At 49.3% G+C, this 57671-nt stretch carries 56 protein-coding genes and 3 pseudogenes (2 of these 59 cut by a window edge); 50 read left to right on the top strand and 9 right to left on the bottom strand.

The window, feature by feature from the left end; genetic code table 11:
- From AC4OVU_RS24870 to AC4OVU_RS24825, 10 genes and pseudogenes are all read left to right on the top strand, one after another.
- Window positions 1-251 carry the end of an AAA family ATPase gene (locus AC4OVU_RS24870; RefSeq protein WP_000085162.1) on the top strand. It extends 718 nt beyond the left edge of the window, so 251 of the gene's 969 nt are visible here — the last part of the coding sequence; its start codon lies beyond the left edge, outside the window; its stop codon occupies window positions 249-251.
- Between the two features lie 10 nt (window positions 252-261).
- The gene (locus AC4OVU_RS24865; RefSeq protein WP_000739139.1) at window positions 262-1170 is read left to right on the top strand and encodes a hypothetical protein; all 909 of its coding nucleotides are present in this window, start codon (window positions 262-264) and stop codon (window positions 1168-1170) included.
- Window positions 1171-1230: 60 nt separating this feature from the next.
- Window positions 1231-1722, top strand: a pseudogene (gene ssb, locus AC4OVU_RS24860) (single-stranded DNA-binding protein); the annotation flags it as partial.
- A gap of 131 nt (window positions 1723-1853) precedes the next feature.
- Complete coding sequence (gene bet / locus AC4OVU_RS24855) at window positions 1854-2843, top strand: phage recombination protein Bet (protein ID WP_001282585.1); 990 nt, start codon at window positions 1854-1856, stop codon at window positions 2841-2843.
- Between the two features lie 62 nt (window positions 2844-2905).
- The gene (locus AC4OVU_RS24850; protein ID WP_000706865.1) at window positions 2906-3916 is read left to right on the top strand and encodes a YqaJ viral recombinase family nuclease; all 1011 of its coding nucleotides are present in this window, start codon (window positions 2906-2908) and stop codon (window positions 3914-3916) included.
- Window positions 3917-4115: 199 nt separating this feature from the next.
- Window positions 4116-5393: a DUF3150 domain-containing protein gene (locus tag AC4OVU_RS24845; RefSeq protein ID WP_000170086.1), complete on the top strand. Its 1278-nt coding sequence runs from the start codon at window positions 4116-4118 to the stop codon at window positions 5391-5393.
- A gap of 84 nt (window positions 5394-5477) precedes the next feature.
- Complete coding sequence (locus tag AC4OVU_RS24840) at window positions 5478-7274, top strand: VWA domain-containing protein (protein WP_000039318.1); 1797 nt, start codon at window positions 5478-5480, stop codon at window positions 7272-7274.
- Between the two features lie 155 nt (window positions 7275-7429).
- Window positions 7430-7765 (top strand): hypothetical protein, encoded by a 336-nt coding sequence (locus tag AC4OVU_RS24835; protein WP_014611559.1) that lies wholly within the window; start codon window positions 7430-7432, stop codon window positions 7763-7765.
- Window positions 7762-8112, top strand: a complete 351-nt coding sequence (gene tnpB / locus AC4OVU_RS24830) for an IS66 family insertion sequence element accessory protein TnpB (protein ID WP_011790089.1) — start codon at window positions 7762-7764, stop codon at window positions 8110-8112. Before AC4OVU_RS24835 ends, tnpB (AC4OVU_RS24830) begins: the two co-directional genes overlap by 4 nt.
- Before the next feature lie 80 nt (window positions 8113-8192).
- On the top strand, window positions 8193-9695 hold the full coding sequence (locus tag AC4OVU_RS24825; protein ID WP_011790088.1) for an IS66-like element ISShes9 family transposase: 1503 nt from the start codon (window positions 8193-8195) through the stop codon (window positions 9693-9695).
- A gap of 448 nt (window positions 9696-10143) precedes the next feature.
- Here the strand turns inward: AC4OVU_RS24825 and AC4OVU_RS24820 are convergent, their stop codons facing one another.
- Genes AC4OVU_RS24820 through AC4OVU_RS24805 form a run of 4 tightly spaced genes read right to left on the bottom strand, consistent with a single transcriptional unit; the run spans window position 10144 to window position 17136 of the window.
- Window positions 10144-11415 carry an MFS transporter gene (locus AC4OVU_RS24820; protein ID WP_065800143.1) on the bottom strand — a complete coding sequence of 424 codons (1272 nt, stop codon included), beginning with the start codon at window positions 11413-11415 and terminating at the stop codon, window positions 10144-10146.
- A 5-nt stretch (window positions 11416-11420) separates the two neighbouring features.
- The gene (locus tag AC4OVU_RS24815; protein WP_048822810.1) at window positions 11421-12824 is read right to left on the bottom strand and encodes an efflux transporter outer membrane subunit; all 1404 of its coding nucleotides are present in this window, start codon (window positions 12822-12824) and stop codon (window positions 11421-11423) included.
- A complete protein-coding gene (locus AC4OVU_RS24810) occupies window positions 12824-15970 on the bottom strand; it encodes a multidrug efflux RND transporter permease subunit (RefSeq protein WP_048822809.1) in 3147 nt (1048 codons plus the stop codon). The genes AC4OVU_RS24815 and AC4OVU_RS24810 overlap by 1 nt, the downstream gene beginning before the upstream one ends.
- Before the next feature lie 5 nt (window positions 15971-15975).
- A complete protein-coding gene (locus AC4OVU_RS24805; protein ID WP_048822808.1) occupies window positions 15976-17136 on the bottom strand; it encodes an efflux RND transporter periplasmic adaptor subunit in 1161 nt (386 codons plus the stop codon).
- Window positions 17137-17264: 128 nt separating this feature from the next.
- Here AC4OVU_RS24805 and AC4OVU_RS24800 point away from each other — a divergent pair, with 128 nt between their 5' ends.
- Window positions 17265-18002, top strand: coding sequence for a response regulator (locus AC4OVU_RS24800; RefSeq protein ID WP_048822864.1), 738 nt, complete (start codon window positions 17265-17267; stop codon window positions 18000-18002).
- Window positions 17999-19060, top strand: a complete 1062-nt coding sequence (locus AC4OVU_RS24795; protein WP_065800145.1) for an ATP-binding protein — start codon at window positions 17999-18001, stop codon at window positions 19058-19060. Before AC4OVU_RS24800 ends, AC4OVU_RS24795 begins: the two co-directional genes overlap by 4 nt.
- A 13-nt stretch (window positions 19061-19073) precedes the next feature.
- Here AC4OVU_RS24795 and AC4OVU_RS24790 read toward each other — a convergent pair whose 3' ends face one another.
- Complete coding sequence (locus AC4OVU_RS24790; RefSeq protein ID WP_048822807.1) at window positions 19074-20225, bottom strand: GGDEF domain-containing protein; 1152 nt, start codon at window positions 20223-20225, stop codon at window positions 19074-19076.
- Window positions 20226-20604: 379 nt separating this feature from the next.
- On the opposite strand from AC4OVU_RS24790, the gene AC4OVU_RS24785 reads away from it, so the two are divergent.
- The 37 genes and pseudogenes from AC4OVU_RS24785 (at window position 20605) to AC4OVU_RS24605 (ending at window position 49971) form a co-directional block, all read left to right on the top strand.
- Window positions 20605-21324 (top strand): AraC family transcriptional regulator, encoded by a 720-nt coding sequence (locus tag AC4OVU_RS24785; protein ID WP_213899779.1) that lies wholly within the window; start codon window positions 20605-20607, stop codon window positions 21322-21324.
- Window positions 21325-21428: 104 nt separating this feature from the next.
- Complete coding sequence (locus AC4OVU_RS24780) at window positions 21429-22358, top strand: DMT family transporter (protein WP_114139812.1); 930 nt, start codon at window positions 21429-21431, stop codon at window positions 22356-22358.
- A 254-nt stretch (window positions 22359-22612) separates the two neighbouring features.
- A complete protein-coding gene (locus tag AC4OVU_RS24775; RefSeq protein WP_225373300.1) occupies window positions 22613-23338 on the top strand; it encodes a LuxR C-terminal-related transcriptional regulator in 726 nt (241 codons plus the stop codon).
- 84 nt (window positions 23339-23422) lie between these two features.
- Window positions 23423-24679 carry a tyrosine--tRNA ligase gene (gene tyrS, locus AC4OVU_RS24770; protein ID WP_199880438.1) on the top strand — a complete coding sequence of 419 codons (1257 nt, stop codon included), beginning with the start codon at window positions 23423-23425 and terminating at the stop codon, window positions 24677-24679.
- A 713-nt stretch (window positions 24680-25392) separates the two neighbouring features.
- Window positions 25393-25932, top strand: coding sequence for a hypothetical protein (locus AC4OVU_RS24765; RefSeq protein WP_000018872.1), 540 nt, complete (start codon window positions 25393-25395; stop codon window positions 25930-25932).
- A gap of 90 nt (window positions 25933-26022) precedes the next feature.
- The gene (locus AC4OVU_RS24760) at window positions 26023-26523 is read left to right on the top strand and encodes a hypothetical protein (RefSeq protein WP_000793769.1); all 501 of its coding nucleotides are present in this window, start codon (window positions 26023-26025) and stop codon (window positions 26521-26523) included.
- A gap of 73 nt (window positions 26524-26596) precedes the next feature.
- Complete coding sequence (locus AC4OVU_RS24755) at window positions 26597-27481, top strand: hypothetical protein (protein ID WP_000477209.1); 885 nt, start codon at window positions 26597-26599, stop codon at window positions 27479-27481.
- Window positions 27482-27546: 65 nt separating this feature from the next.
- Entirely contained in the window at window positions 27547-27771 is a 225-nt protein-coding gene (yfaE, locus tag AC4OVU_RS24750) for a class I ribonucleotide reductase maintenance protein YfaE (RefSeq protein ID WP_001102700.1), read from the top strand.
- A 61-nt stretch (window positions 27772-27832) separates the two neighbouring features.
- A complete protein-coding gene (locus AC4OVU_RS24745; RefSeq protein WP_000026577.1) occupies window positions 27833-28222 on the top strand; it encodes a hypothetical protein in 390 nt (129 codons plus the stop codon).
- Window positions 28212-28664 (top strand): hypothetical protein, encoded by a 453-nt coding sequence (locus tag AC4OVU_RS24740; RefSeq protein WP_001176699.1) that lies wholly within the window; start codon window positions 28212-28214, stop codon window positions 28662-28664. The genes AC4OVU_RS24745 and AC4OVU_RS24740 overlap by 11 nt, the downstream gene beginning before the upstream one ends.
- 337 nt (window positions 28665-29001) lie before the next feature.
- Window positions 29002-29193: a hypothetical protein gene (locus tag AC4OVU_RS24735; RefSeq protein ID WP_000651508.1), complete on the top strand. Its 192-nt coding sequence runs from the start codon at window positions 29002-29004 to the stop codon at window positions 29191-29193.
- 68 nt (window positions 29194-29261) lie between these two features.
- Entirely contained in the window at window positions 29262-29615 is a 354-nt protein-coding gene (locus AC4OVU_RS24730; protein WP_000994741.1) for a hypothetical protein, read from the top strand.
- A gap of 191 nt (window positions 29616-29806) precedes the next feature.
- On the top strand, window positions 29807-30151 hold the full coding sequence (locus AC4OVU_RS24725) for a hypothetical protein (protein ID WP_000209093.1): 345 nt from the start codon (window positions 29807-29809) through the stop codon (window positions 30149-30151).
- A gap of 77 nt (window positions 30152-30228) precedes the next feature.
- Window positions 30229-30531 (top strand): hypothetical protein, encoded by a 303-nt coding sequence (locus AC4OVU_RS24720; protein ID WP_000410925.1) that lies wholly within the window; start codon window positions 30229-30231, stop codon window positions 30529-30531.
- A gap of 77 nt (window positions 30532-30608) precedes the next feature.
- Window positions 30609-32234, top strand: a complete 1626-nt coding sequence (locus AC4OVU_RS24715) for a DNA cytosine methyltransferase (RefSeq protein WP_000201432.1) — start codon at window positions 30609-30611, stop codon at window positions 32232-32234.
- 60 nt (window positions 32235-32294) lie between these two features.
- On the top strand, window positions 32295-32726 hold the full coding sequence (locus AC4OVU_RS24710; protein ID WP_000687894.1) for a hypothetical protein: 432 nt from the start codon (window positions 32295-32297) through the stop codon (window positions 32724-32726).
- A 73-nt stretch (window positions 32727-32799) separates the two neighbouring features.
- Window positions 32800-33354: a hypothetical protein gene (locus tag AC4OVU_RS24705; protein WP_001093868.1), complete on the top strand. Its 555-nt coding sequence runs from the start codon at window positions 32800-32802 to the stop codon at window positions 33352-33354.
- Between the two features lie 232 nt (window positions 33355-33586).
- The gene (locus AC4OVU_RS24700; RefSeq protein WP_000042274.1) at window positions 33587-33973 is read left to right on the top strand and encodes a hypothetical protein; all 387 of its coding nucleotides are present in this window, start codon (window positions 33587-33589) and stop codon (window positions 33971-33973) included.
- A gap of 87 nt (window positions 33974-34060) precedes the next feature.
- Window positions 34061-36130 carry an adenine nucleotide alpha hydrolase family protein gene (locus AC4OVU_RS24695; RefSeq protein WP_415989868.1) on the top strand — a complete coding sequence of 690 codons (2070 nt, stop codon included), beginning with the start codon at window positions 34061-34063 and terminating at the stop codon, window positions 36128-36130.
- A 70-nt stretch (window positions 36131-36200) separates the two neighbouring features.
- A complete protein-coding gene (locus tag AC4OVU_RS24690) occupies window positions 36201-36536 on the top strand; it encodes a hypothetical protein (protein ID WP_014611559.1) in 336 nt (111 codons plus the stop codon).
- Window positions 36533-36883, top strand: a complete 351-nt coding sequence (gene tnpB, locus AC4OVU_RS24685) for an IS66 family insertion sequence element accessory protein TnpB (protein WP_011790089.1) — start codon at window positions 36533-36535, stop codon at window positions 36881-36883. The genes AC4OVU_RS24690 and tnpB (AC4OVU_RS24685) overlap by 4 nt, the downstream gene beginning before the upstream one ends.
- Before the next feature lie 80 nt (window positions 36884-36963).
- Complete coding sequence (locus AC4OVU_RS24680; protein ID WP_011790088.1) at window positions 36964-38466, top strand: IS66-like element ISShes9 family transposase; 1503 nt, start codon at window positions 36964-36966, stop codon at window positions 38464-38466.
- Between the two features lie 72 nt (window positions 38467-38538).
- Complete coding sequence (locus tag AC4OVU_RS24675; protein WP_415990264.1) at window positions 38539-38892, top strand: hypothetical protein; 354 nt, start codon at window positions 38539-38541, stop codon at window positions 38890-38892.
- A 199-nt stretch (window positions 38893-39091) separates the two neighbouring features.
- Window positions 39092-39295: a hypothetical protein gene (locus AC4OVU_RS24670; protein ID WP_000050848.1), complete on the top strand. Its 204-nt coding sequence runs from the start codon at window positions 39092-39094 to the stop codon at window positions 39293-39295.
- A gap of 71 nt (window positions 39296-39366) precedes the next feature.
- Window positions 39367-39972, top strand: coding sequence for a 5'-deoxynucleotidase (yfbR, locus tag AC4OVU_RS24665; RefSeq protein WP_000071870.1), 606 nt, complete (start codon window positions 39367-39369; stop codon window positions 39970-39972).
- Window positions 39965-40234: a hypothetical protein gene (locus AC4OVU_RS24660; protein WP_000184110.1), complete on the top strand. Its 270-nt coding sequence runs from the start codon at window positions 39965-39967 to the stop codon at window positions 40232-40234. Before yfbR ends, AC4OVU_RS24660 begins: the two co-directional genes overlap by 8 nt.
- A 13-nt stretch (window positions 40235-40247) precedes the next feature.
- Window positions 40248-40466: a hypothetical protein gene (locus AC4OVU_RS24655; protein WP_000260293.1), complete on the top strand. Its 219-nt coding sequence runs from the start codon at window positions 40248-40250 to the stop codon at window positions 40464-40466.
- 73 nt (window positions 40467-40539) lie between these two features.
- Window positions 40540-41097, top strand: a complete 558-nt coding sequence (locus AC4OVU_RS24650) for a hypothetical protein (RefSeq protein WP_000064432.1) — start codon at window positions 40540-40542, stop codon at window positions 41095-41097.
- Window positions 41098-41171: 74 nt separating this feature from the next.
- The gene (locus AC4OVU_RS24645; protein ID WP_000595210.1) at window positions 41172-42023 is read left to right on the top strand and encodes a hypothetical protein; all 852 of its coding nucleotides are present in this window, start codon (window positions 41172-41174) and stop codon (window positions 42021-42023) included.
- A 457-nt stretch (window positions 42024-42480) separates the two neighbouring features.
- Window positions 42481-42867, top strand: coding sequence for a hypothetical protein (locus tag AC4OVU_RS24640; protein WP_001077335.1), 387 nt, complete (start codon window positions 42481-42483; stop codon window positions 42865-42867).
- A gap of 177 nt (window positions 42868-43044) precedes the next feature.
- Window positions 43045-43356, top strand: a pseudogene (locus tag AC4OVU_RS24635) (primase-helicase zinc-binding domain-containing protein); the annotation flags it as partial.
- A gap of 66 nt (window positions 43357-43422) precedes the next feature.
- Window positions 43423-44772 carry a DUF7146 domain-containing protein gene (locus AC4OVU_RS24630; protein WP_020723572.1) on the top strand — a complete coding sequence of 450 codons (1350 nt, stop codon included), beginning with the start codon at window positions 43423-43425 and terminating at the stop codon, window positions 44770-44772.
- Window positions 44759-45037, top strand: a complete 279-nt coding sequence (locus AC4OVU_RS24625) for a hypothetical protein (protein WP_000268337.1) — start codon at window positions 44759-44761, stop codon at window positions 45035-45037. The genes AC4OVU_RS24630 and AC4OVU_RS24625 overlap by 14 nt, the downstream gene beginning before the upstream one ends.
- 72 nt (window positions 45038-45109) lie before the next feature.
- Window positions 45110-45349 carry a permease gene (locus AC4OVU_RS24620; RefSeq protein WP_000714162.1) on the top strand — a complete coding sequence of 80 codons (240 nt, stop codon included), beginning with the start codon at window positions 45110-45112 and terminating at the stop codon, window positions 45347-45349.
- Window positions 45350-45595: 246 nt separating this feature from the next.
- Window positions 45596-45970, top strand: a complete 375-nt coding sequence (locus AC4OVU_RS24615) for a hypothetical protein (protein WP_000868821.1) — start codon at window positions 45596-45598, stop codon at window positions 45968-45970.
- Between the two features lie 113 nt (window positions 45971-46083).
- Window positions 46084-46809 (top strand): hypothetical protein, encoded by a 726-nt coding sequence (locus AC4OVU_RS24610; protein WP_000988732.1) that lies wholly within the window; start codon window positions 46084-46086, stop codon window positions 46807-46809.
- 240 nt (window positions 46810-47049) lie between these two features.
- Complete coding sequence (locus AC4OVU_RS24605) at window positions 47050-49971, top strand: DUF6531 domain-containing protein (protein WP_229692851.1); 2922 nt, start codon at window positions 47050-47052, stop codon at window positions 49969-49971.
- A 198-nt stretch (window positions 49972-50169) separates the two neighbouring features.
- Here the strand turns inward: AC4OVU_RS24605 and AC4OVU_RS24600 are convergent, their stop codons facing one another.
- Window positions 50170-51174 carry an IS110-like element IS5075 family transposase gene (locus AC4OVU_RS24600; protein ID WP_000427614.1) on the bottom strand — a complete coding sequence of 335 codons (1005 nt, stop codon included), beginning with the start codon at window positions 51172-51174 and terminating at the stop codon, window positions 50170-50172.
- A 78-nt stretch (window positions 51175-51252) separates the two neighbouring features.
- Window positions 51253-54027, bottom strand: a pseudogene (locus AC4OVU_RS24595) (Tn3 family transposase); the annotation flags it as partial.
- 64 nt (window positions 54028-54091) lie between these two features.
- Here AC4OVU_RS24595 and AC4OVU_RS24590 point away from each other — a divergent pair.
- Complete coding sequence (locus AC4OVU_RS24590; protein ID WP_001067855.1) at window positions 54092-54796, top strand: IS6-like element IS26 family transposase; 705 nt, start codon at window positions 54092-54094, stop codon at window positions 54794-54796.
- A gap of 784 nt (window positions 54797-55580) precedes the next feature.
- Here AC4OVU_RS24590 and AC4OVU_RS24585 read toward each other — a convergent pair.
- The gene (locus tag AC4OVU_RS24585) at window positions 55581-56483 is read right to left on the bottom strand and encodes a LysR substrate-binding domain-containing protein (RefSeq protein ID WP_210673871.1); all 903 of its coding nucleotides are present in this window, start codon (window positions 56481-56483) and stop codon (window positions 55581-55583) included.
- 245 nt (window positions 56484-56728) lie between these two features.
- Window positions 56729-57671, bottom strand: the 3' portion of a protein-coding gene (locus AC4OVU_RS24580) for a carbamate kinase (protein WP_172740658.1). 20 nt of this gene lie beyond the right edge of the window; only the last 943 of its 963 coding nucleotides appear in the window; the start codon falls outside the window, past its right edge; its stop codon occupies window positions 56729-56731.

Here is a 57671-nt window from a genome sequence, read left to right as displayed (position 1 = left end):
AGGGAATGGTTCGGATTGCTAATCAGGTCCGCAAACTGTTTCTTGGCGAAAACGGTGAAGATGGTCAGATCAGCGTCACCATGTCCACTCGGACGTTGGTGCGTTGGGCGAAACTGTCTCTAGCGTTCCGTGGTGCCCCAAATGCTCTTGAATACGCCCTGGATCAAGCTCTGCTTATCCGTGCGGCCAAAGAGGAGCGTGAAGCCATCCTGCGTGTTGCGAAGGATGTGTTCGGGGACCAATGGCGCTAAGGGGTGACGCATGAAGAAAAATGACTGTTTGTGCCGTCGTTACACTGCTAAAGAGTGGGGCAATGACGAAACCACAATAGAAGTCTTCATTGGCTACAAGTTGCTCCGGGAGCCCAGCTCCTCGGAGCCAGGCCAATTCACGATGGTCGAGCTACGCCGAACCGTCACTGATGGGAAAGCTGAAAATTGGTCTGAGACAAAGCTCGAAGGACCTTTTGAAGCTAACGGCCCAGACACGATCCCAATGTCCTACAAGGACAAAGAAAGCCAGTATGTGTCACAGTTTCTCAGCCAGGGGTACACCTTTCTGGATGAGGTGCTGGTAAACGCAGAGACACAGACGGTGCTGGAAGGGGGGAATGTTTCAGCCGGACAAACAGCCAGCTTGGGATCTCTCAACTGGCTGTTATCTCCGCCCTCTGAGTTACCTCCAGGTGACATAAACCTCTTCAAAGGTTTTGTTGCTGGGGTTTTTGCCAAAGGAGCCGGTTTAATCGGCTTTGAGGTTGCTCGGAGCGAAGGCTCAAATGACTTGCTACCCAGTGTGCTGATGCGTACTGACAGCGGTTATGAGCTTGGGGTTAGCACTGGACTAGGCGAAAACACTATCCATCCAGCTACGCTGGAAGGCGCTGGTGAACTCCGCCCGGAACATGGTCACAAACCCCTGCTGATGTTGGTTTACCTGCAACAGCGTTTCGCGGATGACTTTTCAAACGTAGAGAAGCCGCTGGTGGCATTCTGTGATGAACAGGGTGATACCTTCGACTACGAGCGTTTTGATTCACTAAAACCCCTCATTGAACGGTTTGGTTTCAGCTACGACGAAGTAAGAGCAGATGCAGAAAGGCTTGGCCTTGTATCTGAGCTGATTCGCCTGGCAGAGATCGACGCCGAACAAGAGGATCACTTTTTTTAACCCTTACGGGGGCTTGCTCCCCGAAAGGGGCGTTGGCCCTCTCCAAATAACTTGGAGGTCATGATGTCTAAAGGCGTCAACAAAGTAATTCTGGTCGGTAATCTCGGTTCTGACCCGGAAATTCGCTACATGCCAAGCGGAACTGCCGTTGCCAACTTCAACGTTGCAACAACGGATACGTGGCGCGATAAGCAGTCTGGCGAGCAAAGAGAGCATACTGAGTGGCACCGTATTGTGCTTAAAGGTCGTTTGGCAGAAGTCGCTGGTGAGTACCTGAAAAAGGGCTCCCAAGTCTATCTCGAAGGGAGCAACCGCACCCGGAAGTGGACTGACAGCCAACAAATCGAGCGCTACACCACCGAAGTACACTGCGTTGAAATGCAGATGCTTGGTGGTCGTGGAAATGCACCTCAGGACAACTCTCAACGTGCAGCGCCCCAAAAAGGGCAACGTACAGGAGCCGGTACGCAATCTGCTCCTGTGCAGCAATCAGCACCGCAAGGTGGTATGGGCGGAGGCTATGGTCCCGCTCCTGATGGCTGGGATGATGACACCATTCATGCGGCTGCACCACTTGGCTGGCGGGTAACACCGCCAACTCTTACTAAACCCCACGGGGGCACTCATGCCCCGAGGGGGTCATGGTGTCCTCAAACCGTTCATTCGTGAATTGGAGAAACACCATGTCTGATAACAAATCTCTTGTAACCCGTATCGCAAGCCGGTTTGGCGTGGACACCCGAAAGTTCTATGAAACTTTGAAGGCGACCGCATTCAAGCAGCGAGATGGAAGTGCCCCGACCGATGAGCAGATGATGACGCTCCTGATCGTGGCTGAACAGTACGGTTTGAACCCTTTCACTCGGGAAATCTATGCGTTTCCTGACAAGCAAAATGGGATCATTCCGGTAGTAGGTGTTGATGGTTGGAGCCGCATCATCAACGAGCATCCCCAGTATGATGGCGTCGAGTTCGTGTATTCGGACAAGATGGTCAGAATGCAGGGGGCGAAAGTTGACTGCCCTGAGTGGATTGAATGCGTGATTTACCGTAAGGACAGATCTCGCCCTATCCGCATCAAGGAGTTCATTGATGAGGTGTACCGTGAACCGTTTCAGGGTCAAGGTCGCAATGGTGCTTACACTGTTGATGGCCCCTGGCAAACGCACACCAAGCGTCAACTCCGGCACAAGTCGCTGATCCAGTGTTCTCGTGTCGCATTTGGTTTCTCTGGTATTTATGACCAGGATGAAGCTGAACGCATCCGTGAAATGGAGCAGGCATCGGCCATTAACCCGGCTATTGCCAATCTCCCTTCACCATCTCAAGTTCAAAGCCAAGAGCCTTTGGCTATTGAGCACAAAGAGCTTGACCCGATCCTAACCAAACTCGCAAATCGCGCCATTGCTGAAAACGCATGGTCTGCGGCGCATGAGTATGTGAAGGGACGGTATGAAGGTTCGGAACTGCAATATGCGACTCAATTCCTTCGTGACAAGGAGATGGATCAAATGGAGCCTCCGAAACCTGACTACCAGGAAGCGCACGAGCAAGAGTCCGCCGCTGGTGGTTCTGCAAATGCTGAACCTGGTGCCGAAGAAATGCCGCCTTTGAGTGACGAGGACATGATCCCTGTTACAGAAGAGGAGGGCGCGGAAGGCAGTTACTACTAACCCCAACGGGGGGGACTCCCCCGCTGGGGGAGATCTCCCTCCTAACCATTGGAGAGAGGTCCATGAAAATAGTCAACCTATCGCAACGAGAGGAAGATTGGCTTGATTGGCGGCGTCAAGGTGTAACAGCCACTGACGCCGCTATCCTGCTCAATCGGTCTCCGTACAAAACACGATGGAGACTGTGGGCCGAGAAGACTGGGTATGCGCGTGAAGTCGATCTGAGTCTTAATCCGCTGGTTCGCCGGGGGATAGAAAACGAAGATGCTGCAAGACGCGCTTTCGAGGAGAAGTATGATGACATGCTGCTCCCCGCCTGTGTCGAATCGGTTCAATACCCGCTCATGAGGGCCTCCCTGGATGGCCTGAGAGATAACGGGGAGCCCGTCGAGCTGAAAAGCCCGAGTGCGACTGTCTGGGAAGATGTTTGTGCTGAGAAAGCAAACAGCAAGGCATACCAGCTTTATTACCCGCAGGTGCAACACCAGCTCCTGGTAACGGGGGCCAAGCAAGGCTGGTTAGTCTTCTACTTTGAAGGTCAGATTCAGGAGTTTCCAATACTCCGAGACGAAGCCATGATTCAAGAAATCTTGGCCGAGGCTAAAAAGTTCTGGCAACAGGTAGTAGACAAGAAGGAGCCCGACAAAGATCCAGAGAGAGACCTGTACATACCGCAAGGTGAAGAGGTCAACCGTTGGATTGCTGCTGCTGAGGAATACCGCCTCTATGATGCTGAGATTCAGGAGCTGAAACAGCGACTGTCTGAGCTTCAAGAAAGGCAAAAGCCTCATCTCGACACCATGAAGTCCCTCATGGGGGAATACTTCCATGCCGACTACTGCGGTGTGATGGTAACGAGATACAAAGCGGCTGGCCGGGTAGACTACAAAAAGCTGTTGGCTGATAAGGCGTCAGGCGTGAAGCCTGAGGATGTTGACCAGTACAGAGAGAAGTCATCAGAGCGGTGCCGTGTAACGGTTACTGGCTCTGTGAAGCCACGGTACATTGTTGATGAGGACGTGCTTGCTCCTCTTGATGATTTGCCGGAAGAAGTAGAGACGTTCTACTGGTGAGTGGGGGATTTTCCCCCGCTTTCCCTTGGGGATTCTGGGAGTCTCCAACGGAAAGCAAGATTTTGTTCTCTTCGGAGAGCGAAAAGTGCGATAGCTGGTCGCCAAAAACAAACAGCAAATTAACGTTAATTTACTAGCCCAACCGGGCGCATCCGCCCGGTTCGGGACGTGGTGCGCCCCCAACTTTTTGGAGTGCATCATGACTAAAGTGAACCATCTACAAAGCCTCTGTGTTATCCACGTAGACTTTGACATCTGGAGTGGACAAACCCGTTTGTCTGCATCTGATCTCAAGCTGGGCGAGGGTGGTGAAATTCCACCTGAGAAAGTAGCTCAACTGGGAAGTAAGAAGATCTGTGATCCGGCTAAGCTGAAAGGCTTTCATCGCCTGAAAACAGAAACTCGTCGCCTCCTGCTGAAATTCGGTATGCCGTTCATGAACGGATTTGCCGTACCCGTCAGCAAGACCGATGAAATCTGTAACAAGCTGAATGACATAAACTTTCAGTTTAACCAACTGAAACAGGATTTCATCAAAGGTTACAACAAAGCCGTGGATGAATGGTGTCAGGAGAACCCTGAGTATGAACGAGCTATCCGTGCCGGAGCCCTTCCAAAGGAAACGGTCGAGGAGCGGATTGGCTTTGAGTACCAGGTGTTCATGATCCAGCCTGTGAACGAAGATGAGGCCAACGCCAAACGCCTTAACCGCAAGGTTGAGCGCTTGGGTGACGATCTCATCTCCGAAGTGGTTCAGGAAGCGAATAAGTTCTATATGGAACGTTTGGCCGGTCGAGACCAATGTGCGGTCACTACTCGGCAGACACTCCGTAACATCCGCGACAAGGTGGATGGGCTTAGCTTCCTGAACAGCGCTTTTAACCCTCTGGTCAAGCTGCTCGACCAAACCCTCCGGGGATACGAGCAACATGCCGATGGCCGAAACATCGTTGCGCCTTTCTTTTATCAGGTCGTGGCCGCAGTGCTGATCATGAGCGAGAGGGACCGCATCGAGCAGTATGCCAATGGCTCGATTACTGTAGAGGGCATGGCTAATGACATTGGCGGTTCGGGAGCCCAGATGGGGGACCGTTCTAAAGATGAAAAGGCCGAACAGAAAAGCGATAAAGCCGGTGAGCTTATCCCTGCAACAGAGGGTGGCGAAACCAAGCAGCAACAGGTAGGTGGTACTGAATCTGTTCAATCAGAACAGACTAACAGCGGTGGTAACGCTGTTGACCTGGATGAAGACATCGACAACTTCTTCAAGAGTTTTGCAGAACGAGGCGAGGGTGAATCGGAAGATGAATCCAATGCCGGTGATGTGGTTCGAGAAGAGCGCGTTGATGTTGAGGATGAGCCGGTTTTGCCTGAGGAAACTCCGGTAGAGCAAGAGCCTGTCCAAGAGGAGCCGACAGAGGAGCCTCTCAACCAGGAGCTGCCTAAAACTGACGACGATGGCGACTATTTCTTCTAATAGTCACTTCAACTAAACCGACCCGGAGGGGATAGCCATTCCCTCCAGGGGTGGACTATCTCCTTCCCTACCAGGAGAAAAGATATGTCCAAAAAACGCACCATTTACAGCGCTCTACCAATCGTGGCCGCAGCCTATGGTGAAAAACTCGGTGTCAAAGTCGCCATCGGTAACGATGACGCATACACCGATGGTAAGACCATCGTGGTTCCGAATATCCCCGACGACTATCCTCACATGGATGCTGTCTGGGGGTATTTGGCCCATGAAGCAGCCCATGTCCGGTTTACGGACTTTGGTGTTGAGCGCCGCAGAGGTCTTCATGCTGAGTTGTCCAACGTTTTGGAGGACTGCCGCATAGAACGGGCCATGATGGAACTCTTCCCCGGTACGTCGCAGACCCTGAATGAGGTTGCTCGCTATATGGCTCAAGCTGGTCATTACGAGCACGTCACAGACAAAGAGGCCCCTGCCTCCATTCTGACAGGGTTTTGTTTGTACTGGTTGCAAACCAAGGCTGTAGGGCAATCCGTCCTTCAACCCTATCTCGATTCGGCTACCCCCGTATTCGAGCGCGTGTTCCCTCAGGGTGTTGTTGTTCGGCTGAACGCTTTACTGCGTAAGGCTGTGAACACTAAGTCAACCGCAGAGGTGACATCCTTGGCCGACCAAATCATCAAGATGATCGAGGAGGAAAAGGAGAAAGAAGAGCAAAAGCCCCTGAATGGTCAGGATGGTAACAACCAGCAGAATGCTGGTGGCAACCAACCTCAGAACAGTCAGGGCGGAAGTGGTAACGATCAAAACCAAGGGCCTGATGCCAATGGTGGTGATCAGCAAGGTAAAGACCAGAAGCAAGACGATGCTAACGGGAAATCTGATCCGAAAGGACAGGGCGACCAAGGCAAGTCGGATACTGATGGTGGCAGCAAGGCAGGACAAAGCCAGGCTGGTGGCAATTCTGACGCGGCGAAACAAGACGCGGCCAAAATGCTCCAGCAGGTTCTGAATGCCGGTGCCGGTGATTTGCGTGGTGACGCGCATGATGCACTTAAAGCCGAGCTCAACCGGGTGGCTCAAGATAAGGGGGACAGTAGCTATATGACTGTTCGCTCTGCTGTGAACACCCAGGACAACCCTGCTGTTGGCAAAAGCCTGGTAGGGGATGTGAAGAGCACCACTTCAAAGATAAGAACGCAGCTCTACGGATTGGTCCAGGCCAGCCAGCGAGTTGCTCACCGTAACCAACGATCAGGGAAGCGTGTGGATGCTCGGAAACTACATCGTGTAGTGACGGGTGATACCCGCGTATTCCTCAAGCCGGAAGCCAAGAAACGCCCTAATACGGCGGTTCACATCCTGGTTGATATGAGCTCCTCGATGGCCTACAAGGCCGCCAATGGAAAGGAGCGTCAAGACATTGCGCGGGAAGCGTCCTTGGCTATTTCGATGGCTCTGGAAGCAATACCCGGCGTAAACCCGGCAGTCACCTTTTTTGGTGGCAACCGGAACCAGCCAGTGTTCAGTGTCGTGAAGCATGGAGATACGGTTCAGAATCGGGCCGGTCGGTTTGGGTTCAAAGCAACTGGCGGTACGCCTATGGCGGAAGCTATGTGGTATGCAGCTTTTGAACTCACCAAGACCCGTGAAGAGCGAAAAATGTTGATCGTAGTGACTGACGGGCAGCCTCAAAGCGCCCCGGCATGTCGCTCAGTGATTGACCTCTGTGAACGAAGCGATGTTGAGGTGATCGGCATAGGGGTAGAGACTACCGCAGTGTCAGGACTGTTCCAAAAGAACATTGTCATTGATGATGCGGCAGCTCTGCAACGCACACTGTTTAAGTTGATGGAGCGGTCATTGACTGCTTTTGCAGCTTAACAGGAAGTGAAACGACAAACGGCTATCCCTTCGGGGGTGGCCGTTTTTATTTGGAGAGTCTATGAACCAATTCGTAACCGTCTAGCGAACCACACCTCGCATCATTAATCTGCCTATTTGAAAATACCTGCTCAATGATAAATTTGGAGCAGGTGATGAAAACATACAGAACAACTACTCAGTGGCAGATGCTACTTCAACAACGCGGCTCGTTTAGTGGCACTAATGTTGAATTCTGCCAACATCATAATGTCTCGATTACCACTTATTATAAACAACGTGCTTTACAGGCTGAGAACCAGCAAAAAATAACCTTACCAACGCGCGCTACATCATCACGCTTTATTCAACTAAAACAAACCACCACTGACGTCTGCGAGCACACTCATCAAAATACACTGCAGTTTGATACCCGCACCGGCCAACTCACCCTACCTGCAGATTTAGCAACGACCGATATCGTTGCCATTATTAAAGGGCTAATGGCATGAAGATGTTTGTTGATGTGCCCACCGTTTATGTATGTGCCGATGTGGTCGATTTTCGAAAATCGATTAATGGGTTAGCCGCCTTAGTGGAAGCAGAGCTTGAACTCCCAGTGCTCAGTGGTGCGCTATTTGTCTTTTGTAATAAAGGCCGTGACAAACTCAAATTGCTTTATTGGGATAATACCGGCTTTGCGCTGTGGTATAAGCGATTAGATAAGCATAAGTTCAAATGGCCCAAACTCATGTCACCCACCATGACATTAACCGAGCAACAATTACACTGGTTATTGTCGGGTTATGATGTCATTGGCCACAGTAAAATTGATATAGCAGGTAAGCAATTACTTTAATATTTGCGATCGATTGATGATCATCAAAGGATGTTCATTTAGCACTGGAAACCCGCTGGTGACGCCTTAAAATAGGCGTCATGAAAAATGTACTCGCCCTTCAACAGCGCATTGCTGAACTGGAAAAACTGCTCGAAAATGAGCGGCAATTATCTTTACAAAAAGATGCGCAAATAGCTGCGCTAGAAGAACGCTGGCGCCTGGCCCAACAAAAACAATTTGGCAAAAGTGCTGAAGGCTTTGTAGGGCAAGGCGAGTTATTCAATGAAGTAGAAGAGATTGTTGAAGCCGTTGAGGCTGAGCAACAATCCATTAGCTATACCCGCAAAAAACCGGTGCGTAAGCCACTGCCAAAAGACTTACCCCGTGAGCAAGTTATCCACGACATTGAAGATAAAACCTGTGATTGCTGTGGCGGTGAGCTACATAAAATGGGTGAAGATAAGTCAGAAAAGCTTGAGTTTATCCCAGCGCAAATAAAAGTCATTGAGCACATTCGGCCTAAATACGCGTGCCGTCACTGTGATAAATCCTCGACGAATACGCCAATAAAACAAGCACCAATGCCTGCAATGCCGATTAATAAAGGTATCGCGACGAGCAGTTTGCTCAGTCAGCTTATCACCAGTAAATACCAATACGGGTTACCGCTTTATCGCCAGGAAGCGATGTTCAAGCAATACGGTATTGAGCTCAGTCGCCAGACCATGAGCAGCTGGATAGACAAATCCGCCGCACTCTTCGCGCCACTAGTTGAGCGACTTAAAGCCGAGCTGTTAAAGCAGCCCACGCTGTTTGCCGATGAAACGCCATTAAAGGTGGTGAAATCCGATAAAGTGAACAGCTACATGTGGGTGTATTGCTCAGGTCGAGATTCACCAGACCCGAATAATCCTATCCCTAATATCGTGCTTTACGATTTTCACAATAGTCGCGCGGCCGCGTGCGTGGTTAATTATCTTGATGGATATCAAGGGTACTTGCACGTAGATGGTTATCAAGCTTATGAAAAAACACAGGCAACCTTAACTGGCTGCTGGGCGCATGCGCGTCGTAAATTTATTGAAGCCAAAAAGCTGCAAGGTAAAAATAAAACCGGCAAAGCGGATGTGGTATTGAGCCTTATCCAAAAACTGTACGGCGTTGAGTCACGCGTTAAAGATAAAAGTGCGGATGATAAATACACGACAAGACAAGCAGTCAGTGTGTCTATACTGGACAAGCTAAAAGCATGGCTTGAGCAAAACCAACCGAATTTAGTGGGTAATACCAAACTGATAGAGGCGGCTAATTACCTGGCTAATCAATGGCACAAACTTATTCGTTATGTTGATGATGGCAGATTGAGTATTGATAATAATCGTGCAGAGCGAGCGGTAAAACCGTTTGTGATTGGTCGAAAAAATTGGTTATTCAGTCAGACAGCTAATGGGGCTCATGCCAGTGCCACGCTTTACAGCATTGTGGAAACCGCAAAGGTTAATGGCTTAGTGCCATTTGATTACATCATGGCTTGCCTTAATGAACTGTGCCAACCAGCACCGGATATAGACAGCCTGTTACCATGGAATTTTAAAAGATAGGTGTAGTTGCCCGGACGCTTACACCAATTCCATTCATCTTTGGATTTGTATCATCGGAACAAAGGTAGAAGGGCTACAGTGCCGGAGACGCCTTTTTTACTGCTTGCTAAGCGCATTCCTCCGATGTACTGGAGACTGTTGATTAATTGCACTTAATTTACCACCTAATTGCAACCGCTCCTTACCACGTGTTGCAAATTAATCGCACCACAACTTTCTCGGAAAGTACCACTTCGTCGGAGCGTGGCTTTGTGCCAAAAGCGGCGATTACAATTCCTTCTTGTTAATGGTCTTCTTTCGGCTATAGAGCCGACATTCTTGATAACTCTGCTCAGTTTCATCGTTTCTAATAATTAACTATTGAGATTAAGGCGAACATATGCGGATGAACATATCGACTAGAAAGTACCTATTCGAGCTGCATCCGCACTGTTGAATTTAACTAAGTTCAACGTCCAAGTTTCAGTAACTTTGGCGAAAAGAAGCCACTTACACTGACTAATCCGCCTAAAATCCCCGCTACAAGAAAAATAGCTCTGACATCAAAAATTTCTCCCAGAGGTGTTATCAGCAACAACCCAATGGGAGCCGCAAGGCTCATCATCGAGTTCATAATGGACAAAACACGCCCTTGAAGATAATTTGGGATGATGGTCTGCAACAATGCCGTCAGAGGCGCACTACCGAAAACAAAACACACACCACTGATGACCCACCACGCAACGGCAACGCCAAATAGGCTGGATGGAACCAGTGCCGTTAATGCGACGGCAAAACAAGACGTAGCAAACCCTGCCAGAATCCAGTAAATAGGGGTTTTTAATTGCATAGCAGCAACAGCTAAGCCACCCAAGACCATCCCTACACCCGACAAGCCCTCCATCAAAGCCACTTGATTAGCGCCGCCGCCAAAATATTGTTTAACCAACAGCGGTAATAATGTAAATGACGGCATAATCACAAGCACCGTCGTCGCCAGCAGCAGGAATAATCGGGCTAGTCCCGGCGTGTTGCGAATGGTATCAATACCTTCTTTGAACTCACTGACCATACTTGTATCAGCCTTACGGACTGCACGACTCTGAGGAATTGCGAATATCAACAGTGGTATCACAGCACAAAGTGCAGTGAACACATCTATAGATAGGGCCCAGCCGATTGGCATGACACTTATAGCAAGGGCCCCCAGCGGCGCTGCAATGACCACTGTCATGCTTTGTAAAGCCTGATTAAGTCCAGCGGCTCGCATCAAGAAACTTTTGGGGACTAGCATATATGTGCTCGCCGCCGCAGCTGGTGCCTGAAATGCTTGCATCGCACTGCGGATCCCCAACATCACCCAGATATGCCATATTTCGATACTTTCGGTATTAAACAGCACGATGAGCACCACCATGCATATCGCGCTGACAACATCAGGAATGATCATCAAAAGTCGGCGGCTGTAACGGTCTGCAAGTACTCCACCCAGAGGACTAAGCAAGGCTTGTGGCAGTAAAGCCACAATACCTGCAATAGCCAACGCACTGACACTGCCGGTGGTATCCGTGATCCACCATAGCAGCACAAACTGAGTCAGGGCCGATCCACACAGAGAAAGCGCCTGCCCAATAAAAATAGCCCAAAACCTTAACGGCCAATCGGGACCGGGGTCACTTTGACCACATGTATCGCGGTCAGAAAGATCCCGAGTAGGTTCAGACGCTGCCTGATTCAACATGATACTTAGTGTACTCCCGTCTCTGCTTTATTTAAAAAGGAGCCACCAAGGGCTTTATACAAAGCCACATAGTTCGCGAGCTCCGCACCACGCAAATCAATCAGAACCTGACGTTCGGCATAAAGTTGACGTTGTGCATCAAGTAGTTCTAAGCGGCCATCAACACCTGCTCGGTATCTAAGCAGGGATAACTCCGCTCGTTTAGACGCGCTACTTACGGCTCTCTTTTGTGCCATTATTTGCAGTCCAAAAGTCTCCAAACCGCTTAATCCGTCAGCCACATCTTTGAATGCCGTCTGGATGGTCTGTTCATAAGATATGACGGCTCCGGATTTTCGGATCTCCGCCAAGCGGAGTTCCGATTTCAACTTACCAGCATTAAATATCGGTATATTAATTTGCGGGGCAAAACTCCAAACCCGGCTGTCACTATCAAACAGATTCTTCACTTCTGAACTGCTATAACCTGTTGAAGCCGTCAGCGAAATCCGTGGAAAAAATGCAGCCCGAGCTGCGCCAATATCTGCATTTGCAGCTTTCAGATTTAACTCGGCTTGTACTACATCTGGACGATTAAGGATTAATTCTGACGTTAAGTTGGCAGGCATCACCTGAAGTGGCTGAGTTTCTAACACTGACTGTTTTGATAAACCTTCAGGTAGTGTTTTTCCTATCAACAGCTGAAGAGCATTGTTAGATAGGGCCAGCACACGCAGCCGGGCCTGCAAATCAGCTTCAGCACTCGCAACCTGTCCTTCGGCTTGCGCAACATCTAAGCCACTGCTTTGTTCAGCGGCTCTCAGTTGGCGAGCTAACAGCAGTGAATGCTCCCAATCAGCCAAAGTCTGCTGTGCAAGCAAAAGTTGCTCTTGAGCAAGCAACTGTGCGTGATACGCATCTGCAACCGCACTTATTAAAACCAACTCTGCTGATTTTTGCCCCTGTTCCGTTGCAAGATACCGGTAAAAGGCTGCTTCACTCATTGAGCGTGCATAACCGAACAAGTCTATTTCAAAAGCGCTCGTCCCCAAGCCAACTCCGTGTTCAGAGGTTGTACTTACACCTCCGGTATCATTCTCTCCACGCTGGCGAGTTCCGCTGATTGTGGCATCAACAGAGGGCAACATATATGAACGCTGGATACCATACTGAGCCTTTGCAGCGGCCACGTTTAAAGTAGCCAGCCGCAAGTCTTTGTTATTTTCCAGCGCTAAACCAATTAACTGCTGCAACCTTGGCTCTTTGAACACAGATTGCCAAGACAAATCCACTGCCGATTTTTGCGACACGTTTTCGGTATTTAGCTGGTTGTAGTTCAGCGTATCTACTGGTGGCCTCTGATAATCGGGTGCCAGTGTGCATCCGGTTAGCAAAGATGCGCAAAGCAGGCTAAAAATATTTAACTTCATTACACCGACTCCTCGTTGCTCGCTTGAGGTTTGCTAGTTGCTTTCTTGCGGGATGCAGAAAAACGCTCTTGGATACTCATGACAAGTACGAAGAATACCGGAACGAAGTAAATTGCAAGCACTGTGGCTGTGACCATTCCTCCAAAGACACCAACACCGATAGCTGCCTGTGTTTCTGCACTTGCACCAGAAGCGAAAACTAGTGGCAATACACCAAGACCAAATGCAAGTGACGTCATCAGGATGGGTCTTAATCGCAGTCTGGAAGCTGTCACCGCTGCGTCAATTAACCCATGACCTTCTTCACGAAGCTGCTTCGCAAACTCGACAATCAAAACAGCGTTTTTGGCCGATAAGCCAATAACGGTGATCATACCAACTTTGAAGAACACGTCATTTGACATTCCAAGCAGCAATACCGAACCTACAGCGCCGAGCAGGCCTAATGGCACCACCAGCATTACTGAAACCGGAATAGCCCAGCTTTCATATAAGGCTGCAAGTACCAAAAATACGACTAACATCGAAAGAGCCATGAGCATTGGCGCTTGAGAGGCTGACTGCCTTTCTTGCAAAGACTGTCCTGTCCAAGCGATATCAAAACCCGGAGGAAGCTGAGCTGCGAGGCGCTCCATTTCGTCCATCGCCTCGCCACTTGAGAATGTCGGAGCAGCACCACCGGCGATTCTGACCGAGGGTAGTCCTTGAAAACGCATCAATTGTAATGGTGTCGCCCCCCATTTAGGTGTAACGACTTCTGATAGAGCAACCATGCCACCACTGACATTTCGGACACGTAATTTCAGAATGTCTTCAATCTGCATCCGAGATTTTGAGTCAGCCTGAATAATGACTTGTTGCATCCGCCCACGGTTAGGGAAATCATTGATGTAACTCGACCCCATTGCCGTGGAGAGCATATCGCTGATTGCAGCAAAGGACACACCCAAAGCCTCTGCTTTCTGCCGGTCAATATGAAGAGTGATCCCAGTACCCGCAGGAAGACTGTCGGCATAGACCCCGGTAACAATTTTACTGTTGTTAGCGAGCTCTAACAGCTTGGCTTGTGCAGCTTGAAGGGCTTCATACCCCTGATTACTGCGGTCGATCAAGCGCATAGAAAAGCCTGATGAATTGCCTAACTCGTCAATAGCAGGTGGCATGATACTGAACACCAATCCTTCACCAGCGGTTTCGGCCATGGTCATGTAGGCGTAGTAGACTTCCTCCCACGCATTTGCACCATTTCGTTCATCCCAGTCCTTCAGCATGGTAAAACTAACCGCTGCATTGGTGCCAGAGCCAGACAAGCCGTAACCTAGGATCGATATATTCGATTTAATACCCGGTCTTGTTGCTACGTACTCTTCAAAAGATTTCACCACCGCAGAGGTGCGTTCAGTGGTTGCATCTGAAGGCAGTAAAAAGCTGGTAATGAAATAACCCTGATCTTCTTCAGGCAAAAAGGCTGACGGTAATTTACCAAAAGAGTACACCAGCATGCCGACCAGCAGCGCAAACATCAGCATTACCCGACCAATCCGCTTGGTCAGTTTGCTGACTCTCACACCATAGCGATCTGTCATCCGGTCGAACCGACGATTAAACCAACCGAAAAATCCCGTTTTCTCGGCATGGCCATGGCTGATTGGCTTTAACAATGTGGCGCACAGAGCAGGCGTGAAAGTTAATGCTAAAAAGGCAGAGAATAAAATAGAGATGGCCATTGAGAGCGTGAATTGTTGATAAATCACGCCAACGGAACCGCTTGCTAAAGCCATTGGAATAAATACGGCGGTCAACACCAGCGTGATACCAATAATTGCCCCGGTAATTTCTTTCATTGCTTTAACGGTAGCATCACGTGGCGACAGACCCTCTTTTGCCATTAAACGCTCGACGTTTTCGACAACAACAATCGCATCATCCACGATGATACCGATAGCCAACACCATCCCGAACATCGTGAGGACATTGATAGAAAAACCGGTTAACATCATAACGGCGAATGTACCCAGCAACGCGATTGGAGCGACAATTGCTGGTATTAAGGTGTAGCGGACATTCTGCAAAAACAGGTACATTACGAGAAACACAAGAACCATCGCCTCAATTAACGTATGAGCGACTTTCTCAATCGAAATTTTTGCAAATGGCGCAGTATCGAAGGGAACTGAATAACTCATCCCAACGGGCATCGTCTGCTGAAGCAACTGCATGCGCTCTTTAACACGCTCAGAGGTCAGTACTGCGTTCGCGCCGGGCGCAAGTTGTATAGCAGCTGCTGTTGCTGTTTTTCCGTCTTCTCGCGTCAGAAATGCGTAAGATTGAGCACCTAACTCAACACGAGCAACGTCGCCCAATACCAGTTTTGCACCACTTCCCTCAGCGCGAAGCACGATGTTTGCAAATTCTTCCGGAGTTTCTAACTGACCTTTCGCCATTAATGGGATTGCAACTTTCTGTCCCGCAGGCGCTGGTTCATCGCCAAGACGGCCCGGTGCAATCTGAATATTCTGCTGAGTGATCGCATTAGAAAGATCGGCCATCGACAAGTTATAAGCAGTGAGTTTTACTGGATCGACCCAAATCCGCATCGCTTGCTCGGCACCGAACAATTGAACGCGACCAACACCTTCAATTCGGCGTAACTCTTCGATGACGTTTCTGGCCATGTAATCAGAAAGCGCCGTGCTATCGAAGCGATTGTCATCGGATTTAAGGCTGACAAGCATCAAAAAGCCCGAGGATGCAGCTTCGACAATCAGACCATTTTGTCTGACAGTTTGCGGCAAACGGGCTTCGATGGTTTTTAGTCTGTTTTGCACATCGACTTGCGCTAACTCAGGATTCACTCCGGGTTTAAAAGAAGCAGTGATAGTAGCTGCCCCTGACGTATCAGAAGATGACTCAAAATAGAGTAGATTCTTTAAGCTCGACAGTTCTCGTTCGATAAGACCGAGCACAGAATCATTCATCGTTTGGGGAGTTGCACCGGGATATACGGCTGTGATGGTCACCTGAGGCGGAGCAACTGAAGGATAGCGCTCAATCGGTAGCTGAGGTAATGCTATCAAACCAGACATGATGATAAAAAGTGCAACAACCCAAGCAAATACGGGGCGGTTAATAAAAAATTGCGGCATCTTAACTACTCCCGCTCGCCGGTTGAGGTATTACTGCTGATTGCAGTATCGACAGTTGGTTGAACTGCGTTCGACGGAGTCACTTCAGCACCTTCACTCATTCGGTCGAGGCCGCTAACAATCACCTTGTCGCCAGCCGTAATACCCTTTTCGATTCGATAGCTGCGATCAATCAACTCTCCGAGCTGAACATGGACCTGACGCACTTTATTGCCTTCAGACAGCAGCCAAACCCATGCTTCGTCTCCGGTTCTGGTTACCGCTTCCTGTGGTACGAGTAAGGCATCGTCGAAACTGGCCAGTGTGAGTCTGGCTCTTACAAACATACCGGGTAGTAACTCACGCTTTGTGTTGCTCACCAAAATACGCACCAACACATCGCCAGTTGCCTCATCAACGGTCAATCCCGAGAACAAGACTTTGCCTTTAACATCGAATGGCTTGCCACTGGCTTTTAGAATTTCAACATGCAATTCTTTTTTACCAGCCTCGGTCGCCTCTCTTAGCAAATCCAGTGATTCAGCAGGCTGGCGTACATCGACGTAAACCTCGTTGATTTGTTGTACCTTTGCCAGTGAAGTGTTGTCACTCGGACCGACCAAAGCTCCCTCAGAAACAATTGATTGCTCGATGCGACCGTTGATCGGCGAATCCACTGTTGAAAATTGTAAATCCAATTTTCGACGGGATAGCTCTGCTTTAGCCTGAGCAACCTCGGCAGCAGCCTGATCTTTGGCAGACACGGCGTCATCGTAGGTTTGCCTGCTAACGGCATCTCCTTCAACCAGCGGTTGCAAGCGTTTGACTTGAATTTGCGCTCTGCTCAGTGCAGCCTCGGCACGCATCAAAGCCGCAGCAGATGTTTCTACGTCAGCCTTAAACGGCGCTGGATTGATTTGGAAAAGTGGCTGGCCAGCATGAACCTCTGCACCTTGAACAAATAAGCGTTCTTGAATAATACCAGTGACTTGTGGTCTGATTTCGGCAACACGAACAGGCGCAACACGCCCGGTTAAATCATCGGTCAGTGCAACACGCGATGGCGTTACTTCCAGAATAGAAACTGGTGGCGGTGGTGTTGTCATATCTGGCATTTCGGGGCTACACCCTGTTAAGGTGAGCAGTAACAAAGCATGTATTACATTCAGCTGCTTAGTTGATTTCATCAAATGTCCTCTTGAGCTATAGTCCGGAATTCTGTTTACATCTCAGTGTAGACAAAGAGTGTTGGCGTTTGAGGGAGCCAATGTGGAGGAATGATGGAGAAACCGTATTTATGTCAGAAAACTTTAAAATGACGACTCTCGCTCTATCTAGCCGAGGTGAAAAAACGCTTGGTTCCCCCTTGATCCTTATTGCTGAAGATGAGGCTGATATCGCTGATATCCTCTCCGGTTACTTGCGAAGAAGTGGGTTGCGATGTGAGATTGCCGAGGATGGCCGACGAGCGCTAGACCTGCATGCAACACTAAAACCGGCACTGGTATTGCTGGATATTCAAATGCCGCAACTCAATGGCTGGCAGGTCCTATCCGAGATCAGAAATCGGGGTAATACACCTGTCATCATGCTCACCGCTATGGATCAGGATATTGATAAGTTGATGGGGTTACGGATGGGGGCTGACGATTATGTGGTGAAACCATTTAATCCTGCCGAAGTGACAGAGCGAGTGCTGGCGGTGCTTCGTCGTGTATCCCCTGAATCGCAAAAATCCAACAATCAGGTGCTCAAAGTATCCCCATTTCATATTGATTTGGAAACGTACGAGGTATTCATCGACAACCCCGATAGAAAACAAATATCGCTGACCATGACGGAGTTCAAGTTATTGGTTCAACTTGCAAAATCACCAAGAAAAGTATTTAGCCGGGCAGAGCTTCTAAGTCATTGCTTACCTGAGAGTGACGCTTTAGAAAGAACTGTCGATAGCCACATCTCTAAGCTTCGGAAAAAGCTAGAAAACCTTGGTGTAAAGGGGATCCCGTCTGGTTTAAGAGGTGCCGGTTATCGGTTATGGAGCCAAGAATGAAGTTGGTTGGTTTGAGTCGGCAAATTGCATTTTCAATGATGGCAATTGCCTTGGGGGTGATACTTTTAGTCATTTTTACTGCATATATTTTTTACTACTTTTGGGACAAATATTGGCCTGAAAATGTTCCGGTCAACAGCTTAGTGCCGACTGTGCCGGAACTATTTTGGATGCTGGGTACTACAATCGCTGGACTGGTGCTGGCCGTATGGGTTGCTTTGAGCTTATCCAAACGGATCCTCACTCCACTAAATTCACTCGCAGCCGGGATCCGAAGCCTTGCCAAAGGAGATTTGAGCGCGAGAGCTGTTGCCGATGATGAGTCTATGGGTGAAGCATCCCAGTTGGCAGCAGACTTTAATCATTTAGCTGAAAAGTTGCAAAAAATGACGGAAGAACAACGCTTCTGGAATGCGGCAATTGCTCACGAGTTACGGACACCTGTCACGATTTTACGTGGCAGGCTGCAAGGTCTTGTTGATGGTGTTTTCCAGCCGGACATAATGCAATTTAAAAGCTTATTAACTCAGGTTGAAGGGTTAAATAGGCTGATAGAGGACATGAGGGTTATCAGTTTGGCGGATAGTGGCAACCTGTATCTCAATAGAGTCAACACTGATATCAAAGATGAAATTGACTCTGCAATACAGTTCTCTGGGATTTTTTCTGACGACAGTAAATTCACGCCCTGTATCAATATCGACGCAATGATTGTTTCTTGTGATCCCGTTAGAATTAGGCAAGCAATGCTTGCGCTGCTGGACAATGCAAAAAAGTACTCTAGTTCAGGCCGGATCTATATCAGTTTGGAGAAGAAAAACCATAATTATCAGTTAAGTGTGCAAGACGAAGGTCCGGGGATCCCCCCAGATTTTCTGCCGCATATTTTTACACCATTCATGCAAGCCCCTGATAGTAAACGCAATGGCAGTGGTTTGGGGTTAGCTGTCGTCTCAGCGATTGCCAAAGCGCATGGAGGTTATGCAACCTGCACATTATCAGCTGATGGCGGCACAATTATCTCCTTGTGCTGGCCTGAGCCAGAACATATCGAATGATGTGGTCTATCAATCAACCCAAGACTAAGTTGCGCACGATGAGCTGGTTGCGTCCGCTATTTTTTGCTTGATAAAGTGCAGAATCGGCAGATTGAATAAATTTTTCAACAAATGCACTTACCTGAATTTCACGGCTGACGGACTCTGAAACAAGCTCAGTCACGCCTAAACTCACCGTCCATTTAACAGGTTGGCCATCGTCACTTAAAATTGTTGTCTCTTCTACACTACGCCTTATTCTTTCTGCCAGTTTTTCAGCCTCACTAGATTTTGTCTCAGGCATCACAATTGCGAACTCTTCACCACCGAGTCTGGCAACTAAATCATTTTTACGGGAGCTGTGAACGCACAAATCCGATAATTGCCGGATGACTCTATCACCAGTGGGATGGCCGTACGTGTCATTGATCCGCTTGAAATGATCGATATCCAGCATAATCAACGAACAACTCCGTTTAAAACTCACACTGTTCAACACCTCAAGCTTGATAAACTTGTCAAAAAATCTGCGATTAGCCGCACCTGTAAGCGGATCAGTTCTGGTTGATTTCTCAAGTGCGTTTTCTAGGATATGGCGATGATAATAACTCCATGAAAAAATGCCCATTACAAACACGGTTGCCAAACAAGACTGAAGAGATAACTGAATATACGCATCATCAGGAACATCGCCAACAATACCACCACTGCCCAGATAAAATGGGATCAGGAGTATCAAAGCTAATGAAGCAATCTGAAGGTAAAGCGAGAGGCCAAGCAAGATAAACAGTACAAAAAAAGGTGTTGTCACGATAGAGCTGATGATTGTCAGAAAGCTTATCTCGTCCATTCCCAAGATGAATGCCGATTGTAAACTGCAAATAGCAAGCGTCAGCAATATGATGAAAACTGAAACAAGATAATTATTGGTCTTCCAGAGCGCATATGCTGGTATTGCTAGCCAAAAGTAGAATGCATAATATCCAAAATGTATTTTTGATTTCTGGTCCGAGACTCCCCATTCAATCAGGTAATCGGCAAGCCCGAGAGGTATCAGTCCAATAAAAATGAGGGCGGTGTAAGATCTGTGATCATCCATCTTCTTTTGAAGATAGGAGCTGTTCATTTCCAATCGCAGAACATCGAGGATGTAACTCACAAAAGTTGACGCATCTTTTGGACTCATTTTGCTCCATCTACAGTTAAATTCTGTCTATCAAGATAACGAAGTATAATGCTGTTCTGAGGTGATTGTGGGCATAAACTGATTTTAAGGTGTCATGCCAAATGCGACGAAGACGTTAGCTCAAATCTGGTTGTGTCATCCTTAACTAATTATCACTCATTAATTACACTTTATGTACCATTCGATTGCGATACCAGCTTCCAGCCTTGACATGAGTAGAATCATCACTTTCAGAAAGTACCATTTTTTTGCATCGTGGGTTTGAGGCTAAAGTATGGATCGTCGCAATACACCAAAAGCTAACCCAAACTAAGTTAATAGTCGCTTGGTATTGTTTGATGATTCCTTCCATGCATAATAGCAGTGCGGTGCTAAATATGTGTCTACGCCTATGCCCAACCTTTTATCTATACGCTCATACAGCACTAAGTCGACCAATCACTCACATGGTTATTACCAATTAGTTCTACCATTACGTGGCGGAATTGTAATTGAGGTAGGCCAATTCAGCGGGAAAGTTGTTGCAGGTGAATGCGTTGTCGTTAGAAAACACGAAGCGCATCTTTTTAATGCTCATCCTGATGCTCTGTTTGTTGTCGCGGATATGGACAAACTTCCAGAAAATATTGAGCTTGATGGAAGTAGTGTTTTCGCAATTTCAAAATCCTTGTCTTGTTATCTGACTTTTGTAGAGGAGCAATTACAACACCAACTCAATAGTGACCTTGAATATGCGATGTTCAGTACTTTTTACCTTTTGCTCGCTGAACAAGAGCTACTGCCGAGACTGGATAATCGAATTGCCAAAGCTGTGCATCACATTCAACAGAACATACAAGAGACTTTAACTGTAAATCAGCTTGCTAAAATTGCATGTTTAAGCAGTACTCAGTTTAAACTTCTGTTCAAGAAGCAGCTTGGTTTTACTGTTCATGATTATGTTACCAAATTACGTATGGAGAAAGCACAGGCGCTCCTTAGACATACAGATTTCTCCGTTCAGCAAGTTGGTGAGATGGTGGGTTACCCAGAAAGCTCGACATTTAGTCGCAAATTCTCCCAGTATTACGGACTCTCGCCGCTGTTATCAAAAAAATAACTTGCGTCTATATCTCTAACAAATGCGTCCTTTTTGTCAATTTTTCCCAGACGGATATCTATACCATTATCTGAATTGATAGTCAGTCTATGCAGGTGATGAAGATGTTTATGACAACGCGTGCAAACGGAATGCTAGCAATTGTTATTGCGAGTTTTTTGTGGGGAACAACTGGCACTGCTGCTAGCTTTGCGCCTGATATCAGTTCTTTTGCTATTGGTGCATTTTCTATGGGATTTGGCGGTATTTTACTGTGTGTTAATGCTAGAGAGAGATTAGCTCAAGACTTATCCCGTATTCGAAAAACTCCTTTGAGCCTCATGCTAGGAAGCTTGTGTGTCGTACTTTATCCTTTGGCATTTTATACCTCTATGCGTTGGTCCGGTGTTGCTATTGGTACTGTCGTTTCGATTGCGAGTGCGCCTCTATTTGCCGCAATCATCGAACGTCTTTTTTGTAAAAAGACGTTCTCTTTGAAATGGCTATTGAGCTTTGTATTTGGTGCAAGTGGAATTGTATTGCTAAGTATAGGTAGAGCTGAAATAGATGCTCTCGAAGCAGATGAAATAACTCAGCAATTAGGAATATTCTTGGGGCTTATAGCTGGACTGACTTATGCTGGTTACTCATTTGCAGTGAAAAACATGATAAGCAAAGGAATGAACTCTAGATCTGCCATGGCTAGCTTATTTGGTATTGCAGCAATAATTTTGCTGCCATCTCTATTTATCACCGGAAAAAACCTATTTACCACCGTAGAAAATTCCATGGTTGCTATCTACATGGCTGTGGTCCCGATGTTTCTTGGTTATTTATTATACGGATTCGGCCTTCGCACCATTGATGCAAGTACTGCAACAATCATCACTTTAATTGAGCCTTTAATTGCTTCGATTCTGGCAGTATGGATTATCGGAGAGGAGTTTAAACCAATAGGTTGGATGGGCATGGGGCTTGTTTGTGTATGCCTGTTAATTCAATCTGTTAATGTAAAATTAAAACATCAAAACACTCAACTAAGAAAGGTTGGTTAAAGATTTATAATTTGGTTGTAAATATCCTTTAATCTACTGACTCCCATTTTTTATCTAAGAAAACGATCGATTGACTTAACGACCTTTCAAACTTGTGATTATGAGATAGTGCAGCCAGTGATTAAGGTGATAAATTAAGACGACGTTTTACAACTATTGATTGCGAACCTTGTCTTATGTCCGAATCGCAACTAAATACCTTACTCGCGGAAGCGATCTCATCTATAAGTTCGACACGATTTACGTTAAGTCTGATGCGATTTTTAAAGCTCCTAGGCTCCTACGATAACGCTGTGATTCTGGGATATGCAGCTGGTAAACATCCGGTATACCTATTTGATTCCCTTGAATCCAACAGACACCTGCTGTTTCAGCAGTACCTCACGAGCACTTTTCAACAAGACCCGTTTTATCACCAATTACTAACGCGCCAAGAAGGTGTTTTCAGCCTTAAGCAGGTCATCAAACAAAGGGAACATCAGGATTATTTGCATCAATTTTATTTGCAAACAGGCTGGCAGGATGAGTTATGTCTTTTGATTAACATCGGTGCAGAACGCGATGTGTTGATATTTCTCGGCGTTACCAATGAAAAGAGTCGTTTTACAGCTGACCAGCTCGTTTGTTTCAAACAACACTTTGCTGTGATCAAAGCTTTATGCCAACAACACTGGCAACATGCTGCCTTTAATTTGGCGCAATCATTCAACGAGATAGTTATCAGCCGAGCCACAATGAGAAGCTATGTGGATGAATCAATACAGACATTCGCTCAATCTGTATTGACGAAACGACAGCAACAAATTGCTAGCCTGCTGGTACAGGGTTTGGATAGCAGTGAAGTTTCAGCACAGCTTGGGCTATCAATTGGCACTGTGAAAAATTATCGCAAACAGATCTACGCTCAATTACATATCAATTCTTTAGGTGAGCTTTTCCAATTATTCCTCAATCATCTCCTGACACATGCCCCTGATTAATTTTCGAAACCATCCCTAAAGGGACATAGGCATATCAAAGTGCACTCATTAGTGTTGCCGTATTAACAGAACTAAGCGGGAAAAATTATGGATACGGCACTCTTGAGCGATTTAGAACGGCGTGGTTTGATAGCGCAATCGACAGATATCTATTCACTAAAAGTATTATTAAGCTCACCGCAAACCCTTTACTGTGGCTTTGATCCGACAGCGGGAAGCTTGCATATTGGTCACTTAGTGCCGCTATTGCTCCTGAAGAGATTTCAAGACGCCGGGCATAAAGTTATTGCTTTAATCGGCGGTGCTACAGGCCTTATCGGTGATCCAAGTTTTAAAGCCTCTGAACGCAGCCTCAACAGTACTTCGACAGTTGCGGGCTGGGTCAACGATTTATCTGTGCAAATTTTGAATTTACTACAACCACGGCTAAATCAACCTTTGCAACTTGTTAATAATGCCGATTGGATCCATCAACTGAACGTGGTCGATTTCTTTCGTGATGTAGGCAAGCATTTTTCGGTCAATAACTTACTTAACCGCGACTCAGTAAAACAACGTTTGCTGCGACCAGATCAAGGGATTTCATTTACAGAATTCAGTTACAGCTTGCTACAAGCTTTCGATTTTTCTGAACTCAATGAAAGGTATGATTGTCGCTTACAGATAGGTGGTAATGATCAGTGGGGTAATATCTTAAGTGGTATTGATTACACCCGGCGCAGAAATGGGCGTGAAGTTCATGGCTTAACTTTGCCTTTGATCACAAAATCCGACGGCACAAAGTTCGGAAAATCTGAAACCGGAACTGTTTGGCTTGATGCAGCCAAAACTTCGCCCTATGCGTTTTATCAGTTCTGGTTAAACACAGCAGATTCCGATGTCTATCGTTTTCTACGGTACTACACCTTTTTGAGCTGCGATGAAATTGACCGTATTGAAAATGAGGATAAAGCTAACCACCAGAAGCCTCAGGCCCAATATATTCTGGCGAAAGAACTGACTCAATTTGTGCATGGTGAAAACGGACTCCTGCATGCGCAACGGATCACTGAAGCCCTGTTCACAGGTAGGGTTCGGCAGCTTCAACTCAGCGAGTTAAAGCAGTTGGAACTGGATGGTTTACCAACATGGCATATAAGTAGCCATGATTTAACCGAAGCCCTGATAAAAAGTGGGTTGGCAGCGTCAAAACGTGCCGCGAGAGAATTGTTAGCAAGTGATGCGATTCGAGTCAATGGTGAAAAAGTTACGGCTGAGCAAAACGATTTGGGATTTGCGCTCTTTGACCAGTACTGGATCCTGCAAAAAGGTAAAAAACACTTTGCGTTGCTTAAACGTTAAAACAGCAAATTCAGGGCATGCATTGCAGGTCTGATCTGCATCAATGTCCGCAATTAAGACGTTGCGGACAGTTATTTTTCTACGACATTTAGTTCTTTCTTCGTCAGCTATTCGCTCATAGCTGAAGAACCATTAACTGGATGATTGCTGCAACTGGTGGTTACAAGAAAGTACAACTGGCGGTAAGCATTGTGTGATCGTGGTGGTAAATTGGGTTGAAGTTTTACAGACTGTTCCAGGGTGTTACTTTGGATAGTCGTATGGGATACACAGGCAGGCGGCAGTTCCACAGTCTTGGGCAAGCAATCGACTGGGCAAAGTCATCAGTTGGCGATTCCTGGTCAAATAAGCGCTTTCACAAGCCGGTAGGCCTCGATGTATTGCTGGCCTGTACTGCGAGTAAGGTGCCTGAACATCTGGTCGAAGAACTGAAAAGACGGGGCAGTTGATGCGTCTTTGAGCTTTGCACCCGAAAAGGGCAGTTTGAGCGTTCCTGTTCACACAGCTCTCGTGGAACAATCAAAGTGAGGAGGGAATACCCTCCCACTTTCTCAGAGGCCTTCATTGAGGGTTGCTGAGAAAGTGAATTTTGTCCTCTCTGAGGGCGAAACGTGCGATAGCTGGTCGCCAAAAACAAACAGCATTCAACCTCAGCCTAAGGGCGCACTGCGCCTGACAGGCTCTGTGTGCCCAAGTTACTTTAAGGAGCACACATGTCTCATCTGAACAATCTCAAATCCGTAATGATCTCTCTCGCCGCCGAACATAAGCTGCCTGAAATCTACCAGGATGACATCACTACCGATGTGGAGTCTCTGGATCGATTCGATGGTTTACGTCTGGTCTGGCTGTTGCGGTCTTGCGGCAGCGTATTGGTGCCAGCGGAAGTTGGCGTTAATCCGATCTATATCACCCATTGGTTGTGGTCTAACCACGGTCAACAGGTGGTTCCATTCTCTGTGGATACCCGCACGGGGTTGATTGAAAAAATCGACTTCGAGCAAGCTGAAAAGCTGATCATGCAGATGCCTTGCAACCTCTCTTCATTGCAGAACAAGGAATACTTGGTTGACCAGGTAAACCGAGTGTTGCAACGAGGTTGTGAAATGCGTATCTGGGGTATCTTCGAGTCTCCAAGCTCGGTGGAATCCGTTGGTGGTTGGAAAGAGTGGCAGAGCTATTTCAGCTCTACTGGGAATCGACTGATGGCCGATTTCGTTGGTAAAGCCATTCGATTCACCAACCCTCGATAAATCGCCGTTCAACCATTAACCCTAATTAACCCTATGGGGCTCCGATAGCCCTGAGGGGACGGGGCTCCGCAATCGCAATAAGGAGTCCCTATGAAAAACCTATCAGCTTTGGAAGCAGTTCTTGACTACGACAAACCTTCTCGACGTTTTCTTGATGAGCTCAACGAAAACCAGATGAAGGATTTGTCCGGGGAAATCTTCGCCAAGCTCTACTGGAGCAAGCGTAATCCCCAGTGGTACGAGAAAGACACCAATCGGCTGTTTGCACGACTTCGTTGGGTTCAGCGCATCATCAAGAAGCGCTTGAAAACCGGCAAGGTTAAACCTGAACTGACAGAAAATGGTTCAGTGATGGAGCGCTTCAACTTCCCTTATGGTGACACTCTCGATTTCTTCCATCGGTACTTGCGACATCCCAAATGGGAGGTTGTGTATCAAGAATCGGGGTGCAGTGCCTTTTGGAAAAATGAAGCAACGCTTGAGCTATGCACCTACTGCGAAGGTGATGTGGTCATGATGAAGGCTCCTGATGAAGCAACCTTCTTTCGTGATTGCAATCGCCTTAGCTGGTGGTATGCAGATAACGCTTGATCTTAATCCCTAACCAGGGGCGAACCGGCCCCTGATGGGAGCATGGTGCGCCCCATCTATGATGGAGGACGCCATGTTCAAATCATCAGTATGCTCCTACGAAAACAGGGGGCCTTACGGAAACAACAAGTACCGAGGCAACTGCTCGGGCTTTATCGTTAAAGACTTCATTGAGTCTTACATGAGAAAGCCGAACGGGCTGGTGGCAGACCCAAGTGTTGGGGGTGGCTCTAGCATCGACGTTGCCAATGAACTTGGTGTCCGTTTCAAAGGGACAGACTTGCATCAGGGGTTCAACCTGTTGCGGGATGACTTCCTTTCGTTCCTCGGAGAGCCTGCACACCTGATCTGGTGGCACCCTCCTTACTGGGACATGATCCAGTATTCAGGTAAGCAGTGGGGCGAGCCCAACAAATGGGATATGAGCCGCATGAATTTGCCTGAGTTCGTTGAAGCCCTTGAGCTGGCCGTTATGAATATTCATGACGCCTGTGAGCGAGGAGGGCATTACGGAATCCTCATGGGAAACCTGAGGCGCGATGGGGATTATTTCAACCTGTCCAGCCTTGTGGAACGTATCGCACCTGGGAAGCTGGTGGATGAGATCATCAAAACACAGCACAACTGTGTGAGTGACCGAACTCAGTATTCCGGGAAGCTGGTGCGTATCGCCCATGAAAAGCTGTTGGTGTTTCGTCGTAACGACGTTGCCTCATCGCTCTGTCTTCTTGCTGCCGTACACCGTCGAGCAACCAATATGGTTTCGACTACGTGGAAAGCTGCAATACGCCGAACCCTACAGGGGAAAACGTTGAAGCTGGAGCAGATTTACAAAGAGATTGAACCCTACGCAAAGCATCGAGAGAACAACCACTGGCAAGCAAAGGTCAGGCAAGTTCTTCAAGATGCCAGGTTCTTTATTCGCATCGAGGTAGGTGTCTATGCACTTGCTGAGTAGCCCAACCGGGGCGTGACATCCCGGAGGGGATTGGTCGCGCTCATCAACAACAAAGGAGCGTGACCATGAACGTACAACTTCAAGCCAGCAACAATGTGCTGTTGGCGCAAATCGAAAGCAAAGGCCTCACTGTTGAAACGCATTGTCGCAGTGGCTTTTGTGGCATGTGCCGGGTTCGTCTACTCGAAGGTCAAGTGGCCTATGACGAGACGCCCATCGCATTTGTCAAAGAAGGGGAAGTGTTGGTTTGCTGCGCTAAAGCAAAAACCGATGTGACCTTGGAAATTTAACCCATCCGGAGGAGCCTTTCCTGCGGGTGGGGCTCCTCTATCCATTACGAGGAGAAACACTATGTCTATCAATACCAAAGTTGAACAAATCGCATACGGTCATGCTACCGCTCTAGTGCTCAGTGAACTGGGCCAACAAGAGAATTGGTGCAAGGCTTATGAGTATTTGTCTGAGTGTGTCGAACGGGGAGACGAGCCTGAGGATCTGGTCGTTTGGCAACCGTTTGAGCACTGGGAATGGAAAGACATTCTGGAGCAAATCGAGAGCGAAGCCGAGTCTCTGCTTTCGACTATTAAGTCCGTTTTAGGCTTGGCCCACAAAGGCATCATTCAGTCAGCAATTGACTGCTCTCTGGATTCGGACATGACCCAGCTTGACCTGATTGGAATGGTCGAGCTCGGAAGTGAAATCGAAGATGGGGAGTGTGCTGGAGGTGGCTATGCAGCTTAACCGATACACGGCCAGGGAGTCTGACAAAAGTCGGATACTTCGGACCATCGGCTGGTGCAAGCGCAATCACCTTACACTTGCCGGTCTTCCATACGAGGACAATCTTGCAGGAAGTGACGGGATCAGCATAGAGATCATCACTCCTCCTGGTATGTCGCGGGAAATGTTGGAGCAAGCCGTCAGAGAGGGGTATTCAGAGCGAGATGTCGTAAGGCATCGCATTCTGGAGTGCCCTGTCGGTTGGTTCATGGAAGCTGATGGCAAGGCATTTGATCATGAAGTGTTCCACGATTACGTGGTGGCTCATGGTTATGGCGAACCTTCCAGCGAAGCCTATGAGCTGGCGGAGCGGTGGTTCTGGCAGGGCAACGATTATGCGTTGATAGCTGCGGAAATAGTTGCTCGTGATCTTTGTGTTCGTGATGACGAAGATGAGGACTGATCCTATGGATGCTGTAGCGCATATAGCAGCAGATAACCTTGTACCGGCATGTGGAGGTGCAGAGAAGCCGTTTACCGTTAGTGGTAGACAGTGGCTTTACTGCTATCACCCAGCCAGTGGGAGGCACTGCTACTTAGACCTCGATAATGACCGTCCAGTCTGGCATCGAGGATTTCATCCTGCTTTTCATCCTGAGCTTGAGTTCGCTGATGAAGCTGAGTTGCTTCGACCAGTTGAGCGAAAGCCTGACCATGAAGAGCTGGAGGATTTTTACTTTTAACCCACGGGGCCGCTCTTCCTGATGGGAGACGGTCCTCCATTCTCAAAGGAGAAGACCATGAAAGATCACAGTCAAACGATTGTGTTCCCTGGGAACAATGTTGAATCACTTGCTGAGGCTAACGCCATGTTGAGCGCTGTGTCGGAAGATGCACGTAAAGCCAGCAATACGGAAGACAAACGTGACCTTGAATCGCTTCAAGGCTGGCTGGAAGAGAACATCAATTCTCAACTGGCAGGCGTGAAGTAACTATGACTGTAACCCCACTGGGGGCTTCATGCCCCTGTGGGGGCATGGTGCCCGTAAAAGGAGTCACCATGAATGCAGTGAAGATGATCCAGAAGGAAAACCAGCTTGAGCTGCCGCTTTTCTTCCTGGATGAAGAGCCGAAGACCGCAGAAGTCATTCCATTTGAGCCAAAGCCTGAATGGACTGATGATGAGGTAAGGCAGTTACGTGATGGGCTTTTATGGCATAGCCTTAGAGTCCTTGCTGATGGTCGAGCTGGAAGTGAAATCAAGCAGGAAACGATGGCTTGGGTGATGTCCGATGAGGTACATCCATTCTCATTTGTGGTCTGCTGCGATGAAGCAGGTTACGATCCATCTGGAGTAAGGGAAGGCGTGAAGTCTATCCTAAACCGCTTAGCGCGGGTTAAAGCGGGGGGTTAACCCCCTGCTTTCCCAGTGGCATCGACTTTCACATGTGAAAGTTTGTGCCCCTCGGAAAGCAAGATTTTGCTCTCTGTCGAGAGTGAATAGTGAGGTAGCTGGCCTCCCCAAACAAACAGCATTCTACATAACCCTTGGGGGATCACTGCCCCTCGGGCTGGTGGTTCCCTGACAAACATGGAGCCACAACTATGACTACTCTTGCCAGCTTTGCGAATCCGATTTCTGTTATTCAACGCTCACCAACCAGTGGGGTGTTTGGCACAAATCAGTTCGTAGGAGACAAAGAGGGATTTGTACAAAAGGTGCTCGGAAAGTGGTACTGCAATCCAGGGAATACCATTCCCGTTGAGAGCATGTCCCACCTTGAGCAGGCGGAGAAACTGTATGACTTCTATGTCAAGTATCTCCAAGTGAAAGAAAAGATCTCTGTGAACCTTGGCCGGGTGCTGCATAAGCTGTACAGCACTGGTTCTATCAAGGAAGCAGAGATCGTGCTTGAAGCAATAAAGGCTCAGGCTGGCGTAACAGCTTGAGCAATCTACTAACCCTAAACCGGGTGCATCCGCCCGGTTCGGGACGTGGTGCGCCCCCAAACTATTTGGAGTGCATCATGGAAAAACATAACCTCAAATCCGGATTCAGCATCTATTTCGCTGACGTCCATTTCGAGAAACAAGTCTACGCATTCGGCTCAGGACTTGGCTTCACCTCTGTGATTTACGCCTACTCGCTGGGCCGAGATCCGGAAGAAGCTGAGAAGCTGGCGCTTGAAAAGTACGACTCTGACGAAACGAAGGTGAAGAAGGTGCATGTCAATCTGGCTCGCAGCCAGGACATCAACCGCTACACCTTCCCTGAACAAATGGCTGGCTTTGCTAATGCCATTCAGTCTCACGGCATCGCTGTGAACTGAGAACCACTTTAAACCCATCGGGGCCATTACTTCCCGATTGGGACGGTAGTGGCCTCTCAACCGAAAGGAGAGAGCTCATGGCTACTATCGTAAACACCAAGTTAGGAGAACATCGAGGCAAGAAGCGCGTCTGGCTGGAAGGCCAAAAGCTACTGCGTGAAGGTTACTATCCTGGCATGAAGTATGATCTGGAGCTGAAAGATTCCCAGGTTGTGCTTCGCGTCAAAGAGGAGGGTAAGTTCACCATCAGTAAGCGCGAGCGCAATGGCCGGGTGTCTCCAATCATCGATCTGACCGTGCAGGAGCTTGCTACCGTTTTTGACGGTGTAGAGATGCTCCGCGTGTTCATCCGTAACGGCGCAATTGTGATCTCTGCTCACCATCAACAAGAGCGAGTGATCGAGCGCGTCAACCGGCTTATCAGTAAGCTGGAGAATGGAGAATCGCTTTCGGTATGCAGCCTCTTTCATGGGGGTGGTGTGCTTGATAAAGCGATTCACGCCGGTTTTCACAAGGCGGGAATTGCCAGTGCCATATCTGTGGCCGTGGAGATGGAAGGGAAATATCTCGATTCGTCTTTGGCAAATAACCCGGAGCTTTGGAACGAAGATTCTATTGTTATCGAATCGCCAATCCAGGCTGTGAATCTCAGCAAACGCCCACCACAGGTGGATGTTTTGATGGGGGGCATACCGTGTACCGGCGCGTCAAAGTCAGGTCGCAGTAAGAACAAGTTGGAGTTTGCCGAATCGCATGAGGCGGCAGGTGCCATGTTCTTCAACTTCCTGCAATTCGTAGAAGCGCTAAACCCAGCCGTTGTGCTGATTGAGAACGTGCCTGAGTACCAGAACACCGCTTCGATGGAAGTGATTCGTTCGGTGCTCTCTTCGTTGGGTTACTCCCTACAAGAGCGCATTCTCGACGGCAATGAGTTTGGGGTTATTGAGCGCCGCAAGCGTCTTTGTGTTGTTGCGCTTTCCCACGGGATCGACGGGTTTGAACTTGAGAAGGTTCAGCCTGTTCGCACCAAGGAAAGTCGCATACAGGACATCCTGGAGCCAGTTCCGCTCGATTCTGAACGTTGGAAGTCATTTGACTATCTGGCTGAGAAGGAGTTGAGAGACAAAGCTGCTGGCAAGGGGTTCTCTCGCCAGCTTCTGACTGGCGACGATGAGTTTTGCGGCACCATAGGTAAGGACTATGCAAAATGCAGAAGTACCGAACCTTTCATTGTTCATCCAGAACAGCCGGAGTTGTCTCGCATCTTTACACCGACAGAACATTGTCGAGTGAAAGGGATACCAGAGGAACTCATCCAAGGTCTGTCGGACACTATTGCCCACCAGATTCTCGGGCAATCGGTAGTCTTTCCCGCGTTCGAGGCTTTAGCCCTCGCATTAGGGAACAGCCTGTGGAGCTGGGTTGGAATGATGCCAATCATGGTCGAAGTCGTGGATGAATCACAGCCGGTGATCGGTGGTGAAGACTTCCATTGGGCAACGGCATTGGTTGACGCAAAGGGCACTCTCAAGCTGTCACCGGCAGCGAAAAAACAGGGGATGCCCTTCAACATTATGGATGGTCAATTGGCTGTCTATTCACCTAACGGAACTAAAAAGAGCTGCGGCCATGAGCCTTGCGAATATCTCCCGGTAATGATGTCCGGAGACGCAATCATGGTCACTTCATCTTTGGTTCATTAGTAACTCACCGGGGCAATGCCGAAAGGCCTTTGCTCCGGCCTATCCGAAAGGAGAGTAATCATGAAAATCGAAACTGTTGTGCCTTTACCTCCCGAGGATTCAGGCCTTCAACACTGCATTGCCAGGTTCCATAACCGCAACATGGATTCCAAGCGAAAAGACAAGACCCGTTTTTTCAGGAGGGAGCCGGTTATGATCGTAAACCCAGAGACCAAAGCAAAGGTTCTCCGGTATGCGATGGGCAACCCTGGGAATTTATCCATCACAAAGCTGGCGGTCGCGCTGGATTACGATGCGGTAGATGCTCTGGGTGTTCGTTTTAAAGACACTGTAAATCTTGAGGTTCGCAGAGCCAGGCGCTGGGAAGTCTGGCAGTGGTTCTGGAACCATCCGGATCAAAGTGTCCAACTGTCAATCAAATTGGGCGTGGTTGGCGCTGTGTTGGGAGTCATGGGCTTCCTGACTGGCGTAGCTCCGTACCTCTTGGGATAAACCAATAAAGCCGTTAACGGGCAATGTAAGTCCGGAGACGGCTTGCATTGCTCTCTCGAAAGTGGAGAGTCAAATGAACACATTAGAACAACTTGTAAATCAGAGAGTGCTTGAGGAAGGTCTGAAAAAGGCGAAGCCATTGGCCGCGCAAATGGGGCTTGAATCTGTACCTGATGAGATGCTTGAAATGATCTGCCCAAACTTGAACTACTCTGGGCAGTTTACGCCAGCTCTGTACGCGAGATTTCAAAGCGTAAAGCGATTACTGAAAGAGTTGTCGGAACAAACCTCACCTAAGCACGGGCATATTGTGAAGTTTACCAACCAATATGGGAGCTACGATGAGTCAGCTTTGCTGTTCAAAGAAGGCGACGTCAGAAACCAGAACTTGGTTGCTTGTGTGGGCGGGAAGACGCTAAATCTCGGAGAGCTAGAGCTTCGAGATTATGGGCTCAATATGCACATCGGTTGCGGTGGACCATTTGAGCCGATCTCAGAAGCGCAGATTCAGTCCTTGTCTGAGTTTGACTTCTATGAGACGACCTACAGATTCTGGGGCCAGAATCCATGTGGAAACGGGATGATAGACATCACCGTCCCTATGAAACGTTGGTTCTTGACTGTGTAGCTTCAACCTGAGTGCGCCGAGAAATCGGCGTACCGGCCCCTTAAAAAGGGTAATCAGCGCAGGGGGAAACCCCGCGCTTTCCCAAGCATCTCGGTTTCCCAGGGTGCTTCGGAAAGTGCCTTAGGCGCTCAAGTGCGGTAGCTGGCTGCCAAAAACAAACAGCAAATTATCAACCCTGACGGGAGCACCTCCTGTTAGGGGGGCTCCGTCATAAACTGAACGGAGATATAGCATGTCTAAAAACGTCAACGATGTTTTTTCAAACCGAACTTCTTTGGAATGTACTGTAAATGCAGCGCTGGATCGTCGTATCGGTCTGCGTGTCGGGTTCCCTCATTACAGAGAAGGAGCAAACGGTGTGGTTTGTGAGATCGAAGCAGAGTACCCATTGCTCAACACTCATTCGAGTGTTGCATGGCCCCTGCTCGATGAACTCAACAGTTACACCATCCAAAAAAACCAATCGCTCATTGATCACATTGATAATGCGGTCGCTGAACTGTTGAAACACAAGGCTCGTCTACAGCTTGATATTCAAAAGCTGCAAGACGGTGACATTGATCTGGTGAAACAGGCCAAGCAGCAATACGAAGACAACCAGATGTCGAGTAGCAGCTAGTTCAGGTCTGATAGCCAGGATTCAATTTTAACCCTACCGGGGTGCTTTCCCGGAAGGGATGGGCACCCTGCTAATCCAGGAGGCCCTATGCAACAAACATTAAACTTTGATCTATCAGAACAACCCATCCCAGTGCTTTTGCGTGGGGATAAGTGGGATTCTGTTTGGTCAGAACTGACTGATAACGAGGATTTGAACTTCGTTGATGCCAGTAGAGGAACCAGTCTGTCATCGTTGATCACGTCATCGGTTGAGTCCATTCACACGGCCTTAATTGATGGGTGGACCATGATGATCGGCTATTCCAGTGGTAAAGATTCTGAATCGGTCTTGCACCTGTTCCTGATGGCCCTGATCCGGGCTGTAAGGAGTGGGGCGACCATCAGCCAGCACCACTTCATCTTGCACACTGACACACTGATCGAAAGCCCAGAGGTAAGGTGGCTGGCGGATCAGAAACTGGCCGAGCTGGAGCGTTTCATTGCGAAGGAAAACCTTCCTCTGACCATCGTTCTAGCAAAGCCTGGGATCTCGCAGAGTTGGACGGGCCGAATCCTTACTGGGAGGGGGTTGCCTACGTTTTCCAACTCCACGGCCCGCCAGTGTAGCCAGGATTTAAAAATCACCTCTGCCAAAAGAGCGAAGGCAGCTTATATGCGAGAGCTTCCCAAAGAGGTTCGACAGAAAGTCTGCCTTTTGCTGGGCAGTCGTGATGCTGAAAGCACTATTCGTGCGGCCAACATTGCAAAACAGCGAGGAAGCTCAGATCGCGTCATTAAGACGAAAGATGGGGGTGAGCTGTATGTGGTGAAAAACTGGTTGGCGAGTGATGTCTGGGAGTTCTTACTATCCGCTGGCATGGGCTCAGCATATCCTCTGCCAAGTTACTTGGAGAGCAATGTCACTACGGCAGAGCTTTACAAGGCGGCAACAGGGGAGTGCGTGTGGTCGGCAACAGAGAAGAAGGCCAGTGACGCCTGTGGCGCTCGCTTCGGTTGCTGGGCTTGCCAGGCTGTTGGGTTGGATAAGTCAATGGAGACGTTGCTTGCCACGGACCCTGAAAGGCATGGCTATATGTCGGGGCTGAACCGCATCCAGCGCTACTTGGCAAAACGCCGGTACGCATGGGAAGACCGCCATCCCGTAGGTCGAACGATTTACGAGGGCGGATACATCAAAATACAGCCGGACGTTTACAGTCCTGTTTTCCTAGAACGATTGCTTCATGTCTGTTGCAGCATGGACTACATGGAGCAAAAGAGAGCTGATGAGCTGGCATACAAGCTGGCTACTGGTCAAGCAGAGGATAACGACTGGAACCGTCGAATGGCAGAGCCACAATTCCGGATCATATCGGAAGAGGCTTTAGTCCATATCGACTTCATGTGGGCCTTCCATCATTTCAATGATAAGCCTTTCCATGCCCTGGAGATTTACCACAGGGTTTGGTCGATGGGTGATCTGGACTTGCTGGAAGACGAGCCGCAGTGTGAAACCGTTCCTCAGTCACCAATTCCGAAGCCATTGTGGTTGAAGGTTGGTCGCTGGGGCGATGGTTCGCTTTCTGATGGCTTGGCCGATCCGTTAGCGGAAATGGCTTACTTTGACGGCGGGGATGACCCGTTGGCAGCGCAAGTGATCAATACCGCAGACGGAAAGAGAAGGGTGGTTTGCTTCGCAGAAGATGATGAAGTGAAAGTCGATCCCGACTCCGCTGCGTTCATCATCTGGAACGAATACCCGCGACTAAGGGAGTCTGTACTGAAGGGACATTATACGCCCGGTAGTGCAGCGCAGTTCTACCTTCGGTTCGGAGCAATCCAGCTTGCGAAAGGAAAAGGCGCTTTGTATCACCGTATGATGCAAAGAGGTCAAACCTACCACCAGATGGGCCTTACAGGGCTACAGACGATGGAAGGAATCCAACAGCGCAAGGATGTCAAAGTGCTTAGCGATGCTAAGTACAAAGATCTGGTGAAGCGAAAAATCAAGGGAAGACTGGCAACGGTACGCTGGTGGGTCAACTTGCACTTAACGTTCAAGTACCATCTGCACCACCGTACTCCGACGGGGTTGTTCATCGAGAAGCAACTTGACCAGGAAGCAATGGAAGAACAGAAACGGCATCAGGAGCGATGGTTTAACGTAACCGTCTAGCGAACCACACCTCGCATCATTAATCTGCCTATTTGAAAATACCTGCTCAATGATAAATTTGGAGCAGGTGATGAAAACATACAGAACAACTACTCAGTGGCAGATGCTACTTCAACAACGCGGCTCGTTTAGTGGCACTAATGTTGAATTCTGCCAACATCATAATGTCTCGATTACCACTTATTATAAACAACGTGCTTTACAGGCTGAGAACCAGCAAAAAATAACCTTACCAACGCGCGCTACATCATCACGCTTTATTCAACTAAAACAAACCACCACTGACGTCTGCGAGCACACTCATCAAAATACACTGCAGTTTGATACCCGCACCGGCCAACTCACCCTACCTGCAGATTTAGCAACGACCGATATCGTTGCCATTATTAAAGGGCTAATGGCATGAAGATGTTTGTTGATGTGCCCACCGTTTATGTATGTGCCGATGTGGTCGATTTTCGAAAATCGATTAATGGGTTAGCCGCCTTAGTGGAAGCAGAGCTTGAACTCCCAGTGCTCAGTGGTGCGCTATTTGTCTTTTGTAATAAAGGCCGTGACAAACTCAAATTGCTTTATTGGGATAATACCGGCTTTGCGCTGTGGTATAAGCGATTAGATAAGCATAAGTTCAAATGGCCCAAACTCATGTCACCCACCATGACATTAACCGAGCAACAATTACACTGGTTATTGTCGGGTTATGATGTCATTGGCCACAGTAAAATTGATATAGCAGGTAAGCAATTACTTTAATATTTGCGATCGATTGATGATCATCAAAGGATGTTCATTTAGCACTGGAAACCCGCTGGTGACGCCTTAAAATAGGCGTCATGAAAAATGTACTCGCCCTTCAACAGCGCATTGCTGAACTGGAAAAACTGCTCGAAAATGAGCGGCAATTATCTTTACAAAAAGATGCGCAAATAGCTGCGCTAGAAGAACGCTGGCGCCTGGCCCAACAAAAACAATTTGGCAAAAGTGCTGAAGGCTTTGTAGGGCAAGGCGAGTTATTCAATGAAGTAGAAGAGATTGTTGAAGCCGTTGAGGCTGAGCAACAATCCATTAGCTATACCCGCAAAAAACCGGTGCGTAAGCCACTGCCAAAAGACTTACCCCGTGAGCAAGTTATCCACGACATTGAAGATAAAACCTGTGATTGCTGTGGCGGTGAGCTACATAAAATGGGTGAAGATAAGTCAGAAAAGCTTGAGTTTATCCCAGCGCAAATAAAAGTCATTGAGCACATTCGGCCTAAATACGCGTGCCGTCACTGTGATAAATCCTCGACGAATACGCCAATAAAACAAGCACCAATGCCTGCAATGCCGATTAATAAAGGTATCGCGACGAGCAGTTTGCTCAGTCAGCTTATCACCAGTAAATACCAATACGGGTTACCGCTTTATCGCCAGGAAGCGATGTTCAAGCAATACGGTATTGAGCTCAGTCGCCAGACCATGAGCAGCTGGATAGACAAATCCGCCGCACTCTTCGCGCCACTAGTTGAGCGACTTAAAGCCGAGCTGTTAAAGCAGCCCACGCTGTTTGCCGATGAAACGCCATTAAAGGTGGTGAAATCCGATAAAGTGAACAGCTACATGTGGGTGTATTGCTCAGGTCGAGATTCACCAGACCCGAATAATCCTATCCCTAATATCGTGCTTTACGATTTTCACAATAGTCGCGCGGCCGCGTGCGTGGTTAATTATCTTGATGGATATCAAGGGTACTTGCACGTAGATGGTTATCAAGCTTATGAAAAAACACAGGCAACCTTAACTGGCTGCTGGGCGCATGCGCGTCGTAAATTTATTGAAGCCAAAAAGCTGCAAGGTAAAAATAAAACCGGCAAAGCGGATGTGGTATTGAGCCTTATCCAAAAACTGTACGGCGTTGAGTCACGCGTTAAAGATAAAAGTGCGGATGATAAATACACGACAAGACAAGCAGTCAGTGTGTCTATACTGGACAAGCTAAAAGCATGGCTTGAGCAAAACCAACCGAATTTAGTGGGTAATACCAAACTGATAGAGGCGGCTAATTACCTGGCTAATCAATGGCACAAACTTATTCGTTATGTTGATGATGGCAGATTGAGTATTGATAATAATCGTGCAGAGCGAGCGGTAAAACCGTTTGTGATTGGTCGAAAAAATTGGTTATTCAGTCAGACAGCTAATGGGGCTCATGCCAGTGCCACGCTTTACAGCATTGTGGAAACCGCAAAGGTTAATGGCTTAGTGCCATTTGATTACATCATGGCTTGCCTTAATGAACTGTGCCAACCAGCACCGGATATAGACAGCCTGTTACCATGGAATTTTAAAAGATAGGTGTAGTTGCCCGGACGCTTACGGTTTAACTACGTGACTGACGCGATGCTTTGTTACTCCAGCGCATTCTGTATGAGCGTCATGGAAGGGCGAGAGGGGAGCGGAAACGCCAACATTCGTCGTTACATGGCCGCGACCAGAAGGAAGGCTTATACGGCCCTCTGCGAGCTCTTGGACAATACTGACGCCCAGTGGGTGAATGATGTGGTCCAGAGTGCCGTAGGGCAGTATGAGGCGATACAGGCAGCCCTAACCGAAGGTTCCGCGCTTGCTATCTATCTCGACTGGATCAACCTACTGTCAAAACGCCATCCAGCCTCTTTGGAGCGACATGTCAGAACGATGATCAAGGCGGTTCAACGCTTACATCGCCGCGACGACACAGAGTTGCAAAGAGGACAGCAAGGCTTGTCCTTGGCCGCATAAAAAGCCCTCCGACAAGGGCTTTTTCTTTTGCACCCCAAAAGGGCAATTACAGCGTTTTACCCTTTTAGGTGGCTGTCATACTCTTTGTTCATTGTCAGCGCTTGCTGGCTATAACGGTAGCTGGCCCAAAACAGCAATAACCTAACCCCTCGGGAGGAAACCCCTCCTGGGTTCTCTCCCACAAACAAAGGAGAGAAGCATGAGCCTAGACAAGTTAAGTCGGCTGGTGGACCAACAACGAAAGACCCAGGATGAAATCGACAATGAAATCATTCTGGCCGTCAAAGAGGTGTTGGCTACAAACTCAGTCGGTTTAGCCCGTGAGCTTGTTGGGGGTGTCCCGCAAGATCATCCATTCCATCCGTTTTTACTCGCTATAGCTAAGCAGCTTGACCCGAGATAACTAAGTAACCCAACCGGGTACACCAAGGCCCGGTCGGCTTTGGTGTACCTCCAACCAATTTTGGAGGCACTATGTCTAATTCAAATTTCGGCTTTCTAGCTCTGGCCTTGCGCCAACGCCTGATCAAACGCTGGTCACTGATGCACTCTGTTCAACCGGAGTCTGTGTTGGAACACAGCGCTGTTGTTACCCTGCTTTCCTACCTGGCTGGCAATATTGCCATTCAGCAAGGGAAGTCGGTGGATCTGGCAGTCATGCTTGCTCATGCTTCGTTGCATGATGCAGCCGAGGTTCTCTGTTCGGATGTTGTAACACCGGTCAAGAAAGCAAACGCTGTTTTGCAGCGTGAGTTTGAACGACTGGAAAAGGCCGCAGAGGACAAACTCATCCAGACTCTTCCCGAAGAACTCCAGGATGCAGTCGCCATAGCCTTCGCTCCCGGTGGCTATGAACAATCACTGGTTAAGGCCTGTGATACCTACTCCGCTTACATCAAGTGCAAACTTGAGGTGGCCGCAGGTAATGGCCTTGAGTTCCAGGATGCTCTCAGCAAAATGGAACGTGTTGTTGCTCAGGTGAAATCGGACTTCCCGGAAATCGACGCTCTGGACAAATGGTTTGGTAACGGACTCGGCCATTCAGTAGATAAACTGCTGGCAGGGGGTAACGATGACTAATCCAATCCCTGGCGACATCAAGATTAAGGACTTTGGCCGCGACCGGAAATTCCGTTCGGTTGATGAGCTTCAAAGCACTTTGTCAGAACAGTACAAAGGTCAGCATGTCAGCATCGTTTACCCTGCAAAGCCCAGCGGTTTACTCCGCACGGTTTTTGTCAGTGTCGATGATGCTGGTGGCGTGAATCGAACCTATGGGGACCAGTCTCCTGTCGATTTTTCTGCCATCAAAGATGACCTGTATGTACCAAGTGACCTGTAGGAGAGCACTAGCTATGGTGGTGATCATCGTAAACACAGGACACTATGAGTTTATCGGCCTTGGTGAGACCCACGGACAAGCCACAGAAGGGCTTTTGAAACGCTGGGACGAACACTGCGAACGTAATCCGGATGCTGAGTCTGGTTACATGCAGGAGCTGATAGAAGAAGGAAGCGCACAAGTTGTCGAGATGGAGCCCGGCTCCGCCGTAATTTACGGACTTGACGGCTAAGCCTTCTCAACTAACCCACTCGGGCGCATCATCCCGAGAGGGTGTGGTGCGTCCTAACCAAAAGGAATGCACTATGTCTAACTTTGAACAAGCTCTGGAGCGTACTGACGGTAAAACACTGATTCTCAGCAATGGGAGTAAGTGGGCAGGCCAAGACCCGGACAGCATTCAGACTTTACTGGATGTCCTGGGTGACAACGTTCTTGACCCGATGTTTGAGCAGTATCACTGTTATCGCCCATACCCGTTTGAACCAATGGTGAGGACGGGGCGAAATGGCGAAATGTTCCAGCCTTGGCTTGGGGCAGCCTGCTTCTTTGGGAACTTCCTGACCGTCTCTCATGTTTTCAACATCATCACGAAAGATGACGGTGTTGTTGAGGCCTTAACAGAGGCGATCCGGAAGAATATGGCGACTGAACAGTACCAGCAGAATGCCTATGAGCGTTATGCCGGTTGGTTCTACGCTGAAACCAGCGAAGGGTTAAGGCTAGTCTCTCCAAGTGAGGCTGCCGACATCCGAGCTGGCGCAGTTTCAAAGCTGCGTTACCCAAGAAACTTCGAGGTTATGAAAACTGCGGTTCTCAAAGGTCCTCGATTTGATACTGAATTAAGCCGCAAGGCTTCTTAACCCAAACATTAACCCCACGGGGGACATCGGTCCCTGAGGGGATGGTGTCTCCCTCTGAAATTAAGGAGATACCAATGATTAAACAGCATTTTCAAAACGAACTGGTTAAGTGTGGATACCCGGATGATCTGACGATTGAGTACAGTCTCGGATACTGCCAGGGGGATGGCGTAGCCTTCTACGGGGATTTGAGCGTTGATGACGTCAAAGCTCTCATGAATCGCCTATTCAGCACTGAGCCCGGCCAAGTGGATGCTGTCAGCCGCGTGAAGAACCTGATGGCACAGAAAGACATTGAGAATATGCTTTCTGTCCTCCGCGAATATGGTTCCTGTGACCTGTCCATTACTCGGAATAGTCACGGGCATCACTACAGCCATTGGAACTGCATGAACATCGACGACAACGTGGACTTCACAGGGATCTTCCCTGATGATGATTCCATGATTGGCACCGGCATTGAAGGGATTAACCAGGATATGGTCGAGCGCTGGCAAGACCTCTGGGAACGCTTTGTGCTGGAGCTGGCGGATGATGTAAAAAGTCTTTCCAAGAAGCTCGAAGCGGACGGGTACTCGCTGATCGAGGCCTCTCCATGCGAAGATGAAGTGGTTTGGGAACGGGCCACTGAAAACTACCTGGTGCGTGTTACTGAACTCCCTGAGCGGGATTTCGATATGGGCCACTGGGATGACGAAGTAAGAGACCAAACAATTTGTTCTATCCTGGAAGGGAAAGAGCGAGTGCTTGGCCTACGTGTTGAGGTACTCTCTCGTGAAAACGAGATTGTCCTGGGTGAAGAGAGTCTGCACGGCTTGACCGTTGCCAGTGATGACAAGAGCTACGCTGGCTACAGACGAGAACTTCTCCGGGGCGCTATCCAGCAAACCAGGGACTTTTTCTCTCGCCACCTCAAAGCGGCATAACAAGGCAGGGGGAAACCCCTGCTTTACTTCCCAAGTCTTCTTACTCATGGTTAAGCCATCAGTAAGCAGATTTTGTCCTCCCTGAGGGCGAAAGCGTGCGATAGCTGGTCGCCAAAAACAAACAGCAAATTAACGTTAATTTATTAATCCCTGCGGGAGTCTATCTCCTGCTGGAGATACCTCCCGTTATTTCTGGAGGTATCCATGAACAAATTCCAAGACTTTAAGTTGGTTTATCGTCAAGGTGGTCGTCGCTTAGAGCGTGTCTTTAAGGACACTCTTTACGCGAATGTGAAGCGTGTCGCTGACTCGTTTCCTCCGACCGTTCTTTGGCGCATTCAGCCAGCGTAAAACTCGGAACCTTAAAGCTCGGCTTTGGCCGTGACCTTTCAATAACCCATGCGGGTACACTTCCCCGCACGGGGTAGGTGTACCCATTAACTTTGGAGTACACCTTATGAACCAAGTAGCTAAATTGGACCTCGCCCAAATCCGTCAACAAGCCATCAATGATGGTCTGCTGGTGGACCAATCTTCCATCGGTAAACAAGCTGGTTTCCTGACCAATGTGGCAGTGACCCCGGCAATTGTCGATGGAGTATTTGGTGCAGATGGTAAGCACTCGGTAGAAGACTTCCTTTTCATGTTTTTGCAGCTTTGTGTTGCTCAAACAAAGGTCGCTTTTACCGACAACAAGAATTGGGGAAAGATTCGTCTTTATTACCCCATGCCCACTGTAGATGGCTTTTTCAAACCCACTGAGGTTGTGATTAAGTCAGATCCTGTAACCGCAGATGTCACAATCATGATGGCCTCGGAAGATGGCACTCATTTGTGCTTGTGATATTCACAAAATTCGCCTCCGTTTCGGGGGCGACCTTTTTAAACCCCTCGCCGGGGAGTTCTCCCCGGCTGGGGAGCCTCCTTGGCACATTCTCCCGGTGTCGGGGTTTCCTTAAAACCCTGGCGACGGGGGTTTAAGGAAGCCTCGATGCTGGGGTTCACGCTAAGGAGAAAACCTATGTCTTACTACAAAGCTGACACCGTTCGTGAAGCTGCAAACGGAAACTGGCTATTCATCCTGGCGGCCCTAGCGCCCCATCTTGAACCAGCTCTCCGTAAACCTGGTCGTCATGTTTCTTGTCCTATCCACGGCGGGAAAGATGGCTTCCGACTGTTCAAGGATGCCCACCTGACTGGTGGCGGCGTATGCAATACATGCGGTGCCAATCATGATGGTTTTGAGCTGCTGATGTGGCTCAATAACTGGGACTTTAAACAGTGCCTGAGCGAGGTTGGTGATTATCTGGGCGTTGAGAAAGAGCAACCCCAGTATCAACAAGCCGCTGCACCGACACGAGCTCCTGTCCAGGCCAAAGCGCCTGTTCAGCAAGAGCCTATGAAGGTGAATAACAAGGTTCTCGATTCCAAGAATCGTAAAAAATCCATTGCCGGTACTCTGATTGCCCACGGTAAAGCTCCTTATGAGCATAACGAAGACAACGAGCTCAGCTACTTTGCCTTCATCCGTGACAAGAGCGGTTTGGAACGCACCATCTGGGGCGTGGATCTTGAAAGAGCCATTGGTGAAAGTGAAGCCAAGTATGGGGATGAGATCGTCATGACAAACCTCGGGCGCGAGCCTGTAACTGTCGTCGTTGAAGTTAAGGACGAGCAGGGGAATGTTGTGAGAGAACAACCTATGCAAACGCATCGCAACACCTGGCTGGTGGAACGTCGCGGCGCTACGGTAACGCAGTTCCGCGCTCGCTCGAACGGTGGTGTTGAGCCGGTGAGTCACCATGTTGAGTCGGCCCCTGTGGTCAACCGCACGGTAGAAGCTCCGGCACCGCAAGTACAACATGCGGCCACACAACCGGAAGAGCAAAGCAGCGAAAACAAGCCGAAAGTTGTTCCGATGTTTCGTGAACAACCTAAGCCTTGGCTGCTTGAGCTCCAAGAAGAAATGGAGAAGAGAATGGAGCGCGAACGCGCTTACAGTGCTCGTCTCCGTGAGAAAATCGAGAAGGTATGGAACGAGTGTTTGCCGTTCTCCAGTCATGTGACTGAGCCAATGCGTCTGTACTTCAAAAACCGCGAGCTTCTGTTCAAGGTTGATGAAGTAGAAAAAACAGACTGTCTGCGGTTCAATCCGGCTATGGCCTACTACGACGAAGATGGCAATGAAGTTGGGAAATTCCCGGCTATCGTCTGCGCTATCCGAGATGTGGAAGGCAACCTGGTAACGCTCCACCGCACCTATCTCACCCAAAACGGTAAAAAAGCCAAGGTCGGCAACGCCAAGAAGATGATGCCCATTCCTGACGGTTTGGATGTCAATGGCGCGGCCATCCGCCTCGGTGAACCGACTGAGGGTATCCTGGGTGTTGCAGAAGGGCTGGAAACAGCCCTGTCAGCTTATCGAGTCACTCAAATCCCGGTTTGGTCAACGGTCAATGCGACCCTGATGGAGTCCTTCGAGGTTCCAGAAGGTGTTCACACCGTACTGATCTGGGCTGACAAAGATAAGTCTGTGACTGGTGAGAAGTCAGCGAACGTGCTGAAAGCCAAGCTGGAGAAGCGCGGCATTCGTGTGTACGTCCTGCTGCCTAAACTCCCGATCCCGCCCAGAGCGAAAGGGATTGACTGGAACGATGTCCTGATGAGTCAGGGAAGCCTCGGTTTCCCGAATGCTCGCTACCTGCGCGATTTCATTGCGAGAAGGAGAGCTGAGTATGGCCGTCATTGATGTCTCGAAGGTTGATACAACGCCTGGTAACGACGCGGTGTGCCCCTTTTCTCCCCCTGAGGGGTGGGAGGGGGACTCTGCGGCCTACGTTGAGCTTATGCGGTCTCGGTATCGTCATCTGATGCACGGCCAGAGAATGATGGTGACAGCCTCCTTCGCAAGAAGGGAGCCTATCCAAGTTACTGGCCCGTTTGCTGATGAAGCGACGAAGATCATTAACTCAATGAAGATGAACAAGGCGAAGCCAACAGCTTTGTCTGCCTAAAACTTTAACCCTGAGGGGGTGTTCATGCCCTCTCGGGCATGATTCGCCTCCTCTTCAACTATGGAGGTAATCATGAAAAAGTTTTTGCGTATTAAGACGTGGTTTGTGCGTCTTTTCTCTCCTGACAAGAAGACTCTGGGAGCTATCGGTGAAGACCTGCGTAAGGTCGCCGTAACAGCCATCGGTGTCGGTATTGTAGGATTGGCTGTATCTGGGGACACTATAACCGTCAAAGAAGCCGGTTTGGTGTTGGTCATTGGGGTTATCCTGTGGATCTATGGTATAATCTTAACCAAGGTCAGCAATTCCTAAGGGGGTCAAATGGACGCTTTCACATTAGGCATGTTGGGGTTGCTCATTTTTTTCACTGTCGTCACTGGCGGCAGTCTGTATCTCTACCATGAGAAACAGAAGGAAAAAAAGCATCACAACGCCTAAAGAGTAACTGCGATAATGAACGTAAAGGCCAGCAATAGCTGGCCTTTTTTTATACTTGCAGTTTGAAGTGTTACATGTCACGATGAAGTTGGTGTGACATGTAACGGTAAAGGTGTTTTTTTGAAAGTATCCAATGAAGATGCTCAGGCTACGGCGATCTATCTCCTCAGAGCTGCTTCGCGCCCAGCTTTCTGGCGTGACGTCCCATTCGATAAGAAACTTGAAGCCGTGGACAGCCTGAACAGCATGGGGCGATCACCATCAGAACTCACTGAATGGATTAATAAATATCTGACAGCAGAGCAAATCAATAAACTCGGGACATCAATTAGGCAACGTCGCAGAAGGGGATATGGTGTTGGTAAAAGCATAACTATAAGCGATAAAGCCCACAGGATTTTGAAGCGGTTGGCAGAAGTCGATGGTTGCAATTTGTCAGAAGTGATAGAGAAACGCCTAGCCCGAGCTTATAAAAATACTTGGGACCACAAATAGAGTGGCACTAGGGGTTGCATTTTTAAAACCCGTGGTAGCATCTAAATGAACCCTAACGAATAGGGGTGCTGGCGGCGATGCCGACCATTATCCCGATAATGGAGAAATAGACCATGATGACACTGACTACTGTCTCGAAGAAAACTTCTAATAATTCAGCCCTTGTATTCTGGCGCGTTGGTACAAAACGGAAAGGCATCCTTGATGTTCGTATTGATTTTGACAACGAGGAGGCAGATCTTTTGGCTGAGCTCGTAGCCATTCGCTATCTGGCGCTGGACAAACAGGTTTTTTGCAGAGAGCCAGGTGCTGGTGCTGGTTACAAGCTGGTGGTATCCAAAGGTGCGATTAAAAAGCTGGCGCTGGGCAAATCCACCAAGGAGTTTGCATTCAAGTTTGCGGCTTGCCTCACTGGACGTTTAAAGGGCGCTACTATTGAAGTTTCGCAGAGCATGGAGTTTATGGATGAGCCGGGTGAGGGCAACGTTGAGCTCCTCGATGTGGACAAGCAAGCCTATACTCAAACCCATGACGAAATCTCTACACCGGCCATTGGTCCCGTCCTTGTTACTCAACATGCCATCGATCAGTATCAGGCCCGGATAACCTCTGGAGACCCTAAAAAACCGTGGGCCTCACTCGTTGGTCGCCTCCAGCATCCAGAGTTACAGGTTCAACCCTTTGACGAGAAAGTGGCTCGCCATAAAGCCAGAAAGTATGGCCGCGTAGATAACGTGGAAGTCTGGGGCCATAGAGATTCCAAGTTCAAGTACCTGATGGTGATCAACGACGACAACCAAAAACGTGTTCTTGTCACAGTGTTTGAGCGAAATGAGTAACCTGCTTCTCATTTGTTCTGAATACACAACCTCTCCAAATCACGTATTCATACCCTAAAAGGGCAAAAACGCAGTCGTTGATAACGACTCTCCCACCTGAAAATAGCTCCAGCATAAAAACTGGAGCTGTAAATGAGATCGAGACCTTCCCTTTTACTGATGCGAAACCTGCGGTCATTGGCCGTTGTGGTGCTCGCAACTTTGCCATGCGTTGCTTTTGCACAATGGCGGGTTGTAGCCGTGAGCACCGAAGTAGACAAAATGCGCTTCAACACCATCATAGACGCGCATTCCTTCATGAAGAATTATCGCTCTGGTGAGGAGCAAGGGAAGGGAACGCCAGTTGGGGATGCGCTTTATCCGGTTGCCAGTTATGGTGATGGCCGTTATGTCTCCAGGATCTGTTTTAAGTATCTAGGTGCTACTGGCGATTATGACCCCACTACCTGCACTGGCGACCCAGCTACGGTCTACTGGCGCTCAACCTATGTTCTGCCGGGTGAGATGGATAAAACACCGTTCCTGGACAGGGATCTCGGCTTACCAACAACGACCATGTGTGTAGGGAACCCTATCCATCTTGGCACCGGCAACAAGTTCCAGGCTGAACTGGATTATCAAAGCGGAGGCTCCGACCCTTTCACATTCACCAGATACTACAATAGCCACCTTCCTGATGAAGAGCTCGGCGGCTGGCGGCATACCTACTCGCGGAGCGTCGAGGTCAACGCCTCGAAGTACGGTGAGAACATGGTTGTCCTGCACCGGCCAGAAGGGCAACAACTCGCGTTCTACAACTCGTCCTCTGTCTGGGTGCCAACATGGAAAACCGATGATACCTTGACGAAGGATGCTACCGGCTGGCGTTACACTCAATCTGACGGGGTAGTCGAGGCCTATGATGAAACCGGACGACTGACCGGCATCGAGAAGCCCAACGGCAATCACATCACCCTGAGCTATCTGAACGGAGAGCTATCCTCGATCACTGACGGCTTTGGCCGCAACATCCAGTTCCAGCATCAAGATGGCCGCATGGTCAGTGTCACCGATCCTGCTGGTGGCAGTATTCAGTACCAGTACAACAGCGCTGGCAAGCTGGCGGAAGTGATCTACCAGGACAATACGAGCCGCAGCTATCTCTACGATGACCCGAATGCACCGGGTTTGCTCTCTGGGCTGGTGGACGAGAACGGCAACCGTTTCGCCACATGGGGATATGATGCTCAGGGGATGGCAGTTCTAAGTGAACACGCCGGGGGCGCAGAGAAGACTCAGGTAAGCTACAACGCTGACGGAAGCGTCTCTGTCACCAACGCCCTCGGCCACGTTCAGCGATATACCTACAGCCGTCACAACGGGATGCTCAAGCCTGATGTTGTTGAGGGTGCGCCGTGTACCGGCTTTGTGGGAGGCAAGGAAACCTACGTCTACGACAGCAAAGGCCTCGTCTCCAGCATTACAGATCGTGCTGGACAGAAGCGCACGTTCACCCATAACGACCGGGGATTGGAAACCACCCAGATAGACCAGGATGGGGGCAAGGTTACGACCGACTGGCTTCCTTCCAAGTCGCTCCCTGCAAAAATCACGGAACCAACCAGGATCACTGAGCTTACCTACGACACTCATCTCCGGGTGATAAGCCGCAAGGTCACAGATCGCAGCTCGGGCGCTTCCCGGACATGGACCTACACCTATGCCCCTGTTGGTACAGGAAAGCCGAGCCTGTTGGCCTCGGTTGATGGTCCGCGCACCGACGTCAGCGATGTTACGACATTTGACTACGATGACCAGGGCAACCTGATCCGGACAACAAACGCGCTGGGGCAGGTGATGCAGTTTGGTGACTACGACGCGAACGGTCGCGCCGGGACCATTCAGGGCGTCAACGGTGTAACCCAAACCCTCACCTATGACGCCAGAGGAAGACTTGTCAGCTCCACTGGACCAGAAGGAACCACGGCCTACAACTATGATGCTGTGGGCCTCCTGAGCTCGCTGACTAAGCCAAATGGTGCAACCGTCAGCTATGAGTACGACGCTGCACATCGGCTGGTGGCGGAAACAGATGCACAGGGCAACCGGCGCGAGCTTGAGCTCAATGACCTCGGGAACCCAGTAGAAGAGCGACTGCTCGATGCGCTGGGCCAGACCCGTTGGATAGAGCGCCGGATCTTCAACGAAATCGGCTGGCTCTCCAGTGTCTCCGACGCCTATAGCAATCAGTCATCGTTTTCCTACGATGTGGTGGCAAACCTGATACAGGAGACCAGTCCCTCTGGTAACACACACTCCTACAAGTACGACGGCTTCCATCACCGGACACAAACGACCGATCCACTCGGGAAGGTCACGCAGGTGCTCTACAAGGATACCGGCGATGTTTACCGTGTCTCCGACCCTCGTTCGCGCCTGACCTACTACAGCTACAACGGCTTTGGCGAAGTGACTCAGGTCCGGAGCCCGGACACCGGCACCACCGACATTACCTATGACGAAGCCGGTAACGTGGCAACGCGCAAGACGGCCAAGGGACAAACCACAAGCTACAGCTACGACGCGCTGAACCGGATCATCGAGGCATCCAGCGGTGTCGCTGGCGAATCGCCAATTCTGTACGGGTACGACGAAGCAACCTCACCATACGGCATGGGCCGCTTGACCTCAGTCGATGATGGCAACGGTGTCCGGAGATATGGCTATACACCCGAAGGATGGTTGGCTTACGAGACCTGGGAAACCCACGGGCAGAGCCTTACTACCCAGTACCAATACGATGGTGCAGGCCTCATCACGAAGATCACGTATCCCAGTGGTCGTGAGGTTTCCTACACCCGTGATTTAGCCGGTGACGTCATCGAGGTGGCAACGACACAAGCAGGCACCACAACAAGCCTGGCAAGCCAGATCGAGCGAGCGCCCTTTGGCCCCGTCACCAGTATGGTCAGATGGAACGGCATTTCAGAAAGTCGCTCTTTGGATCTCAATTACCGAGTCACCGGCATCGACGCTACTAGAGTGCATTCGCTGGTCTATCGGTACACGCCAGACTCGTTGATTTCAGCCATAGACGACAATCTGGGGTCGTCTCAGAAAACGGAATCTATGGTCACTCCCGTTTTTGCAACACCGATTTTGACGACAAGTTGGCTTGCTTGAATCTATCCGGCGTCTGAATGGGATTTTATTCCCGCGCCTCGATGAGTTCCGCGCCTGATGAACCTCCAGAAAATATACGGCTTCAATGAGCCTTTCCGTTTTACAGGTTCCTCAACAGGCCGGTGGGCCGTTAGTATCATCAATATCAGTATTCGCAAAACCAGATGAATGATTGTTTAAACTGGTGTATTTCTGCCTTTATGCTTCGTAAGTTTGCTGTCGCGCCGTCAGTGCCCAGGCTATTCTGGCCAGCTTGTTTGCCAGAGCACAGGTGACGACAAAGTTGCTTTTCCGACACAACAACTCCCTGACCCAGTCGGCCAACTTGCCAGACTGGTGTTCCAGTTTTTGTATGAATACCCTGGCACACTGAACCAACAAAGTTCGGATCTTTTTGTTGCCCCGCTTGCTAATCCCTAACAATGTCGTCCGACCTCCCGTGCTGTACTGTCGGGGTACCAGCCCTGTTGCCGCCGCAAAGTCACGGCTGCTGGCGTACTGCTTCCCGTCGCCAATCTCAGTTGAAATAGTACTGGCAGTCAGCGTTCCAACGCAGGGAATACTCAGCAAGCGCTGTCCAACCTCATCTTCGTCCAACTTTCGTTTCAACTGAGATTCCAGATCTTTAATCTGCTCAACAAGATAGTGATAATGCTGTTGTAATTTCAGCAGTAACTGGCTGAGGTAAAGAGGCAAACTACTGTCCTCAAGAAGGGTACTCAGTCGACTAATAACGGCAGCACCTCGCGGAACGCTGATACCAAATTCCAGCAGAAAAGCATGCATCTGATTAGTTGTTTTCACCTTATCCTGAACCAGGGATTCACGGACACGATGCAGAGCTCGCATTGCCTGCTGAGATTCGGTTCTGGGCTGCACGAAACGCATAGATGGACGTGATGCTGCTTCACAGATAGCTTCAGCATCAACGAAGTCATTTTTGTTGCTTTTAACGAATGGGCGGACAAATTGCGGTGATATCAGCTTTGGAAAATGCCCTAACTCTGCCAGCTTGCGTGCCATAAAGTGAGAACCGCCACAGGCTTCCATCGCGATGGTTGTTGCCGGGCATGTCGCCAGAAATTCGATTAGCTTTGGTCGGGTGAATTTTTTACGGTAAACGGCCTTCCCACGATGATCCTGACAATGAATATGGAAAGAGTTCTTACCCAGATCGATACCAATAAGCGCAATGTTTTCCATGATGGTTCTCCGAATGAAAGCCTGTCCTCAGCATAGTACTGGGAAGGAGGGAGTGACCATCTCATTAAATAAAGCACGCTAAGCCGGTGGCAGCGGTCGCAATGGCCTAAACTTCCCCGCACCGACCTTGGCGCTGCTGCGCCATAGGTAATCGCCGGTCAGGTTGATGTGCTCCCACCCCAGCGGCGACAGATATTGCAACAATGTGTCGTCCAGCGCCGTGCCGTTGCCACGCAAAGCACTGGTGGCACGCTCCAGATATACCGTGTTCCACAACACGATGGCCGCCGTCACCAGATTGAGGCCGCTGGCCCGGTAGCGCTGCTGCTCAAAACTGCGGTCGCGGATTTCACCCAATCGGTAGAAGAAGACCGCCCTGGCCAGCGCGTTGCGCGCCTCGCCCTTATTCAGCCCCGCATGGACGCGGCGGCGCAGCTCCACGCTTTGCAGCCAATCCAAAATGAACAGCGTGCGCTCGATGCGCCCCAGCTCGCGCAACGCCACGGCCAAGCCGTTCTGGCGCGGGTAGCTGCCGAGTTTGCGCAGCATCAGCGAAGCCGTTACCGTGCCTTGCTTGATGGAGGTGGCCAGCCGCAGAATTTCATCCCAATGGGCGCGTATTTGCTTGATGTTCAGCCTGTCGCTGCTAATCATCGGCTTGAGCGCGTCATAGGCGGCATCGCCCTTGGGGATGAATAGCTTGGTTTCGCCCAAGTCACGGATACGCGGCGCGAAGCGAAATCCCAGCAAATGCATCAAGCCAAACACGTGATCGGTGAAGCCTGCCGTGTCGGTGTAGTGTTCCTCGATGCGCAAGTCCGACTCGTGGTACAGCAGGCCATCAAGCACGTAAGTTGAATCACGAATGCCCACGTTGACCACCTTGGCACTGAAGGGCGCGTACTGGTCGGAGATATGGGTGTAGAAAGTCCGTCCTGGACTGCTTCCATACTTCGGGTTGATATGACCAGTGCTTTCTGCTTTGCTGCCGGTTCTGAAGTTCTGGCCGTCCGACGATGACGTGGTGCCGTCACCCCAGTTGCCGGCGAAGGGTTGCCGAAACTGCGCATTCACCAGCTCGGCCAGCGCCGTCGAATAGGTTTCATCGCGGATGTGCCAGGCTTGCAGCCAAGACAGCTTGGCGTAGGTGGTGCCAGGGCAGGACTCGGCCATTTTGGTCAGACCCAGGTTGATCGCGTCGGCCAGGATCGTCGTCAACAGCAAGGTTTTGTCCTTGGCCGTGTCGCTGGTCTTCAGGTGTGTGAAGTGGCGGGTGAAGCCCGTCCATTCATCGACCTCCATCAGCAACTCGGTGATTTTGAGGTGCGGCAGCAGCATAGCTGTCTGGTCGATCATGGCTTGCGCGGCGTCTGGTACTGCCGCGTCCAGCGGCGTGATCTTCAGGCCTGACGCGGTGGTGATGATGGCATCCGGTAAGTCGTTGGCCGCAGCCATGCGGTTGACTGTGGCGAGTTGCGCCTCCAACAATTCCAACCGGTCATGCAGGTATTGGTCGCAGTCGGTGGCCACTGCCAGCGGCAATTCGCTGGCCAGCTTCAAAGTGGCGAACTTCTCGACCGGCACCAGGTATTCGTCGAAGTCCTTGAACTGGCGAGAACCCTGCACCCAGACATCACCGGAGCGCAGCGCGTTCTTCAGCTCCGACAGGGCGCATAACTCGTAGTAACGCCGGTCGATGCCGTCGTCGGTCAGAACCAGCTTTGCCCAGCGCGGCTTGATGAATGCGGTTGGCGCATCGGCGGGCACCTTGCGCGCGCTGTCGCTGTTCATGCCGCGCAGCATGTCGATGGCATCGAGCACACCCTTGGCGGCGGGCGCAGCCCGCAATTTGAGCACGCCCAGGAACTGCGGCGCGTAGCGGCGTAGCGTGGCATAGCTTTCACCGATGTGGTGCAGGAAATCAAAGTCGGCAGGCCGCGCCAATGTTTGCGCTTCGGTGACGCTGGCGGCGAAGGTGTCCCAGGGCATAACGGCCTCGATGGCGGCGAACGGATCGCTGCCGCTTTGCTTGGCCTCAATCAACGCTTGACCGATGCGCCCATACATCCGCACCTTGTCGTTGATCGCCTTGCCGGAAGCCTGGAACTGCTGCTGATGCTTGTTCTTGGCCGCGTTGAACAGCTTGCCGATGATGCGATCGTGAAGGTCGATGATTTCATCGGTGACGGTGGCCATGCCTTCGATGGCCAGCGCTACCAGCGTGGCATAGCGTCGTTGCACCTCGAACTTTGCCAGATCAGCAGGCGTCATCTGGCCACCTTCACGAGCGATTTTGAGCAGGCGGTTCTGGTGAACCTGCCGCTCGATGCCTGCGGGCAGATCAAGTGCTTGCCAGGATTTCAGGCGCTCAATATGTTCGAGCATGTGGCGAGAGTTCGGTTTGGCAGGCGACTGGCGCAGCCATGCCAGCCACGTCACTTTACTGCCGTCCTTGCGCTTGAGAAGTTCGTCCAGGCGCTGACGGTGGGGTGATAACAAAGAATCGGTCAGCGCCGCGTAAATGCGTCGGTTGGCACGGGTGATGGCCTCGGCGCTTGCGCGCTCGATGGCATTCATGGCGGGCAGGATAATGCTCTGCCGCCGCAGATTCTCGACAAGTGCGCTCGCCAGCACGATGCCTTTGTCGGTCTGCAAGGCCAGCTCGGTCAATGTATGCACGGCTTGCCGATAGTGGCTCATGGTGAAGGGCTTGAACCCAAAAACCGTTTGCAGCTCGACCAAGTGCTCCCGCCGTGTCTGTTCGCGCTGGCCGTACTCGCTCCAACTTTCCACTGGCATCTTGAGTTGCGCGGCCACCATGCGCAACAGGGGCGGAAACGGAGGCTCATCGACGGGCACTGTTGCAAATAGTCGGTGGTGATAAACTTATCATCCCCTTTTGCTGATGGAGCTGCACATGAACCCATTCAAAGGCCGGCATTTTCAGCGTGACATCATTCTGTGGGCCGTACGCTGGTACTGCAAATACGGCATCAGTTACCGTGAGCTGCAGGAGATGCTGGCTGAACGCGGAGTGAATGTCGATCACTCCACGATTTACCGCTGGGTTCAGCGTTATGCGCCTGAAATGGAAAAACGGCTGCGCTGGTACTGGCGTAACCCTTCCGATCTTTGCCCGTGGCACATGGATGAAACCTACGTGAAGGTCAATGGCCGCTGGGCGTATCTGTACCGGGCCGTCGACAGCCGGGGCCGCACTGTCGATTTTTATCTCTCCTCCCGTCGTAACAGCAAAGCTGCATACCGGTTTCTGGGTAAAATCCTCAACAACGTGAAGAAGTGGCAGATCCCGCGATTCATCAACACGGATAAAGCGCCCGCCTATGGTCGCGCGCTTGCTCTGCTCAAACGCGAAGGCCGGTGCCCGTCTGACGTTGAACACCGACAGATTAAGTACCGGAACAACGTGATTGAATGCGATCATGGCAAACTGAAACGGATAATCGGCGCCACGCTGGGATTTAAATCCATGAAGACGGCTTACGCCACCATCAAAGGTATTGAGGTGATGCGTGCATTACGCAAAGGCCAGGCCTCAGCATTTTATTATGGTGATCCCCTGGGCGAAATGCGCCTGGTAAGCAGAGTTTTTGAAATGTAAGGCCTTTGAATAAGACAAAAGGCTGCCTCATCGCTAACTTTGCAACAGTGCCTGATTCAAGTGTACAATAAAAATCCGTATTGAATATAAATGAAATTTAACATGTCAAACACAAATAAATATCAATATGATAAAGCTAACGCCGATCATCATGCAAATCAGCTTAACAGGAACAAAGGAACCAGCGAACTAATAAGGGAAATAGCAAAAGCACAAGAAATACTGATAAGCAAAAAAAAACTAACCAGTATAAATGATAGATTGCTCTACTTGTCAAATGGTGTTCTCTGGTGAACACCATTACTTTATATCGTCCTAGCGCATCAGCTACAGGATAATATAAATAAGATATTTCAATTAAAAATTACCAAACTAAAAATCCCTATGAATCTTTAAATATTGCAAATATTTTCGCCACCTTCGTTAATAGGCATTAACTACAATCAAAAATACAATGAGAATGAAACCATAATGAGCTCGGCTCCTCATGATTTGATATTAGTAATATGCTAAATTTTTATGATTTTATCGCTAGCTTCTTATGTTGGCCCTGAACAACCCAAACAAATGCATATATACAACTGTAGCAATTTTTGCGTGATAACAGTCTAATACCTTAGAAACCACAAGAATTGCATAGAAAATATTTGCACTCTAATAATATTATCAATTAATTTTATCAGGGAGTAAAAATAGATTTCGTTCACAGATACAGAGCAAGATCATAACATACCTTGTTCAACAGATTTACTGGGTAAAAATGAGGAAGACTTTTTATTCAAACCTAACCATTCAGCCTGAATTTAATATCCGGACGCAGCCAGTATTCAAGGCACCAGCGGCCTGCTTCTCCCAAACCATCCGTTTTCGCGGCCACAAATAACTGCGTCGCGTGCTTATGTTCAAGCATCGATTTCTTTATTAAGCTACCGTTGTTCAGTAGTGGTCTGGCTAAATGATGGGGAAGGTATCCTATCGCGGTATTGCTTTTTATCAGCGCAATAGCAATTTCAAGATCGGGTACAAATACTGCTTTTTGTCCCTCAAGATGCCAAGCATAAAGAGGGATAGAATTCGTCGCCGTATCCCGGATGCAAACAGCAGTATATTGACGTAACTCTCTGTTTTCTAATGGACGAATGTGAGTAGCTAGCGCATGTTGCGGACCAACAACAAAATCCCAATCCATATAGCCAACATGTTCGCTTATTATCCCATCACTGGATGGCACGGAGTGAGGGGCACCAACAACCACATCCGCACGATTGTGATAAATGGCGTCCCAGCAGCCGTTATAAACTTCAGTGTTTACTGTCAACTGCGTACAGTCGAATGCTTTTTCAAATTCAGAAATAAATTCTGAAATAATATTTTTAGGCACAATATTATTAAATGCTACCGTTAATTCTTGTTCAACCCCGGTATGGATTAATGTGGTATTACGACATAAAGAATCAATATCGTTGAGAATGGATTTACTGTGTTGAATAAAGTACTCCCCTGAAGGAGTTAGCCCGATGTTTCGTCCCTTACGCTCGAATAACTCCACACCGAGGCTTTCTTCCAGCTTTTTTATTGTATAGCTTAACGCCGAAGGTACTTTATTGAGCTGTTCAGCGGCCGTTGCAATGCTCTGATAGTGGGCAACCAGATGGACTATGCGCAGTACTTCATCAGAAATGAACATCTCTCTCTCCCTGTGTTGCTATCCCGGCAGTACCTCAGATTCTGATCGTCGCCTGTAAATCATAGATGATGGTGACATCTATAAACATAACACAAGGGATTTAGTATGGAAAAAGCCAGCACCCGATAGCGTGACGCCAGGCTGCAAGGATTTGTCGCAGGAGCAAATCCCCCCCTCCTGCAAACGCCGCGATTGTCATCAGCATGGATAGCAGTCGCGGCGGATTTAAGGGTTACCGCAGCGGATTACTCCTCTCCAATCCAGGTACCGGTTTTATGCTGCAAAGCCGCGTGAATGGCATTCGGACTGGTAATAAGTCCCTTCGCACTTCTCCCTTTCGACTGGCTACGCGACACAAAATCAACAATCGCTTCGACCTTGGGTTGCATACTTCCTTCTCCAAATTGCCCTTCTTTGAGCAACTGTTGAGCCTCAGCGATGGTCAGGCTATCGATCCCCCGCTGCTCGGGCGTACCAAAGTTGACAGCAACCTGTTCAACCCCAGTGGATATCAGCAGTAATTCGGCATGGAGTTTTTCTGCTATCAGGGCTGAGGCTAAATCCTTATCAACAACCGCCTCTACACCATGCAACATTCCATCACGATCGCGAACAACGGGAATACCGCCGCCGCCACAGGCAATCACAATACAACCGTAACGCAATAACTGAGCAATGGTTTCAAGCTCAATAATTTCCAGTGGCTGAGGTGATGGAACGGTACGTCTCCAGCCGCGCCCCGAGTCCTCCATGATTGTCCAGCCCAGCTCTTTCTGGCGCTGCATAGCGGTATGGCGATCCAGAAACGCGCCAATGGGTTTTGAGGGGTGGCTGAACGCGGCATCATCTTTATCGACAAGGGTTTGCGTCACTAGTGAGACTATAGGTTTGTGAATACCGCGCCGCTGCAGCTCATTTTTGAACGCTTTCTGGAACATATAACCAATCGCTCCCTGCGTATCACCCACCGCGTAGTCGAGGGGGACCGGAGAGACTTCCTCCCGGGATATTTCAGAACGACGCAGAATGAAGCCGACCTGTGGCCCGTTGCCATGAGTTAACAACATTTCCCAACCGACCTCGATCATATCGCAAAGATAGCGAACGGAATCAGTGACACACGCATACTGTTCATCAATACTATTACGCTTGTCATCGGCAATGAGCGCATTTCCGCCCACGGCCACA

This window comes from Enterobacter sp. 6722112 (assembly GCF_058661685.1).
The sequence above is the reverse complement of the archived record's forward strand: the minus strand, read 5'-3'. Positions and strand labels throughout refer to the sequence as shown.

Coding starts and splice junctions, on each gene's coding strand:
- AC4OVU_RS24865 (WP_000739139.1), top strand. CDS start 262: ATGAAGAAAAATGACTGTTTGTGCCGTCGTTACACTGCTAAAGAGTGG.
- bet (WP_001282585.1), top strand. CDS start 1,854: ATGTCTGATAACAAATCTCTTGTAACCCGTATCGCAAGCCGGTTTGGC.
- AC4OVU_RS24850 (WP_000706865.1), top strand. CDS start 2,906: ATGAAAATAGTCAACCTATCGCAACGAGAGGAAGATTGGCTTGATTGG.
- AC4OVU_RS24845 (WP_000170086.1), top strand. CDS start 4,116: ATGACTAAAGTGAACCATCTACAAAGCCTCTGTGTTATCCACGTAGAC.
- AC4OVU_RS24840 (WP_000039318.1), top strand. CDS start 5,478: ATGTCCAAAAAACGCACCATTTACAGCGCTCTACCAATCGTGGCCGCA.
- AC4OVU_RS24835 (WP_014611559.1), top strand. CDS start 7,430: ATGAAAACATACAGAACAACTACTCAGTGGCAGATGCTACTTCAACAA.
- tnpB (WP_011790089.1), top strand. CDS start 7,762: ATGAAGATGTTTGTTGATGTGCCCACCGTTTATGTATGTGCCGATGTG.
- AC4OVU_RS24825 (WP_011790088.1), top strand. CDS start 8,193: ATGAAAAATGTACTCGCCCTTCAACAGCGCATTGCTGAACTGGAAAAA.
- AC4OVU_RS24820 (WP_065800143.1), bottom strand. CDS start 11,415: ATGTTGAATCAGGCAGCGTCTGAACCTACTCGGGATCTTTCTGACCGC.
- AC4OVU_RS24815 (WP_048822810.1), bottom strand. CDS start 12,824: ATGAAGTTAAATATTTTTAGCCTGCTTTGCGCATCTTTGCTAACCGGA.
- AC4OVU_RS24810 (WP_048822809.1), bottom strand. CDS start 15,970: ATGCCGCAATTTTTTATTAACCGCCCCGTATTTGCTTGGGTTGTTGCA.
- AC4OVU_RS24805 (WP_048822808.1), bottom strand. CDS start 17,136: ATGAAATCAACTAAGCAGCTGAATGTAATACATGCTTTGTTACTGCTC.
- AC4OVU_RS24800 (WP_048822864.1), top strand. CDS start 17,265: ATGACGACTCTCGCTCTATCTAGCCGAGGTGAAAAAACGCTTGGTTCC.
- AC4OVU_RS24795 (WP_065800145.1), top strand. CDS start 17,999: ATGAAGTTGGTTGGTTTGAGTCGGCAAATTGCATTTTCAATGATGGCA.
- AC4OVU_RS24790 (WP_048822807.1), bottom strand. CDS start 20,225: ATGAGTCCAAAAGATGCGTCAACTTTTGTGAGTTACATCCTCGATGTT.
- AC4OVU_RS24780 (WP_114139812.1), top strand. CDS start 21,429: ATGTTTATGACAACGCGTGCAAACGGAATGCTAGCAATTGTTATTGCG.
- AC4OVU_RS24775 (WP_225373300.1), top strand. CDS start 22,613: ATGCGATTTTTAAAGCTCCTAGGCTCCTACGATAACGCTGTGATTCTG.
- AC4OVU_RS24765 (WP_000018872.1), top strand. CDS start 25,393: ATGTCTCATCTGAACAATCTCAAATCCGTAATGATCTCTCTCGCCGCC.
- AC4OVU_RS24760 (WP_000793769.1), top strand. CDS start 26,023: ATGAAAAACCTATCAGCTTTGGAAGCAGTTCTTGACTACGACAAACCT.
- AC4OVU_RS24755 (WP_000477209.1), top strand. CDS start 26,597: ATGTTCAAATCATCAGTATGCTCCTACGAAAACAGGGGGCCTTACGGA.
- yfaE (WP_001102700.1), top strand. CDS start 27,547: ATGAACGTACAACTTCAAGCCAGCAACAATGTGCTGTTGGCGCAAATC.
- AC4OVU_RS24745 (WP_000026577.1), top strand. CDS start 27,833: ATGTCTATCAATACCAAAGTTGAACAAATCGCATACGGTCATGCTACC.
- AC4OVU_RS24740 (WP_001176699.1), top strand. CDS start 28,212: ATGCAGCTTAACCGATACACGGCCAGGGAGTCTGACAAAAGTCGGATA.
- AC4OVU_RS24735 (WP_000651508.1), top strand. CDS start 29,002: ATGAAAGATCACAGTCAAACGATTGTGTTCCCTGGGAACAATGTTGAA.
- AC4OVU_RS24730 (WP_000994741.1), top strand. CDS start 29,262: ATGAATGCAGTGAAGATGATCCAGAAGGAAAACCAGCTTGAGCTGCCG.
- AC4OVU_RS24725 (WP_000209093.1), top strand. CDS start 29,807: ATGACTACTCTTGCCAGCTTTGCGAATCCGATTTCTGTTATTCAACGC.
- AC4OVU_RS24720 (WP_000410925.1), top strand. CDS start 30,229: ATGGAAAAACATAACCTCAAATCCGGATTCAGCATCTATTTCGCTGAC.
- AC4OVU_RS24715 (WP_000201432.1), top strand. CDS start 30,609: ATGGCTACTATCGTAAACACCAAGTTAGGAGAACATCGAGGCAAGAAG.
- AC4OVU_RS24710 (WP_000687894.1), top strand. CDS start 32,295: ATGAAAATCGAAACTGTTGTGCCTTTACCTCCCGAGGATTCAGGCCTT.
- AC4OVU_RS24705 (WP_001093868.1), top strand. CDS start 32,800: ATGAACACATTAGAACAACTTGTAAATCAGAGAGTGCTTGAGGAAGGT.
- AC4OVU_RS24700 (WP_000042274.1), top strand. CDS start 33,587: ATGTCTAAAAACGTCAACGATGTTTTTTCAAACCGAACTTCTTTGGAA.
- AC4OVU_RS24695 (WP_415989868.1), top strand. CDS start 34,061: ATGCAACAAACATTAAACTTTGATCTATCAGAACAACCCATCCCAGTG.
- AC4OVU_RS24690 (WP_014611559.1), top strand. CDS start 36,201: ATGAAAACATACAGAACAACTACTCAGTGGCAGATGCTACTTCAACAA.
- tnpB (WP_011790089.1), top strand. CDS start 36,533: ATGAAGATGTTTGTTGATGTGCCCACCGTTTATGTATGTGCCGATGTG.
- AC4OVU_RS24680 (WP_011790088.1), top strand. CDS start 36,964: ATGAAAAATGTACTCGCCCTTCAACAGCGCATTGCTGAACTGGAAAAA.
- AC4OVU_RS24675 (WP_415990264.1), top strand. CDS start 38,539: ATGAGCGTCATGGAAGGGCGAGAGGGGAGCGGAAACGCCAACATTCGT.
- AC4OVU_RS24670 (WP_000050848.1), top strand. CDS start 39,092: ATGAGCCTAGACAAGTTAAGTCGGCTGGTGGACCAACAACGAAAGACC.
- yfbR (WP_000071870.1), top strand. CDS start 39,367: ATGTCTAATTCAAATTTCGGCTTTCTAGCTCTGGCCTTGCGCCAACGC.
- AC4OVU_RS24660 (WP_000184110.1), top strand. CDS start 39,965: ATGACTAATCCAATCCCTGGCGACATCAAGATTAAGGACTTTGGCCGC.
- AC4OVU_RS24655 (WP_000260293.1), top strand. CDS start 40,248: ATGGTGGTGATCATCGTAAACACAGGACACTATGAGTTTATCGGCCTT.
- AC4OVU_RS24650 (WP_000064432.1), top strand. CDS start 40,540: ATGTCTAACTTTGAACAAGCTCTGGAGCGTACTGACGGTAAAACACTG.
- AC4OVU_RS24645 (WP_000595210.1), top strand. CDS start 41,172: ATGATTAAACAGCATTTTCAAAACGAACTGGTTAAGTGTGGATACCCG.
- AC4OVU_RS24640 (WP_001077335.1), top strand. CDS start 42,481: ATGAACCAAGTAGCTAAATTGGACCTCGCCCAAATCCGTCAACAAGCC.
- AC4OVU_RS24630 (WP_020723572.1), top strand. CDS start 43,423: ATGAAGGTGAATAACAAGGTTCTCGATTCCAAGAATCGTAAAAAATCC.
- AC4OVU_RS24625 (WP_000268337.1), top strand. CDS start 44,759: ATGGCCGTCATTGATGTCTCGAAGGTTGATACAACGCCTGGTAACGAC.
- AC4OVU_RS24620 (WP_000714162.1), top strand. CDS start 45,110: ATGAAAAAGTTTTTGCGTATTAAGACGTGGTTTGTGCGTCTTTTCTCT.
- AC4OVU_RS24610 (WP_000988732.1), top strand. CDS start 46,084: ATGATGACACTGACTACTGTCTCGAAGAAAACTTCTAATAATTCAGCC.
- AC4OVU_RS24600 (WP_000427614.1), bottom strand. CDS start 51,174: ATGGAAAACATTGCGCTTATTGGTATCGATCTGGGTAAGAACTCTTTC.
- AC4OVU_RS24590 (WP_001067855.1), top strand. CDS start 54,092: ATGAACCCATTCAAAGGCCGGCATTTTCAGCGTGACATCATTCTGTGG.
- AC4OVU_RS24585 (WP_210673871.1), bottom strand. CDS start 56,483: ATGTTCATTTCTGATGAAGTACTGCGCATAGTCCATCTGGTTGCCCAC.